The following is a 57,671-nucleotide window of genomic DNA, read 5'->3' as shown; positions in this document are numbered from 1 at the left end:
TTGCAGGCTTAACCAAGGAGACTTCGTATACCCATGTTGAAAGCGCTCCTGATAACGCTGTATGGCATGGCGACTGATTGCCACTGGTCCCAAAACTGGTGAATCAAACACGGGCTGAGGTGAACGATATGGCTGGATCACAGGTATCTTTTCAGTAGAAGCAGCAACACCGACAATTTCATCTGGTTTGAGTTGAGCACCGTCCAGCCACGTCTTTAAATACTGACTCGCTCGCAGCAACTCATCACTTGAGCACTGCTCCAAAGACTGAAAGGTCGTATGTGGAAACCCTATCTCAAGACCTTTACCGCTACTAGGGCGATATCCGAAGACCTGACAGTCCCAGAGCAAAGAACGTGCTGCTGTTAACTCTGCAATAGCCACACGGTTCTCAACTCGTCCAATTTCAACATCAACTATCCCATGCTTTGACAATCCGACGAACCATGCAACGCTGACTTTTCTTTTATTGGCAGATACTGACTGAACTTTTAATTTCATCACTGGCATATCCTCCTTTTTAATACCAGCGTATCATCGAATTTTAAAATGCAACCCCATTCTCAATAAAAATAAAAGCCTCGCCACTAATTTAGGCAAGGCTTCTTTAAACGTCAAACAACACCATGATTTAATTGACTTTGTTCTGAATGAACATTTCAAGCTTATCAATAGGGGGTAAAAGCTGTAATAACTTCTTCTCAAAGTCTGAAATAAAGTCCGCACGCACTTTCATTTCTTCTATTTGCAGACATAAGTGGTAATACATTTGTCGTTCCCAATCAGCGACGTTACTCATCCTTTTTTGCTTCAAAATGTTCCCTGTCAACATTTCTAGCTTTGCTGGTTTGTCCCTATTAAAAACTATAACTTTAAACCATTGAAAGTTAGGTAGGTTATCCTCGATATACACAGTAAAGACAAACCGAAACGGTTCCTGTCCGGAGTGCTCTTTCTTTAATTTCTCCCTGTACTTGTTGAATGACTCTTCCAGAGCGAAAGCTGAGCGTTTTAAATCACGTCGCTGTGCGATTAACTCATCTTTCATCTTTGAAATGTACGCAGATAACAATCCAGAATCATAGATATTGATCGTTAGACTATTTAAATCAACTTGAATATCTTTATCAAAAATACCGACTAATGGGTCTTCTAAACTCATTTAGGTTCCTCCATCAACTCAAAATGATCTCGCAGCTTGATAAAACGACGCTGACACATTTCAACTTTTTTTCTGATGTTATCCATCTCATGTCGGATTTCTCGGAGAAGCTGGAAAGCATCCTCTGCATAATTGATTTTCACCTTTTCCCAATCTTGAGCTTTAGAAAAACTGCTTGGGCGATAGCGACTACTAGGCCCCTTCGGAATATGTACTGACCTAACTCTTTGGTGTTTGTTTTTTCTGCGCTTCATGTCTTCTTCATCGAGGAAAACATTGATGTACCATGAAGCTTCAAACTTATTGTCTTTGACTCTCACGCGACAACCAAATCTACCTGGCAATTCTGGAGTTTCAGGTGAGCGATGATGTCGATTGAAACGCCAAAAGTTATTGGCGAAGCAACTAGCCATGAATTCGAGCCGAAAGGGCTCCTGATGTGTGATTTTAGTTATTTCTTCGAGGAGTAATTCCGATTGGGCCAGAGCTTTTTCAAAGTACTCTGATTCATTAAACTTCTCACGATAGTGGGCTAACTGGTGCCAATTAGACGCCATCTGATCTAACTTTGAGTAATCTTGCATAATAAGCCTCCTTTTTTGCGACTGCTACGGGTTACAGTCTAGCGAGGCTTACTAATTTGATTGCACTGCGAAAATGCCCAATCAGGACAGTTTGAGCGTTTTTTGCTTTCATTGCCCCAATAATAATGCAGCGCGTCGATAGCATATCCTCACCGGGACCTAGCCAATCACTTTCCAATTAACTATCTAATGTGGGGCCTAGGTGATTACTTTCACCCAAAATAGTAGTAGCACTCTGGGGCTGCTAGATTTTGTTTCTATATCTATGTGGGACCTTGGAAATCAAAGCTGAAGTGGACGGAACATTAACTGGTATTATCCAAACTTATGTGGGGCTTTGCCTGCATGTTTTCGATAGCGCTTCTGACTTTCACATGTGAAAGTCCCATACCTATACCTAGTACTGTTTAATTCTGAAAATCACCTAAAAACGACTTCTCAATGCAGGTTATCAACTCGTAAGCACAACAAGAAATCCAAAAGCTACCTAGTGGTTGCTTTTTGGTAACCACCCTGGTTGACAAAAACAAAAAAAGGCATAGAATGAGTTTACATTTCACAACTTTTGCATAATTTAACCCAGCATACGGATAGAACGAATGACCAAAAAACCTGAATTTTATGCTCCAGACCTAACGGAAGAACGCTTGCACGTATTGAGTGAAAACCTACTAGATGTGCTCGATGAAGCCCATCATTACTCAGAAAGTCCCAATGCGACGGCCTGGTTTAAAGGCACTGCAAATTATGGTTTACCACAGGGAATGCTAATCCGTATGCACTCGGACAGTGCTTATCCATGGCTCACACTTGCCAACCAAACAATGGATTACACTGCTAGAGTTGGAAACACTCTTGTTCAATTTGTTGTGGATGACCCTCACTCACCTCGCAAGCAACATCGCCTTAAACGCAATGCTGTTGAAAAGCATCAAATATCTCTTGAATTAGAGGAAGACTATGTTGATACCCCATTGATTTGGCGATTTTACTTAAATCCTATATCTAATGGTGTTGATTATTCCCCATCTATTTCTTTGTTGGGTTTCAACGGCAATGGCAACGTTATATGCAGTTGGGAATACGACACAGTTGTAACTGGTCCAGTTGTTATAGACAAACCCGAATCGGTTGAAATTGATGAGCCATTATTGGTTCGAAAAAAGAAAGTACAAAAAAAGGTCTCTGATGAGTAAAAGAAATGATTTATCAAGCTGTTAATCGTTTTAACGGCGAGCAACTAAAATTGGCGCGAGTAGCTGCTGGTCTATCGCTAGCAGATGTAGGAGAAGCTTTACAGGTAACAAGACAATATGCGTCTAGGCTAGAAAACAATGCTTCTCCATCGGATGCACAAATAGAACTTCTTAGTAGTCTTCTTTCGGTCAATACAAGCTTCTTCTTTAGGCCGAGAGCAAAGACCATTGAAGCTGAACAATGCCATTTTAGAAGCTTGAGATCGTCAACTCAGACACTCAAAAAAACAATAATGGCTCAAGTAGAAATGCTTGATAGTCATTTTGTTTCTGCCATAGAAGATGAAGTAGGCTTTCCGGAAGTAAGCATCTTTTCAGCAGAAGATCATGAGTTCAGGTCGGTGAAAGATATTGAGCTTCTCGCTGAACGCGCAAGAAAAGAGTTCGGTCTTGGCTTAGGCCCGATATCTAACATGATAAAATTGCTAGAGAAACTAGGTTGTATTGTTGTCAATCTTGCTGATGCTGATGAACGCATTGACGCATTCTCTATATATACGTCTCGTCCATTAATTGTAAGAAATACAACGAAACAGAGTCCAGGTAGACTCCGCTTTGATTTTGCACACGAGTTAGGCCATCTAATTATGCACCAAGGTATTGAGACAGGTTGTCGAACCACTGAACAACAAGCCAATAACTTTGCTAGCGCATTTTTAATGCCAAGAAGCTCTTTCGTTGCAGAGTTTCCAAGAGTAAGAGGCTCATACTTTAATTGGGATGCGCTTGTTGAAATGAAAGTTCGATGGGGCGTCAGCCTTAAGGCAATTCTATATAGAGCAAAAGCTCTCGGACTGATAACTAGTGACAAAGCTAAATCAGGTTATATCTACCTCTCAAGAAATGGCTTTGCAAAGGTTGAAAGGGGAGATGAACTGATGAATATAGAGCACCCTATGATGCTTCAAAGAGCTATAGAGTTACTAGATATTCACACTCTTGAAAACCTTATCGCTAATAGTGGTTTAAGCCGACAGCTTTTGAAGGAGCGTTACAGTCTAATGTTACCCCCTCCACCTTTGCGTTCCGTTTAAACTATCTTAAATGGCCAATTAATAACCCATCTTAGGGGACACCGATTGGCCATTTAACAATCCATACCGGAAATTAGTTCATGTAGTCAAAAGCCAACTCACTTTCGAAAAGCAATTTAGCATTATCTGAATCTAAAACTTGTTTTCTCACCGTTGGCTCCATGAGATCTAACACCTTTAACTTCCCATTAAAGGCCGCAACAGACTCTATTCGACGATATTTCCCTGCATGTTTCTCTGCATATTCTGCAAGTCCCTTCAACTTAGGCAAGGCATCGCTTAAATGCAAGCTATGTGGATCGACGATATCAACTGCAATCGTTCCGTCAGGCTTTCTCGCGAAGAAGATAAAGTCCGGTCGCAATAATTTATATTCACCATTATCGAGATATGCTATGCCTAAACTATCTTGGCTGCCTCGAGATGGATTTCTGTACCATGCTTCAAATCCATCTCTATTAGTCTCATGTTCTATTACCTTAATTTCCCAATCATTTAATATAGCAGGGAAAAGACCATCGTCCTTCGACATTAAATGAGAGTCAAAAGTTGGCAAAAGCACTTCCGAACCGTCAGCAAGCCTTTCCGTTGTTGGTTCCATCCATGTTTTAGGAAGAGATAGATCGACGTCCTGTGGCTCTTTGCTCATCTCTCGAATTTGGCGATAAACATCTTGGCGCACGTCCGTGAGGTTCTTTATTGAAACTCGATGCTCTTTGAACCATTGATTGGCCAATTTTTCAGCTTCTGAGTTTAAGTATTCAGAAACCTCCTTAACCAATCCAAGAGCTGCAATGTCAACATGAGCATCCATTAAAGCCTCTTCTCTTGAATCAGCAACTGGATTGTTATCCGCGAGGTGCTCAGCATATGTTCTGGCTAAATCAGGACTAAACGCTCGAGCTGCACGTTTGTACGCATCTTCAATTACTGCGTAATCGGCCTCTTCAACGAAGTCATCAAAAGACATACTCTTTCCACCTAAATCGGCTCTCAAGCTTTTTCCATCTACTGTCAGTACATCTTTTCTTGCTTCCGCAACCTGTGTTGAATAACGTGCGCACGCAGCATTTAGCACTTTGTGCATCTCTTCATGAGCTCTCTTTCCTGCGTTTTCCAACAATTGATCCTGCGATAACTCATGTGCCAAAGCCGTCAAACGCTTGATAGGCTTAGCAACTTTCTGCGGTAATATCTGGGAGGGGATATTTGAAAAAATTTCCCATATATCGTTGCTAACTTTAGTATTAGGCTCCAGCTTAACAGGATTTATAAGCACACGACGCCCTTGTATAGGCGCTTCACCTTCGCTAAAGCTCCCATGCATTAACGACTCTGCTACCGCTTCAACAGACTTCTTGTCGAAAAATGGCAGCAAACAATCCACAGCATTTAGCCTGTCGTTACCAGGAATTCTACGAGCTAACGGTGTTCGAACCATTCTCCCTAGTAACTGCGTAATGTGGGTTTGATCCTTCGCAGGTCTAAACGAGACCATCACCTCAGCTCGAGGGCAATCCCACCCGGTACTGATTGCATCTTTTGCAATCAGTACTCGTATTTCTGTATCATCCTGAACTCTTTCTGGTTGCGTGTAATACACTGTATGACGGCCAAAGTTCATCGTGGTTCTTTCACCAAATACATGAGCAATATTTGTATTTTTAAGATCAGGCCAACGTTCAAAAATAGTATCTAATGCACGACTGATATCATCTGGGTTAGGCTTGTTTGGTACTTGAAGTATCATCAAGGGTAGCATTGGCTGAAGTCCTTCAGCAGCTGTATACTCTGCCCAAGCTTGGCTTGATTCAACAATCTTATCTGTCGCTCTTCTCACCAGAACTGTATCGAATTGACCTGCTTCATCAGGAATATCGAGGATAATCGTATCCTTTAACAATCCCGACTCTTGTACTCTCGAAGGGTCAACAACAACGTTAGGTAGTGTACTTCGACCTTCAGCTACACTCATAGCTTGATTAAAGCGCTCTACTGTCGCGGAAATACCCCAAACAACAGGAATTGCAGGCACAGAGCCGGAACCGTTAATTAGTCTTTTAACAATAGTTGACTTATCATTCTGAGCAGCTTTGCTCTTAGAGCCCATACCACGATGCGCCTCATCAAGAACGAGATACAAGGTTAAATTGGGGTCTTCAATTGTATTGCGAATCACTTCCCAGATAGTGTGTGAACGCAGATCTGGACGAATCTCAGGAAATAACTCGTTTTGCGCAGAATTTTGAGCATCGGGATCGAACCCTCGAACTAGAAGACTATTTTTACTCAACTTCTGAGTGTTCAGAAAGTACACTTTTCCAGATTCAAATTTCTCCAAACTGAAAGAGTTCTCTACCACAACAAGGTCCGTGTGGTTTAGTTTGTCAGCCGCCTCCATTAAACGAAAGCGTGTTTGCTCATTCAAAGATGGATCATCACTAAACCATATAACAACCGCACCGGGGTCAGCTTCAAAGTCAAATTCATCATCCCCATAGAACAATGCCTCGAATGCAGCTGCAGCCATAACTGTTTTACCTGCACCAGTGGTGGCCGTTAACGAGAACGCATGAACATCGCCATCCTCATGCCAGCGTTTCTTTGCTTTATCCAATCGGTTGAGCGAGTCATGTACTGCCTCACGTTGGTAATCTTTTAACGTAAATTTCACGACTTACTCTCCGTTAGTGAACTGAAAATTGTTTAGATAAGCTTCATACAAGCGAACAGGTTCCACATTTTTGGGAAGATTTCTCGCTACAGACTGAAAGCGGCGATCATCATTGGTAACTATGTAAGCAATTTTCATTGTTTTACGTAAATTTGCTTGTGAACAAAATAGCTGACTTTTATCTAAATCAAACAATATTCCATACGTTTCAGTAATTTCCCACCCTTGTTGGGGAAGAACTTCAATCCTTTTTCCTACGGCGCCAGCCCTTAACCAAAGTAATGGGGCAATACGCTCAAAAGCAAGGTTATGGGTTACCAATAGAGGAGATTCATACGTAATATCAAAAAACTCAGCATTTTCACTAAATCCATCACTTATAGGAAACTCATCTGAATACTTATAGTCGCCGTTTATTGGGTCACCGAGTGTAGAGTATCCCGTAATAACACATTCTATCCTAGGTTTGGTTATGTAGTTGCATATGCCAAATTTTTCCCAACTATCGTCACCAGGCCTTAATCCCCTTTTAAGTAGATTAAGTTGCTCATCAGCAGCCACTTCATTATTTGTCACAATAATACTGTGTCGACGCCCACCATCCTGTTTGTTTAATCTCATTACTGCATGGCACGTTGTTCCCGAACCACCAAAAAAATCTAGAATCTGTGCATTTTTCTTATCAAACAAGAAAAATCGTAGAGCATCTTCTACTGCATAAAGGGACTTGGGAAAAGGAAATTTACGATCTGGTAGTATTTTCTTCAAAAGGTTTGAGCCATGTCTTGATGCATCATGAGATGATATACGCCACGCAGTTGATGGAATAATTAAATTTTGAGCGTCAGAGTTTTCTGCAATTATAGAACCATCCTCTCGTTTACCAGTTACCAAATATACGCCTTCATTAACTTTTTTTTGCTCCCCAGCTTTGAGGTAACTGATGCTCATCCCTCGCTCAGTAAACTTACCTAGCCGCACAAAACCTTTATTATAAATTTCTAATAATTTCTCAGGCGATACTTGCCAATTTCCCTCCGTTCCATTACTTCGAATAGGCCAAATTGCAATCGTACCTTTTGGGGCTTTTATCAAATTTCTATCAACATCAAGCTCTGGCGGTCTACCTACATCAATTATTTTTAGACCATCTTTGGATACAAAGATCGGGTAAAATAATTTAGGACGATCAACTCTTTGAGCATTAGTCCCTGTTCTAATTAACATTGACCATAGAATTTTTGTAGTCCTTTTATCTTGGGGATTTACTCGCCATTCATCAGATAAAGGAACAGGTTTTGCCTTAGCGTTACCAATGAATACAAAGAATACATACTCATCTGTTCTCGCAAATGAGCCAGGCCTTGTAACTCCTGCAGGGTTAATTACACTGCTGACCATCTGTATTTTGGCATTAGGGAATACTTGTTCTAATAAGAGCCCTAATCTTAAGTATTCCTTTTCATCAATTGTAACTATTAGTATTGAGTCACTAGGGTTGAGTAACTCTTTAGCAATCTTTAACCGTCGTTCAATAAATGCTAACCATTTGGAGTGACGATATAAATCTTCTGATTCCACATAATCATTATTGTACTTCCAATCTCTAGCTCCCGTATTGTATGGGGGATCTATATAGATTGCGTCAAGTTTACCTCTATGGGTAAAAGTTAGAGCTTTCAAAGCATGGTAGTTTTCACCATTAATCACCGAATGAAATGGTTTATCGCCACCTCTCTCAACTTTCCCAGTGCTCACAAGTCCTGGATAAATCTTGTCTCGAAATTCAGCGACAACAACAAGATCAGTAACGTCCACTTGTTTAGTTTCTGGTTCTACTGCATAGCGCTCAACAAGATGAGCAACTTTTTTACCTTCCTGCATTTCAAGTTGCTTCACGACCCAAAGTCTTTGATCGCCTTTGGATGTATCTCCGCGGGGCGGAAGTACACGAACTTTGTCACCTTTACGCACAGGACGCTGCGGGAGTTCAACGTTTTCAGGGCGATGACGCTCGAAATTCAAACCAAATGAACGACGTGATGAAAGAGCCCTAAACTCTCGCTCTAAATCAGCGCCCATTTGCGGGTCTTTTGCTTTTGCTTGGGCGATGAGGTCAGTTAATCGTGACACACCTACTCCTTAGAATTATTGTTAATACTTTTATAAAGTTAATTGGAGTTGGCTTGCTTAAGCCAATCATCAAGTACAGACTCTAATTTAGTTAGCTGCTCTACATGTTTTTCTTGATTTTTAGCTAACTTAGCTATGTTTTGTAGCTTCCAGCGTATAGCTGGCAGTTCTGCTGCATCTGGGTAGTCAAACAGTGACCAATCAGGATTACCTTGTTTGAATGACAACAAAAATGAGCGATCTTTTTCTGTGAAATGGGCTTGTAGTGCAGCTACCATCGCTGGCCTTATAGAAATTAAGTCGTTTAACTCAACGGGTTCAAAGGTCATGCCATCGAACTCAGCTTGAAACTTATCATCAAGAGGTTGCCAGTTAGGAGCCATAACCTCATTGATAGGTCTTGGGTGGCTTAGTACGTAAGTAATGAATCCAACAAAGATATCTCGTGAAATACCTTCCTCTGCAAGCAGCATACGAACATCAAACAGATCGCGAGGGTGCTGGCGATCCATGGCAGCACATAGTTTTCCGCCATAAAGATCGGGCAGACTAACTACAGGAATCTCTGCATAACCAAACTCTTCTTCAACTGATTCTTGGACAGCTAAGCTATCTGGCTTATGCAACGTACCTCTTGCAACCGGAGAGACTTCTATTTTAATTGTTGCATTAGGACTTGTAACAACAATACGCAATTCATCTAACCTATGGTCCTGCAATACAGCTCGGTTCTCAGGTTCTTTGTTGATTAAATCGGTTATACGTTGCAATGCTGCTTTTACATTTGCTAGAGCTTCATTTCTGGGCTCAAGAGGAAGATAAGCAAGATCAATATCCACAGACAAGCGTGGAAAATCCCTCACAAATAAGTTGATAGCTGTACCACCTTTAAGTGCAAATGAAGGTTCTGTTGCAACCACTGGTAACATTCTAATCAGCAGTGAAACCTGCTTGTAATAAGGGCTCTCTCTATCCATTGTTTACTTCTTCTTTTTTTACACTTAATACTTCTGGCACAGTGATTTGGTAACGCTCATCAAATCGCCCTTGTTCTACCACCTGACGCTTTCCTGAACCTAATGCGATCTTTGTTTCATCAATACGCTGAGTCCACTGATGCCCATGATAATGACTCAAGAACAAAAACACTCTATTGGTTTGAACCGAGCTACTACGTTCAAGGAGAGATTGCACCTTTCTAGGACTCAGGTTTACAAGGCCTTGAAAAAGCTCTGCTGCATGCTCAAAAGAAATTTGCTTCCCGATTGCATCAACAACTTCGTAAGCAGCAAGCTCTGGGCAACTAGCTTTTAGCTCTTTTCCTTTAACCGTAATCACTTTTAGGTCCTTGTCAGAGACAGCTTCAAGCTTATGGTTACCACAATAAAACCAATTTTGATTGGGAAATTCACGAAACCACTTAGGCAATGATTGTTTGTTCTTCACCCCTATCCAAACTTGTTCTTTACTAAACTGTAAATAGTGGCTCAGCCCTTGGTGAGTTAAGCTGCTTAACCCAGCCAGATGAACACGATGGTGCAACTGTGTGTCCATCGCTTGTAGAGCATCCACCCAGCCCGGCTTAACATCATCTCTTGCGCTTGGCCGATAATAAACGCCTGAAGATAGCTTCCTAAGCCAACCACTCTGCGCATATTTTTGAGCTAAGGAATAGCTAATTCCGTTCTCAGTCAGCCATTGCTGTAGCACAAGGGCTCCAGGATATGCATTGGCTACCAACCAGTTTATCTTGGATGACATTTTAACACCTAAGGTATGAATATTATACGCAAACCAAACCAGAGGTTTACTCCATGTGGTATTATAACACCCTAGGTATTAAAAAAAACCACAAGATAAACAAAAATCAAAAAAACAGCATTACTCCATGTCAAGCTCTCTTCAGTACCAAAATGGGCAATTACAGATGCCATCTTTCACCTCAGAAATCGGTACCATCATCACGTCGACGAAATCAATTGAAAAGATCTGAAACTATTGCGCTGCAGCCAATCCACTGAGGATTTGCAATGAACTTAACAATCGAGAAACGAGATGAGGGGTTGATGTCTTTACCTGAAGGCGCACCACCAGAACTAATAGCGGGACCTATCTCTGTTAAAGCTCACACGTATGACCCAGATTTTAAGAAAGGATTTGGCATTCTAATCCAATGGCGCTCAAGAGTGGGCGAGCATCACGAACGAGTCTTCAAAATGAAGGATATTCTTGCTGATGGAGGGCGTTCTATGATTCAAACACTTGCTGATACGGGCTTATACATACATTACAGGCAGGGTTACTGGAAACACATCATTGACTATATTTTGTCATCATCACCAACAGACACTGTAGTTACGGTTGATCAAACTGGTTGGTATTACGATCAATTTGTTACACCAAGCTGGGTAGCGGGCTTTAGTGAACAAGAAGTGATTTTCCAAAATGATTCCGCAGAGAAGTTGAGTTCCAAAGGTACATTTATGGATTGGCAAGAGTCCGTTGCCCGCTTATGCCAAAACAATGCTTTAATGACTTTTTCACTGTGCTCAGCTTTCGCTGCTCCTTTGCTATCCAAATTAGATTGGGACTCATTTCTAGTACATTTTCTAGGCAGTTCTAAAAATGGCAAAACTACCTTATTGCGACTTGCGGCTTCTGTTTGCTCTGACTTTAATTACTGTGATTCTTGGAGTAGTACCAGCAACGGCCTCGAGGCCAGAGCTAAGTCACGCAACAACATGATTGTTCTGTTGGATGAATTCCAACAGGCAGATCCTGAATCGGTACTGACCGGCGTTTATCAACTAGGCAATGGCACATCAAAGCTAAGAGCGACCAAAAGTGCCAACCTGCAAGAGCAGTATCACTGGAACATTGTGGGGCTCTCGACAGGAGAAATTAGCCTTGCTCAAGTTCTAGCCCAAGCAAACCGAAAGGTTCAAGCTGGACAGCTTATGCGATTTTTTGAAATTCCTCTGTTTCAAAAACATGGAGCCTTCGAGCACATACATGGACTTTCCTCCGCTAAAGAATTTGCTGAACACATAGCCCAAGTAACATCACAGCAGCATGGTACAGCGCTTCAACCCTTTCTAAACCAGGTCGCGTCCATTGGTGACATCAGGGAAAAACTAACCTCAAGAATTAAATCAATATCATCGATGTGGTTTGATTGCTACGAACTAGCAAAAAACAATCAGATAAGTTTTGCTGCTGACCGCTTCGCCTTTGTCGCTTCCGTTGGCGAGCTTGCCATTGAATTAGGTGCGCTTCCGTGGAGTAAAGGCAGCGCCATTATGGAGATCGGGAAAATCTTTGAGGCATGGGTAGCCAACCAGGATGAAGATTGTGACTTTGAAGAACGACATATAAAGAACCAGCTGCGGCAAATCATTCCCAAGTGGCAGTATTCAATGAGTTTACCCGGTGAAATAGCCAAAAATGGATGGTGGCGATACGAGAGAGGCGAGCTTTGCTGGCATATCCATCGAGATGCGTTCAAGCGAGCTTTTAAGCTAGATTTTGACCATCAGGTCATTCAGACAGCGCTATTTCTGAAAAGGCAAGGCTGGCTGCAAACCAATGAGCCTGCTCGCGGCACATTCAAAAGCAATGTTTCTGGCCGTGCAGCTCGAAACTTTAAAATCTTCCCGACTAGGATTACAGAACAACTAGATCTCGATGTTGACTTCAGCCGCTTTCAACAAGGAGGCGAAGCATGATTTCCCACTTTCCCATTTCCCAGAAGGAACGAGCGGAAGCTAAAGCGCTTCTGGCAGATATCAAAACCGCAACAGAGGAGCTGCGCACCCTGATCACATCGCAAAAGCAGTTTCTTAGCGCTGAAGAAACCGCCCAATACACAGGTTTGTCAGTTAAGTACATATATAAGCTGACCCATGCCAAGCAGATCCCGCACTATAAGCCAAATCGCAAGCTGTACTTCAAGCGCGATGATCTCGATGCCTGGTTGATGTCCCACCGGGTGGAGGAGGAAAAATAAATGCCTTATACTGAACCGACGTTGACACAAAGAGCAGAGATCTTGAACGCCTATGGTGAGTCAGAGCGCTTGGTGAGAGAAGCCGAGCGTAAACAACTCACCTCCGTCAGCAACACCACTTGGTGGAGGCTAAGCCGAAAAGGCCAAGTCCCGGTAGCCAAGCAAGTTGGTACAACCAAGTCTTGGTTACTGTCCGATCTTCTGCTTTGGATGCAACATCGATGATGTTAACCAAATTCTTTTTGGTGAGTATATCGGTGAGTAACGTGATACAGTTACTCACCATAATCGCTTGAAAGCACTGGTTTCATAGGGCATTGCCAATGCTATTCTGCGAGCAAATTCAGAATATTGAGTAATCACTAGCAATTCTCAGCACTGACGTTCAGACAGATAGAGATAGCTCGAGCGCTATACATTGAGCTGCCTCTATCTGCTCACCCTATACTCGCTCAGCCATTATTTGCCCTACATTTGAGGCTCGTGGCGATAAAAGACACGCATCGGCCCCTAGCCTACCGCCAACTTCGCCGCTTGCTGCCACATAAAGTTTGGCATCGGAGTGGCTAGCTCCCACGTAATATCCATCGGCTGAGATCCAGTGTGCGAGATATAATTCACTTCGCCAAAATTCACAAACCCCATGGTACGCCCGAATTCATCCTTCGTTTGCTCACGTACAAACAAAAACAGGCGCTTCCCTATCTTTTGATGTTGAATGTAATCTTTGCCTCGGCCTTTATCAGGGCGCGAGCTGTTTTGCGACTGCCAGTGAAAGCGTGATGCGTTGATCGCATAATCGTGATACATGGTCGTCGGGGAAAATTGCTTTTCATTTTTATCCAAGGTGACAAATAACAGTTCGATGTTTTGATCTTTAAGCGCATAGAGCCCCTCTCGTGCAGGTGGCTGCCGCTCCAAGGTGGTAGCGCCAAACCCAACCAAGATTTGCTCACGCGCATATCGAGCATGAAGCCGTAATGGCACATCAGGCAAATCGTCCATCCTTAACTGCTCGTGCTTGGTTTGTGACAGTTTCCAGTCCAACACGTCCATTAATTCTGCTTTGATGCCCAGCCGCCTTAACGCGGCAAAGCTTTGCGCAATGGATGAAAAGCCAAGAGCTGGCCCTGTTTGTTGCCAAACATCATAATGACATATGAGTCGATGCCGTTCGCTACCCGTATCAGGCGCAAAGTCTGTTTGGCAAAGCTGCTTTAAAAACTGTAGATACGCATGATCATCCGTGGTTAAAATCCGCTGAAATATCGCTTTCTTGATTGTTTTAAATGCACTTTCATCAACAGAATAATCATTCACCTGTAGATCTGCTTTGAACACTAATTCTGACCAGCAGCCTCGCTTGTATAGTTCGTTCAAATCAATATGCGGATACAAGGTTAGAAAGTTCGCTAGCGTCATCGGCAGATGGGTGTGCTGAGGATATTGCCGAACCATTGCCACTAAGCGCCTTAGCGTTAGAGACGCTTTGCTAATGTTATCCAAGACCATTTCTTGGGTGCGCTTAGTAAGCTCAATACGACAGCCCAAAGGCGCATGGGGGAAACCTTGTTCAATCTCGCGATTGATCGCTCGAGCGCTCTTGCCCACCAGCGCCCGAAACTTGTTTGCAAAGTCATACTCGGGACGCGAATGACCGACAAAGTCCAGGACGGTACAGCACTCTTTGCCTTCGGCTAACCGTAAACCGCGGCCTAGCTGCTGAAGGAAAATGGTTAAACTCTCGGTGGGACGCAGAAACAATAAGGTATCCACTTCAGGGATATCGACCCCCTCGTTGAAAATATCAACCACACAAAGCACATTGATCTTACCGGCGCGCAGCGATTGCTGCTTTCGCTGGCGTTCATGCCGATTGTCGCTGGTCAACACATCCGCCTTCAGCCCTTGCAGTGAAAACTGTTGAGCCATGTATTGAGCGTGTTCTTTACTCACACAAAAAGCGAGTGCTTTCATACGGCTAAGATCCGTGATGATCTCGTTCATGCTGAGTAATATCTTATCCACCCGCGCTTGGTTGGAGGTATAGAGGTTGGTCAGCTGTGCAATATCATAGCGGCCACGCTGCCAAGGAATGGTCCGTAGGTCGGTATCATCATCAATACCAAAATATTGGAATGGGCAAAGATGACGACGATTAATCGCCTCTGGCAACCGAATCTCAGCCGCAATAACGCCACCAAAATCCGCGAGAATATCGCCACCATCGTGACGCTCGGGTGTCGCCGTCAGACCCAGTAGTACTGACGGCGAAAAGTAGTGCAAAACCGCTCGATAACTGCTCGCAGCAATATGATGCACTTCATCAATGACAATGTAGTCATAGTAATCGGCCGTCAAGTTGAGCGTATCGAGCTGGTTGTTCAATGTTTGAATCGAGACAAACAGCTGACGGTAATGATCTGGCGTGTGACCACCGACCCACAGCTCGCCAAAGGTGCTGTTACGTAATACCCCTCGATAGGCCGCACGCGCTTGCTTAAGGATTTCTTCACGATGGGCCACAAATAAAAAGTTGGCATCAGGGTGTTTTTTCAAAAAACGGGCAAAATCAAACGCAGAGATCAGTGTCTTACCAGTGCCTGTTGCCGCCACCACTAAATTGCGAAAACGTTGATGCGTCTGGCGCTCAACCGTCAGCTGCTCCAAAATCTCCTTCTGGTGAGGGAAAGGAGAGAGGTCGAAGAAAAACGTAGCACCGTCTTCTTCGCCACCCCGCTGCTGCCGAAGGGCTTGATTCAGTTTTTCGGTGCTTTTTACATCTCCGTCAAATCGCTCAAATTCATTCGACGCCCAATACGTTTCAAAGGTGCTGAGTGATTTATTGATAATATGGGGAATTTCTTGCGAGGTAATTTTGAGGTTCCATTCCAACCCATTTGTCAGTGCAGAATGAGAGAGGTTTGACGATCCGATATAACCGGTGTGATAGCCGGTCTCGCGCAGAAACAAATAGCTTTTTGCGTGAAGACGTTCACGATCGGTATTGTAGCTTAACTTCACCTCGGTATTAGGTAGGCTGGCTAAATACTCCACCGCTTTCGCGTCTGTCGCGCCCATGTATGATGTGGTGATGACCTTTAACTCGCGACCACTGCGGGTAAAGGCTTCCAGCTCTTTTCGAAAAATTCTTATCCCCGCCCACTTGATGAATGACACCAGCCAATAAATTCTGTCTGCGGATAAAATCTCTCTTTTCAGCTCTGACTCCAATGAAAGACCCGCATTACTGCCACAAAAAAGCTCACTTTGCGTTAAGCCAGTGAGTGGGAAAACATCTTGCACATAACGCGCTAAATCAGATGCTATCGGGTTTTCAAACTCATAAAGGGCCGTCAGGATTTTCCCCTGACTCGCGAGCAAATTATCGTCGATAATGTCTTTATCGTGGATCTGGGTTTTCAGCCACAGCAAGAATTGGTTAGATAGTGTGATTTGCTGCTCTAGACGATCATCACTGGCAGGCACGGCGTCGAGCACATAGTGCAAAACATGCGATAAAAAGCGAGACAACCAAACTGACGCCTCGTTGCTGGTAAGCGTCCGCTCGCCAACATAAAATCTTTCTCGATCAATACGGCTCTCAATAAGCTGCGTTACCAGCTGCTCATAAATTCCGACCTGCTGCATTTTTCCTTCCACGTGATGAGTCAGTTTCACCTTACAAACCACGGGTTGTAGGCGCTATGAAAGGATCACTTTTCTATATTTTTCAAACAATAGCAACAAAGAGTTGAGCCAGACGCTATCAACGGCCCAATGTGCCGATACGTCAAACAACCACGCCCCTCATCAGAGGGGCGTGTACTTAACTCACCGCTTCAGGCTTTTTTTCGGCCACCGGTTGCTCGGCGCGGCGCTTGTGTTTGCGATATTTGGGGTGGGTGATTGGGATCGCGGAGAGTAGCTTTTGGGTGTACTCATGCTGGGGATGATGGTAGACGGTTTCGGTCGGCCCCTCTTCTACCACATGACCAAAGTACATCACTGCCACCTTATCGGAGATATGGCGAACCACCGATAAGTCGTGGGAGATAAAAATCATCGCCAAGTTCATCTCTTGCTGGAGTTTCAGCAACAGATTAAGAATCTGTGCCTGCACCGATACATCCAAGGCGGAGACGGATTCGTCACAAATAAGCAGTTTCGGTTTAAGGGCAATTGCCCGCGCAATACCAATCCGCTGGCGCTGACCGCCCGAAAACTCATGCGGATAGCGGTTAACCGCATCATGGGGCAAACCGACTTTGTCTAATAGCTCAAGTACCCACTGACGACGCTCTTTCGCGGTGCCAATATTGTGAATAATAAAGGGCTCTTCTAAGATCCCGCCGATGGTATGGCGCTGGTTTAGCGACTCGAGCGGGTCTTGAAAGACAATCTGCATGTCTTTGCGCAGTGGCCGCATCTGACGTGGCGATAAATGCGTGATGTCTTTACCTTCAAAGAAAATTTTCCCTTCGGTAGGCTCAAACAGCTTAAGCATGGTACGGCCAAGGGTGCTTTTGCCACATCCCGACTCACCGACCAGCCCGAGCGTTTCACCTTGTGACACCGAGAGCGATACGCCATCGACGGCTTTAATGGTATAGCCTTGACGAAGCAGGCCTTTGCCCGAGACAAAATACTGCTTCAGATTTTCTACTCTGAGGACTTCCTTGCTCATCTCGTTCTCCTGCAACTACGTGGATGATGGCGCGGCATCAAAGTCTTCCAACGGACGAATATCAATCATCTGCTTGGGTTGATGGTGACGCCCTGGCATTAATCCCAACAAACGCTTGGTATACGGATGAGCTGGGTGATCAAAAAGTGTGAAAATATCTGCCCGTTCGCGAATTTGGCCATCGTACATCACCGCCACATCGTCACATACCTCGGCGACCACTCCCAGATCGTGGGTGATAAAAATCACCGCCATTCCGGTTTCTTCTTGCAGCTCGTTAATCAAATCCAAAATCGAGGCCTGCACCGTTACATCCAAGGCGGTGGTTGGCTCATCACAAATCAAGATATCAGGCTTGCAGGCCAGTGCCATCGCGATCATCACCCGCTGACGCATCCCGCCGGACAGGTGATGTGGATACTCGTTCAGTCGCTTTTCTGGCATCGGGATTTTAACCTTAGCCAGCATGTCGAGCGCACACGCCGCGCGCGCTTTCTTGTCCAGCTCTGGGCGGTGTAGCGTCAAGACTTCATTGATTTGTCGGCCAATAGTGTGCACAGGGTTTAATGCTGTCATCGGGTCTTGAAAGATAATCGAGATCCGATTGCCGCGCATTGCGTAGCGCTCTTTGGCGGGCAGAGTGACCAAGTCGGTCCCGCGGTACAAGATTTCACCACCCGTTATTTGCCCATAGGGTTTTGGAAGTAATCCCATGATTGACATCGCGGTGACACTTTTGCCGCTACCCGACTCGCCCACTAAGCCGAGCGTACGCCCGGCTTTGACCTCAAAGCTCACCCCGTGAAGTACCTCACGGGGGCCATCGTCAGTGGTAAAATTAACGGTCAAATCCTTAACCGATAGAATGACATCCTGCGTCATAATCGCCTCTACAGCTTGTATCTGTCATCAATGATGGTTACAGGTTCAAAGGCTTTACCTTCGTCCATGGCTTCTTCGGTGGCTTCTTTCATCGCTTCATCAATCCAGTATGTGCCAAGACCAATCACCGACCCGTTACTTATCATGGTTTCTGTGCGCTTGGTCATCGCGTTACCTGGGATTTGTACATAACGCCAAAAGCCTTGACGTACATATGGCACCATGTAACCCGGGGCAATCACGCTCGCCTCAGAAATCTTAGCGCGGATCTGGTGCGACAACTGATACTTCTTCTCCAGATCAAACTCCGTTTTGTACGCCATAATTAACGCGTCCAACTCTGGAGTGCTGTAATTGGTATGGTTATTGGTTTGCGCTTTATTGGCATTATCCGAGTGGAAGTATTCCCAATAGGCAGGAACTTCGGAAGTGCCCATATTGAGAAAGGCAATTTGGTGCTTTTTCTCCAACACGTATTTAAACGCCGATGAGCCATCGACCAAGTTAATGGTAAATTCCAGACCCGCTTTTTTAGCTTGTTCTTTTAAGTAAGCAATACGCGGCGTGTGGTGTTGATAACCATAAGTGATGGCAAAGCTTAAACGCTCGCCTTTGTCGTTGATACGAATGCCATCTGGCCCCACCTGATTAAAGCCGGCTTTTTCGAAATAGCTGACCGCTTTTTTAGGATCGAACGCAGGCGGTGTTGCCCCGTCGTTGTCGTATTCACCATGACCAAAGCCCATCGCATGCGGTTTACGCGAGTAGTCACCACGGGTGATTTTTTTGATCATGCCATCAAAGTCAGTGGCATAGATGATGCCTTTGCGCACATTGATGTCATCCAGCAATGGCATGGCGGTATTTAGCCACAAGCCACCCGCGCCAACTGGGATCTCGTTATATCCCCAATACTTAGTGATGTAGCCCTTTCTATAGGGTTCAGATTGGGTTTTGTCGTGCCAGATATCGGGCAGAATCAAATCGAACACATCCAAATTGCCTTTTTCAAAGTGCTTCATGGCAATGTCATTATCTCGGATCACGCGCATTCGAATCTTATCGACGTTGTAGCGATGTTGATAATACGGGTTGGTATAACCCCACCAGTCATCCACGTGCTCAAAGGTGACGCTACGGCCTTTTTGCACTCGTCCTAACGCATAAGGCCCCACTGTAGGCTCGGCCTTAAAGTTATAGCGGCGCACATAGTCATCAGCGATACCATCTTGGTTTTCATCTTTGCGTGGGTTGGCATAAAAATGCGCAGGACGTGGAACGAGACTGCCAAGGATATACAGCAAATCGTCATCGTTTTTCTCAATCGCGCTATGCACGGCAATGGTGTGCGCATCAATTTTTTCGACACCACCAATGGTGTTGGTGTAATAATCATTGTACCAAGGGGCAACGATGTCTTTGGAGCGATAAAACTGCATCATAAAGACAAAGTCATCCGCGGTGACGGGCTTGCCATCAGACCAGGTTGCGTCTGGGTTGAGCTTAAAGTAGATAGTTTTATGATCATCGCCAAACGCCCACTCGTTGGCCAAATCCGGGATCCATTCCAACGTGTCAGGGTGACGTTTCACCAATGAGGGCATTTCATCAAGGAAATAGCTACGCAGACCTGAGTTGGAGTCTGGGCCAACGGTGCGCAATGTCTGCGGAAAACTTAATAAATGGGTACGCAGTGTACCACCGCGTTTTGCCTCTGGTGAGCCAATTTTGGGGGCATCCCAGTTGGTTTGCCAATTGAGGTTTTCAGGCAAGGAGGCTGCCCAACCGCTCAGGCTAAACATCGATATTGAGGTCGCAAGGATCAGTTTTTTCATCGTGATGTCCCTATCGTGATTCACACATTGCTCACTGTGCTAATAATTAATCGTAACGGGTGAATTTTTTCGGATCGAAGGCGGCGCGCACCGCTTCACCAATAAAGGTCACCATCACCAATACCACCACCAGTGAGGTCACCACAGATGCAACAATCCATGGCGCATCCAAATTCGATTTGCCTTGCTGCAACAGCTCCCCCCAACTTGGCGTCGGTGGCATCAGCCCCAAACCGAGATAATCCAGCGCTGTTAGCGCGGTAATATTGAGGGCGATGGTGAAAGGCGCCAAAGTAACAATCATCACCATAGTGTTGGGTAAAATATGACGGAAAAGGATCCGGCTGGTCGACGCCCCCAGCGCCCTCGCGGCCATCACATAATCGCGCGCTGACTCTTTATAGGTCATGGTGCGCATATACCAAGTGATCGCCATCCAACCAAACAGTACGTTAATCCCTACAAAGAGGGCAAAGGTGGGCTGAAGAATCGAGACCAATATCATGATCACGTACAGGAACGGCACCATCGACCAGATTTCGATAAAGCGCTGGAAAAATAAGTCAAACTTACCGCCCCAAAAGCCCATTGCACAACCTACCGCAGTGCCAATCGCATACGAGGCGGCCATGGTCAGCAATGCAAAGCCCATCGCGGTACGAAAGCCATAGACAAGGCGGGCGAGAATATCACGTCCGATCTCATCGGTGCCAAGATAGTGCTTGTTTTCGGCGCTTGGCGCAGTCGGCGGAAAATCGCCGCTAAAGTCTTGTTCAAGCGGGTTCCACGGCACTAGTGGCATGATCACATAGTTGTCCCCTGCTTGTGCCTCAAAGGCTTTGGCAAGTTGACGGTAGTTAGCTTCGCTAGTGCCCACTTGACCAAAATCACTCGCCAAGTGCACATCACTCAGTACCGGGAAATAGTACTCGCCGTTGTATTTGACCATTAACGCTTTACTGTTAATAAAAAACTCGGCGAACAGCGATAAGACCAGCATCACGGCAAGGATGATAAACGACCAGTAACCGCGTTTAATTTGTTTAAAGCTGCGGATTTTCTTTTGAGTTAAAGGGCTAAACGTCAACATATCAAGATCCAAACTTCACGCGAGGGTCAACCATAGCAACACAGATATCTGAGATAATGTTGCCGGCCAGCAGTAAAAGCGCATTGATGGCGACAATGCCCATCACCACCGGATAGTCACGCTCCATAATCGACTCATAGCCAAGTAAGCCAATGCCATTGATATTGAAAATCACTTCAATCAAAAACGCGCCAGTCATAAAGAACAATAAAGAGTTACCAAAATGGCTGGCTATCGGAATTAAGCTATTGCGCAGTGCGTGCTTGCGCACCGCCGAACGGAACGGCAACCCTTTGGCGATGGCAGTGCGAATATAATCGGCAGATAAGTTTTCCATCAGGTTGTTTTTCATCGTCATGGTCAGGGTGGCAAAATCACCAATCAGATAACAAATCAGCGGCAGTACCGCATGCCACATCACATCTTTGGCACGCTCCCAAAAACTGGTCGCGTCGTAGTAAGCATCGCCCACAAAGCCACCCATTGGGAACCACTCGAGGTGATAGCTAAACAAGGTGATCAGTAATACCCCGACCACATAGCCGGGTAAGGCAAATCCGATAAAGATCAGCACAGAGGAAGAGGAGTCAAACACCGAACCGTGTTTGAGGGCTTTGTAATAACCGAGCGGAAGAGAGATAAAATAGCTGATAAAGAAGGTCATCCCGCCGTAAAACAACGAGACGGGCAGACGCTCGGCGATCATGTCAGTAACTGGCTCGTAGTAGCGCGTCGACTCGCCCAAGTCGAAATTGGCAAGTTTACCGAGCCAATCTACATAGGCTTCCAGCACCGGCTTATCGAGCCCGTAAAAGGCGCGTAACTCGGCAATTTGGTCTTCCGATAACGCCGAGCTGTCACCAGCACGCTGCAGGCTAGAGCCACCATCGGCTTGTGCTTGCATTTGCGTCATCATCCGCTCGACCGGTCCCCCAGGCACAAGACGGGTGATACCAAAGATCAAAATGGTAATGCCAAGAAAAGTCGGCACCACCAATAACAACCGACGTAAAAAGTACGACAGCATAGTCCACTACTCCCTGTTAACTATGTTTCAGCTAACTGATGCTTGGGCAGGCGACATTGGCCTACCTTCTCACAAATGGTTTTATGCCATCCTAGGCGTAAAAACATTTATCCGTATGACACGCTTCAATTAAGTGGTCTATATTTATCCTGATTTACCGACACAATCAACGATCTCCACTTGCACAGCGAGACTTTTTTTCTCTTTCGATACCAGCCACTTACAAAATAAAAAAAACAACATTCATTCACATGACAGTAAAATTACAGAATATGACAAACCTATCAATTGAGTGTTTGCTCTAGAAATTTACGCAAAAAAAATGCATAAATTTCCGTAGACGCTATAAACACAATTGTCAAATTAATGTCATTTTTTGTTAACTTATGTCAGTTTAAAACTGGACCCACGGCTTTTTCGTCGGACATGTGAACGCCACTACTACCGATGCACGCATTAGGTAGATTATGCGGCGACAAACCCAACAATGTTAAATAGTTGTATATTCTTTAGATTCATTCATCTCCAGCATATCCACTCATCGCGCAACCAAGCACACCCATCCCGCCTCACATGAAACAATTATCTAACAATAAATAAAAGACCAGTCATATAGACATGTTTGTTCGCAGCAAATCAAAATAAACCACCAAAATAAACGGGATAAGCCATGACAGCGCAGATAGAGAGTGTCGCTGTCACTTGTTTGACGCCTAGACGAAACATTCGGTATATCTGGCTGTCATGCGCGCTCAGGGATAAGAGCAGTACTGAAGATACGCGCTGAAGAAGTAGTCAAATGACAGGGAGCAATCAAGGATGAAGACAAGAACAACGGCACTGTCTGTTGCCATTGGTCTCGCAGTGGGATCACTTACATTCGCCTCAACCGCCATCGCGGACGAGCAACCAGAACAAGCCCAAGAGCTGCAGAAGCTGAAAGTAACGGGATCGCGTATATCACGCGCTGAAGTTGAAGGACCAAGTCCTATTACTGTAGTTAGCAGTGAGGATATCCAGGCTAAAGGCTTTAACAGTGCGCAAGACATTCTCAACAGCTTAACTCAAAATACCGGCGGTAACCTGTCGCAAACGAACTCTTTTAGTTTTACCCCAGCCGCACAGTCAGTGAACCTACGTGGCCTTGGGGCATCGCGCACACTTATTTTGATTGACGGTCGTCGCCTACCTCAATACCCACTAGCACAAAATGGCTCAACAAACTTCCAAGATATTGGCCAGATCCCCGTTGCTGCCATTGAGCGTGTTGAGGTACTCACAGATTCAGGGTCAGCCGTTTATGGGTCAGACGCCATTGGTCGCGTGCGGATGGAAAATGTGGTTTTAACCGAGCGTCACGTCGGACCTTAAAACCGGAAAACAAGCAAGCGGATCTAATGCTTCGTGGTGAATTCGATATTACACCTGACTTGATGGCCACGGCAGAAGCACGGTTTAACCACAAAGAAACCAACTCTACGTTTGAGCCTGGCGCATTAAAAGTCGAAACCGATGCGACTCACAGTCGAGGAGAAGGTACCTATACTCGACGCATGGTTGAGTTTGGCAATCGAGAGAGCAACACAGAGTCACGCTCTTATGGTGTCACCGTCGGGCTCGATGGCTATGTGAGCGACTATAGCTGGGATGCTTATGCAAGCTACTCAGAGCAGAAAGTTGAAACGGATAATCCAGCCATTTTTGCCAGTATCGGCGATGCGGTGAAAAACGACGAAATCGATCTCCTTGCTCGTCTTTCTCCTGAGACCGTAGAAAAATACAAGGGAAAGTCGACCAAAAACGCTCGTACTAAGCTTTATTCAGTGAACTCCTCATTGGGTGGCGATTTAATTGAACTTCCCGCGGGCATGTCGAGCTTCTCGGTATACGGCGAGTGGAACCGAACTGATTATCTCGAAACCATCGATGAAAATACCAAAAACGGCCGTTTTGAAGGTTTAGGCGGTTCATCAGGTGGTGGCGACCGCGATCAGATCGGCTTGGGCGTTGAAGCCTTAGTTCCTATCATTGAAAACCTTGAAATGACACTCGCGGGTCGCTATGACCACTATTTTGACGATTCGTCAACCGGTGGGGCCTTTACGCCAAAAGTCTCTCTGGCTTATCGTCCTACCGATACCTTGCTATTGCGTGGTAGTTACGGTCTTGGATTCCGAGCTCCCGATCTGAAACGCCTGTTCGGCGATGAGACCAAGGCATTTGGTAGCGGCTTTGACCCTGTATTGTGTAAAAATGCAGGGGGCAATGGCCCACAGGATAGCGACTCAATCCCTGAGTGTGATACCCAAAACTTCGATGTCACTTCTGGGCCAAACAAAGAGCTTGAAGAAGAAGAAAGCACCAATATTAACTTGGGTCTGGTGTGGGAACCTGTTGAAGATCTCGGTCTGACACTAGACTGGTATCGCATCAAGATGGAAAACGTAGTCACAGCACCAAGCTATCAAGATGTAATCAATGAGCCAAGTAAATATGCCGGTGCGGAAGTGAAGCGCAACAGCGATGGCGAGATCGATAATGTGATTTATGGTCCGGTCAACCAAGCGTCCGAGCTGCGCTCAGGTATCGACCTATCAGTCTCTTATTCTTACGATACTCAAAATTACGGTACCTTCAGCCCTAAACTGTCAGTGACTAAAATCATTGACGCTGAATACCGCGAGAACGATGGTGAACCACTCATCGATGAAACCGACTTCTTACCTGAGTATACAGCCACATTGAACCTCGGCTGGGTCATGGGCGATTACAGCGTCAATGTCTTTGGTAAATATCGCGACAGTATGTGTACGGGTTATGCCAATCGATACTATTTCGATACCTGCCAAGACGCTAAAGATGCAGGACAGCAAACCAAAGTATCGAGCATGACAACTTGGAACTTGACGGCAACTTACGCCTTCAATGAGCAAGGTAAAGTCACTTTGGGTGCTATCAATATGTTTGATAAACAACCACCTGCAGACCCGCTGAGTGATACATCACCATTCTATGCCGATGACTATGACAGCCCTCTGGGACGTCAGCTCTACGTTGAAGCCGAATATAACTTCTAACTCAAACCTGGCGCGGTTTCGCCGCGCCTTATTTCTCTGCAATTTAACAGGTAACAGATATGGTACGTAAGGGATTAAGTAACGCCATTCTCAGTTCTCTGTTGCTGACCAGCTCGTTTGCGATGGCTACTTCTACTAATGACGTTGTGTCGGCGGTAGAAAGTAAAAATAACGCAGGACAAGCATCGCAACAAAAAATTGATCAATACAGCGAACAAACCGATGGCATGCTCGCGGAATATAAAGCGGTTTTACGTCAGCTTGATAGTATGCGTATTTATAACAACCAGCTTGATCGTATGGTGAGTTCGCAAAACAGCGAAGTGGCGTCACTGGAAAAGCAAATTAACCAGATTGATCAGACCGCGATGGAAATTGTTCCACTGACACTCAAAATGATTGACTCGCTCGATCAATTCGTGCAACTCGATTTACCGTTTCAGCTCAACGAACGCGAAAAACGCATTGCCAGCCTTCGCGAAATGATGGATCGCGCCGATGTCACAACATCCGAGAAGTTCCGTCGCGTGCTTGAGGCTTACCAAATCGAAGAAGGCTTTTCTCGTAACATTGAAGCCTACAAAGCCAGCATGGAACGTGACGGCGATGTCAAAACCTATGACTTTCTTCGTGTAGGGCGGACAGCGCTGTTCTACCAGTCACCTGATGGCGCAGAAACCGGGATGTGGAACAAGCAAACTAACCAATGGGAATCACTTCCTGAAGGCTATCGTGACGCGGTTGAGCAAGGTCTGCGTATCGCGAAGAAGCAAGCACCACCTGCACTGATTGAGCTACCTGTCTTTACAGGGGAGAAGTAATGATGAAGGGAATCAAGTATCTTCTAACCGGTATCACTGCCCTATCTTTATCGTTAAGCAGTGTACATGCCAACACTTTGGATGAGCTTCTCAACCAAGTGAAGAACGACCGTGTGACCGAGTCACAGCAAAACCGAGAGCGTGAAGCGGCGTTTTTGGCGGATAAAGAAAACCAAGCGGCACTCCTCGCTGAAGCCAAGCAGCAATTGGCTTTCGAGACCCAACGCGGCGAACAACTTAAAGCCACATTCGATGCGAACGATCAGAAACTGGCGGAATTGGCAGATACCTTACGTCAGCGTTCTGGCTCACTGGGTGAAATGTTTGGCGTGGTTCGTCAATTCTCTGGTGAATTTAAAGGTATCTTCCATGCCTCGCAAAACGCTGTGCAATTCCCGAACCGAGATGCGCTGCTGACCAAGCTTGCCGAGAGCAAAGAGTTGCCCTCTATCAATGAGCTCGAGCAATTCTGGCAAACGGTGATGGAGCAGATGATCGTATCGGGCGATACCTCGACGGTTCCTGCAACTGTGGTGTATGGCGAGGGCAGCGAAGCGAGCGATGAAGTCACACTCATTGGTGAATTTAACGCCATTGCAAACGGTAAATACCTGACTTACGTCCCTGAGACGGGCAAATTTGAAGAACTCGCCCGCCAGCCAGCTAGCAATATTTTGTCGAACGTGTCTGCATTTGAGTCAGCATCCAGTGCCTACGCGCCACTTTATCTTGATCCATCACGTGGTGTGATCCTTTCCCTACTGGTGCAAAGCCCTAACGTACAAGAGCGTATCGACCAAGGTGGATTGGTAGGTTACATCATTCTTGTCATGGGTGCGGTTGGTGTCCTCATCGCGCTATTGTGCTACCTGCGCCTATCTGTAATTGGCAGCAAGATGCGTAAACAGAAGAAGAGTGACGCAGTCTTGAAAGACAACCCACTGGGTGAAGTCATCCAAGCCTACAAAGAACACCAAGGCTCCAGCTTAGAAGACTTGGAAGCGAAACTGGATGAAATCATCATGCGCAATGCGCCTAAGATTGAACGCTTTATTGGCTCAATCAAGTTATTCGCATCGGTGGCACCGCTACTCGGCCTACTCGGTACGGTCATGGGGATGATTGGAACCTTCCAGGCTATTACTTTGTTTGGTACCGGTGATCCTAAGCTAATGGCTGGCGGCATTTCAGAAGCCTTGGTCACTACCATGCTTGGCCTCGTCGTCGCGATTCCGTTGCTGTTCCTCTACACCTTCGTACACAGTAAAGGGCGTCGATTGGTACAAACCCTTGAGGAACAAAGCGCTGGCTTTATTGCACGATATCAGGAAAAGCTTCATACAGCGGAAAGCTAAGGAGATGTCATGCAATGGATACTCTCTGAGTTAGCGTCGATTCGACACTTTCTCGGCATGGGTGGCGATGTACTGGTCGCCATCTTTGTGCTCAGCGTCTTTCTGTGGTGTGCGCTGTTAGAGCGTTGGTTTTACTTCATTTTTGTAGCACCTCGTGCGGCAAAATCGGTAGTCAGCCAATGGCAACAGCGTCCAGAGCATCGCAGTTGGGCTGCGCGAATGATACGGCAAGAACTGGTTTCAATCCGCGACATAGAAAATAAACGCGGATTACCCATTGTCAAAGTGTTGATCGCGATGTGCCCTTTATTGGGCTTGTTAGGGACCGTTGTGGGTATGATCCATGTGTTCGATACATTAGCGGTAGTAGGCACGGGGAGTCCTCGGGCGATGGCTTCAGGGATTTCTAAAGCCACTATCCCGACGTTAGCGGGAATGGTCGCCTCCTTGTCCGGTCTGTTTTTCAGCACACGCCTGGATCATCTTGCCAAAACATCAACGCGTAAGCTTGAAGACAAGCTTAAGCATGTCACCTCGTAAAAGGATTTAAGGTAGCGACATGAAACGACGTTATAGCAATGAAGGGAATGATGAAGCGGCGATCGACATGACACCCATGTTGGATATCGTCTTCATTATGTTGATCTTTTTTATCGTCACCACTTCGTTCGTCAAAGAAGCGGGTATTGACGTCAATCGACCCAGTGCGAATACCGCGCAGACCGTCAGTAAAGGCAACATCATGGTCGCCGTCGGTCCTGCGGGTGATGTCTGGGTTGATAAACGCCGTGTTGAAGTCGGTGCGGTACGCGCCAATATTGAGCGCTTACGTGCAGAAAGCCCAGAAGGCGCGGTCGTCATCCAAGCAGATCAAGAAGCAAGTGCGGGTGTTGTTGTTGACGTCATGGACCAAATCAAAATGGCCGGTGTGGATAGCATCTCGATTGCAGCGAAAAGCAAGGACTAGCGTATGCGTTATTTGGCGTCGATTGTGCTCGCATTATTCGTCTCGCTGGGTTTGTTTTGGGGCATGGATAAAATCGTCAACAAAGAGCGCCATGAGTTAACTGGCGACGAGACTCAGCGAATTATCGAGTTTGTGCGCATCAAACCTGATGAAAAGATCAAAGAAAGAAAGCGTGAGCTTCCAAAGCCTAAGCCACCGAAAAAGCCGCCACCACCACCGGAAATGAAGGTGACATCTACGGTGAAGCCACAGATGGATCAAGTGAAGCTTGATATGCCTAACTTGGACTTGCCGGTGAACATTTCGGGCGGTTCGGTACTGGGTCACTACAGCCAAGGCGGTGGCGGGATGGCCGGTAATCAGGGGCCAACCCCTTTAGCGACCTTCTTACCGCAAATGCCTCGCAAAGCGGCACGAGCAGGGTTAGAAAAAGGGATTGTGTTACTTGAGTTTACCGTCAATGAGCAAGGGGGCGTGGAAGACGTTCAAGTCCTTGAAGAAGACCCGCGCCGTATGGGACTCCGACGAGCCGCTCAAAAAACGGTGCAACAATGGCGGTTTAAGCCCAAGGTTGTAGACGGCAAACCCGTCAAGGCTCGGCTTTCTCAAGAAATAGAGTTTTCGATTAACTAGGACGGCCATCATGAAAAACACATTAACACGGATGTTGGCTTTAGCGCTGTTTGCTTTGAGCCTTTCAAGCGTGTCCTATGGTGCCAATAACCCGGAGCTATCGGACCGGACGTATCGCACCGTCAATAAAGTGCAAAAGTACATCGCTAACGAGGCCTATCAAGATGCAAAGGCAGAGCTTGAGAGCGCACTTGATCGCAGTGGTAATAAGAAATATGACCAAGCCGTGCTACTTCAGCAGCTTGGTTATATTTACTCAATTGAAGATAACTACCCGAAAGCGACCGAATACTTTGCACAAGCGCTAAAGATTGATGCTTTGCCTGTAGCTGTCGCACAGCAAGTCAGATACAGCCTGGCTCAGCTCTATATGGTACAGGAGAAATTTGCTAACACGATTGCGCTGATGAAGCAGTGGTTTCAAATTCAACTGACTGAAGGAGAGGAAAAGCCAGATGCCATGAGCTACATGACATTGGCGAGTGCCTATGTCCAACAAGAGCAGTTTAAGCAAGCGATCCCCGAGATAAAGCAGGCTATCGCCCTCAGCGATAAGCCGAGTGAGTCTTGGTATATGATGCTCATGTCTGCCTATTATCAAACCAATGATTTGGCAAACACTGCCAACGTCCTGACCACGTTGACCGAGCTATTCCCAGAGAAAAAACAGTATTGGAAGCAACTGTCGGGAATAGAAATGGAGCGCGGTAAGGATGGTAAAGCACTTGCAGCGCTTGAGTCCGCTTATAAGCTCGGCTTGCTCGATGAGGAAAAAGAAATCCTCAGGCTCACTGACTTTTTAGCCTATCAATCTATTCCTTTTCGTGCCGCTACGACACTGGCCAAGGAGATAGAAAAGGGCACGGTAGAAAAAACCAGTGAGCACTTAGACAAGCTTGGCCAGTATTGGCACCAAGCGAAAGAACTCACTAAAGCGATTACCAGTTATCGTGCAGCCTATGCGTTGGACGCCGATCCGAAAACCAAACTCAAGATCGCTCGCTTAATGATCCAAGACCAACAGTACAAGAACATTATTGACTTTGCGTCGGATAAACAGGGTGTTCCCTTCGATGTTGCTGCTGAGCTGGAGTACTTAAAAGGGATGGCCTACTTCGAGTTGGAGAACAACGCAGCTGCACTCAAAGCCATGCAACAAGCGGCGAAGTCGAACGAACTTAAGCCCATGGCTTCCCCTTGGATTGCGTTCTTGACGAATAGCTAACCATGGCAACACCACTGCTTTTCTTTTATGCCGAGCTCCTTTTTTGCTCGGCTTTTTTTACCCTCATGGACTGAGCAAAACTCCCATTGAAAAGGAAAACGACAATGAAAACTCCCACACTCAGTGCCGCAGCGTTGGCCATGACCCTCGGCACAGCACACGGCGCTGATCACGCCGATCCCTTTTTATGGCTGGAAGAGGTTGAGAGCGAGCAAGCCCTTACTTGGGTAAAAAAACAGAATGCCTCGACAAACGACATGCTTACCCACCACCCAAGTTACTCGACCTTCTACCAAGATAGCCTTGATGTATTAAATGCCACTGACCGTCTCGCCTATCCGTCTCGTCGTGGCAACTACTATTACAACTTTTGGCAGGATGATACCCATGTCAAAGGTCTCTATCGACGTACCACGCCCGATAGTTATGCGAAAGAAAAGCCTGAATGGGAAACCGTCATTGATGTCGATGCACTCGCTAAAGCAGAAGGTGAAGACTGGGTACTAAAGGGCGTCGATTGCTATGCACCTGCCTACCAACGCTGCATGGTAGCGCTCTCGCGCGGTGGCGCCGACGCCACAGTTAAACGCGAATTCGACCTCACGACCAAACAATTTATTGCCGATGGCTTTTCACTCAGCGAGGCCAAAAGCGACATTACCTGGTTGGATAATGATCACTTACTCGTGGCAACGGATTTTGGTGAAGGAACATTGACAGATTCAGGCTATCCACGCCTCGTCAAAAAATGGCAACGCGGTACCTCACTCAAAGACGCACCTGTGGTTTATGAAGGGAGCCCTCGCTCCGTCTCCGTCGGTATGTTCACATTGCGAGATGCCCACTCAAGGGTGACACTCGTCCGTGAAGGCGAAACCTTTTATCGCCAACAAACATTCTGGCTCGACAAGAACACCCTACGCCCCCTTACTCTGCCCGCTGACAGTGAGATCCTCGGCTACTTTGAAGGCGCTTTGTTCTTCCAGATCAAGTCAGACTTTCACCAAGGCGACACCCGTTTCCAACAGGGCAGTATCCTCTCTGCTGCGTTGACTGACCTAACGGCAGAACAGCCACACTATCAAGCATTTCTTGCTCCCGACACAAAAACCAGTATCGAGTCCGTTGATTTTACGGCACGCCATATCATTGTCAGCGAGCTGAATGATGTCAGTTCACGTATTCGCGTGTTGCATAAAGACGCCAAAGGGAATTGGCAACAAAAGCCTGTTGCACTCGAAGAAAACACCCATATGCGTGTATTCAACACCTCGCCAGAGCATGATGACTTTTTCGTTGACGTATCAAGCTTCTTAACGCCGCCTTCTATCTACCGGGTAGACGCTCAGTCGCATGAGACGCGACATCTAAAATCAACGCCACCTAAATTTGACGCCAATGATTTAGTCGTCGAGCAACACTTTGCGACCTCTAAAGATGGCACACAAGTCCCCTACTTTTTGGTGACCTCTAAAACCTTAAAACACGATGGTAAAAATCCAACCTTGTTGTACGGATACGGTGGCTTTGAAGTGAGTCTAACCCCTCACTACAGCGCGTTACTTGGTAAAAACTGGCTAGAAAAAGGTGGGGTTTATGTCCTCGCTAACATTCGCGGTGGTGGTGAGTATGGCCCTGCTTGGCACCTTGCGGCACTCAAACATCAAAGACACAAAGCCTACCAAGATTTTGAGGCCGTCGCAGAAGATGTGATTAGCAAAAAAATCACCACACCTGCCCACCTTGGTATTCAAGGTGGCAGCAATGGTGGCCTGCTGGTCGGCGCTGCTGTGACACGTCGTCCAGAGCTCTATCAAGCCGTGGTTTGCCAGGTGCCATTGTTGGACATGAAACGTTTCAATAAGCTATTGGCGGGAGCCAGTTGGATGGCGGAATACGGTAATCCTGATACCGAAGCAGATTGGGCCTACCTTAAAACGTACTCGCCCTATCACAACCTCAGTCAGGATACCGCTTATCCTCGCGTGCTATTCACCACCTCAACTCGCGATGACAGAGTTCATCCTGCTCACGCACGTAAAATGGTGGCCAAAATGCAGGCGATGGGCCACGACGTTCTTTACTATGAAAACATGGAAGGGGGTCATGCGGGCGCCTCAAACAACGCGACCCGTGCTGCCATGTATGCCAGAACTTATACCTATCTCGCAAGCCAGCTGGCTTTACGCACCGATAACGACTAATGCCCCTACAGGAAGAGGGTTGGTAATTTTCAGTAATCCTCTACAATTGGTTGGGTTATGCCGAGCATGTAGATGCTCGGCTTTTTTCACCCTATTAACCCAAAGAGTGCCTGATGGAGTCTGTCTCTCGCGCAAAGCGCTTGTTTTCTACCACCCTGCCCATGCTATTCGGGGTGCTGTCACTGATGAGTTTTCAGTTAGTCGACAGTGCATTTATCGGCCAACTTGGGGTGCTTCCCCTTGCTGCGCAAGGCTTTACCTTGCCCATTCAAATGATCATTATCGGGATTCAGGTCGGGTTAGGTATTGCCACGACCGCCGTCATTTCACGCGCGCTTGGCGCGGATAAGTACAATTACGCCAAGCAGCTCGGTGGCTTAATCCTCCTTATGGGCACACTCGGTGTCGCGGGTTTCGCCCTGCTTTTGTATGCGCTACGTCACCCGATATTAATGCTACTCGATGCCCCTCAGAGCGTATTTCCGGTGATTGACAGTTATTGGATTATTTGGCTGGTCAGTGCTTGGGCGGGGGCGGTGCTGTATTTCTTTTACAGTATTGCGCGAGCCAACGGAAACACCTTGCTGCCCGGCTCCATGATGGTGGTCACCAGCCTGTTAAACTTGGTCCTCGATCCTGTGTTCATTTTCTGGCTCGATTGGGGCATAAATGGCGCTGCCGTCGCAACCCTGATCGCTTTTGGTAGCGGAGTGGTCATTGTCGCGCCACGGGTTATTCGCAAAGGTTGGATCTCGATGGCATGGCACGATTTAGACATTGCCAAAAGCGTTAAATCCATCGGCCATATTATGGGGCCAGCGATGATAAGTCAGCTGCTACCGCCCGTCTCGTCCATGCTGGCAACCAAGCTACTCGCCGGCTTTGGTCCTGCGGCAGTTGCGGCATGGGCGCTGGGCTCTCGCTTTGAATTTTTTGCGATTGTATCTGTGCTCGCACTAACCATGTCGATGCCACCTATGGTGGGTCGCTTATTGGGTAAAGGTGATCTCACCGAGATCCGTCATTTGGTGAAACTGGCCTGTCAGTTTGTCTTAGGCTTTCAATTGCTGATCGCTGTAGTGACCTGGTTTGCCGCCGATCCACTCGCCCAACTCATGACCAGCGATCAGCAAGTGACTGACATTTTGCATTGGCACCTGACCCTAGTACCGTTTAGCTTAGGCGCTTTGGGCGTGTGCATGTTGATGGTCTCCATTACTAATGCATTAGGCCGTTCATACACTGCCTTGACCATCTCCGCCCTTCGTCTGTTCGCATTTTTCTTGCCATGCTTATGGTTGGGCGCGCAAATGGCTGAGTTATATGGCTTATTTGTGGGCGCTTTAGTCGGCAATATTCTCGCTGGCGCAGTGGCTTATGGTATGTATCGACGCGCAATGGCTAAGCTTATGACGCGCAAGCCCCTCTAAACTGACTTAACAGTCACCACTATCATCGACGAGATACCACTAAAAAGCCCGCCACAATAGGGCGGGCTCACAAGCACAATGCGCTTAGCGCATACGGGACTAATAACCCAGCTTGGTCAGTGTCGCTTGAATATCTTTGCCTTCACCGCCAGAGAGCGTTTTCACCGCAAGGTTAGGACGGTTGGTGAAAAAGCCATCCACACCACGGTCACGATAGCGCTCAAAATCTACCGCTTGATCCACGGTGTAAACATGCATCAGCAAGTCTTTCTCATGGCTCATCTCTACCATCCAAGGCGCTGCAAGCTCCATGTAGCTAAACTGGCTTGACCATGCATCATCGTGCTGCGTTTGGATAGTGGATGGACCCACACCGATCGCGCCATGCTGTTTGGCATAATCCAACCATTCTGCGTAGCCTTCTTTCGAAGCCACTTCTTGGCGCGCATAGTATTGGGCGTAAGACTCATCGTCTGCTTTAGGCGCACTGTCCTTGGTGGGAATGTAGCCATCACCCGCCCAAAGCAGCAAGATTTTTGGCACGGTTGGCATCACGCTTTGCAGCGTTTCAAGGCTCGATTTATTAAAAGTTTGTAGGATCACTTTGCCCTTGGCATCGTCATCTAGCCAGCCATGCTTGGTCAGATCGTCTTTCAAATCTTTCTCAATGCCAGGGAAGAACTCCGGCACCTTGGTCTCGATATACAGACCGGGCTGATGCGCACAGCCTTCAGCGATTTCACGCACTTGGTCTAAGGTGACAAGCTTCAAGCCACGGAAGCTTTCACGCGCGCGCTCTGGGTATGATTCATTAAACCAGCTACCCGCATCCAGTTTTTCCAGCTCTGCCCATGTAAAGGTATTGACCGGATCGTCGGCACGCTCAGGGTAGACCGTCTCGATATTAGTATTGCGCTTGAGGTTATCGTCATGCACAGCAATCAATTTGCCGTCTTTGGTGCGCTGCAGATCAAGTTCGAGGTAATCGGCACCCACTTCACACGCGAGCTGATACGCGGGCAGCGTGGACTCGGGGGCGTTGTAGGAATCACCACGGTGGGCAATAACGGCGTGATCGGCAATGCCAAGCTTTTCGCTAAGCGCACTGTCACTGGCTTGAACTGAAGAAGAGAAAGATAAGGCACTGGCCACACTCAGTGCGGCAACGGTCAAGCTCAGGGTCGCTTTTGATGTTGTATTCAACGGGTACTCCTTAATGTCGTTGAAATTGGCGAGATAATTAAACGCTTGTTCAATTATCGAGACAGCATAGCAAAAGCCTGATTTAAAGAGAAAACAAACTCAAAACGCCCACCGAAAAAGGTGGGCGTTAGCACGATTAAGAGGCCAGCGACCAAAGTGACTCAACCGCCTGCAATGGGCGTTGGTCTGGGTTAGAGAGATAGTGCGGGCGTGGTGGTAAACCACTAAATGGCGTCACCGGTTTATTCTCCACACTGTTATAGACAAACATTAAAATCGAGCGTGGATCATTGGCGATATTATCAGGTGAACCGTGCATTAAGTTGCAGTCATGGAACACCAAGGTGCCAGCTTTACCCGTGACGGAGGCAACGCCCTTATCATCGAGCAACGTCTCCATGGTCTCTGGTTTAGGCACGCCCAGCATTTGTTTTTTCAGCGACTGCTGATAGTTTTTCTCGCCGGTACTGCCTTCACAAGACACATAGTGATGATGCGAGCCAGGGATGACGTACAACGGCCCATTGTGCTCGGTGTTATCCGTGAGCATCAGCCAGACGGTAACCGCTCGCATCCGTGGCACTCCATCCTCAACGTGCCAAGTCTCGAAGTCAGAATGCCAAGGAAACGACTTACCTTTAAACGCTGGTTTAATATTGACGCGTGATTGCATCAAATACGCGTCCGAGCCCAAAATTTGTCGTACTTTATTGAGAATGCGCGGATCACGCGAGAAGCGATCAATTAAGTCACTGTAGGCAAAAGGTTTAAAAATGGTGCGCAGCTCGTCGCTATCCGGCTCGGTATATAGCTCTTCATGGCCGGCCATATCATCACGTAGGCGGGTAATCTCGCGTTTAAGTGGTGCCACCATTTCCGGCATATAGTCATTCATCACCAAAAAGCCTTGGCGCTCAAACGTATCCAGCTCTTGCTGGCTTAAGCTATGCGGTACCTTGGGTTGCACACGGCCGTAAACAATCGGATCTAAGCGTGGGGAAAGCGTTTCTTTACCATTGACGCGTGAGGGATATACATCGGCTATCGCTGCCATTATTGACACCTCCTTCATGTCATTCTTTTTCTGGTGATATCTTCTCTCTTTTTGGGGCCCCAAACGGGCATTGAGTGGAATACAGTTCCATATCGGGGCGACTCGATAGAAATCAACCCCGAAGCGAATTGCGGGAGCAGCCTAACAGGTTAGCAAGCGAGAGTGAACCTTTGTCATCGTGTTCACGAAAAAGGTATCCCCTTATTTTTACAGTGAAAAACGAATAGGAACAGTGACCGTTATTGTCAGTCCCGGCAACGCATCTGGCGGCGTCGGCAACGGAGACGCACGCTGTACCAGCGCCTTAGCCTCTTCGTCCAAACTCTCAAAGTGGCTCGAAGTTTGGAGTTTGACCGATTGCACCTCGCCTTGGCGATTGACGGTAAAGGTTACCCGAGGCGAGCCTTGCTGCTTAAGTCGCCGAGCAAATCGAGGATAGCGCTTATAGTGCGCCAAATGCGCGTGAACCCGTCGCTGCCAATTCAACTTGGCAACTTTCCCCTTTATGGTTAGCTGTCCTTGCGCTGGGCCTGTCACTTTTTCACTGTGTGTTGGCGCGTCAACATGTTTCGGCGCACTCGCCTCTTGCGCGGCCGACGACGCACGTGAGGTTTTGGGGCTTTCCTTTGGTTTAGGGCGAGGCTCAGTCGTTTGCACCTTGTGTGTCTCAACCGTCTTTTTCGTCTCTACCGCTTTAGGCGGCTTCTTGGCAGAACGTGAGAAGAGACGTCTGGTGCGATGACAGAAATAGCAATCGGCACCGCGGCGGGAGGCGGTGCGAGCGTGCGCGCTGGTGTCCAAAAGTACGCGATCGCCACTCCAAAATGGAGACTGACGCTCACTGCCGCCCCCACCAACCAGCCTTTTCGCGTGCGGTCTAACTCAAAGCCTTGCGGCAACCCAGCCAATATCGTCATGAGGAACTCGACGCTGACTGCGCAATACCCACCAGCCCGACTTGCTGATAACCCGCTTGACTAAGCGTATTAATCACTTCCAACAGTGACTGATAAGGCAAGGTTTTATCGGCCCGCAAATATAAACGGGTTTGTTTGTTCGCCACCCATTGAGGCAACTTCTGACTGGCTTCCTCAAGGGAAAACGCAGGATGCTCATCAACTTGCAACATTTGTCCAGAGCCTACAGACAAATACACAGGCTGACTGGGCGAGGCATTCGGCTTCGCCGAAGAGGTGGGTAAATCCACCGACACGCTGACGGTTGCAAGCGGGGCCGCAACCATAAAAATGATCAATAACACCAAAATCACATCGATAAATGGTGTCACATTGATCTCATGGTTTTCTTGTAGTTCATGGTCTGACGAGGAAAATTGAAAGCTCATCTCTCTACCCTGCCTCTCGCCACGCAAGTTCAGTTTGCGCATTGCGCTCACTATCGAGATCACGGCTCACCAGCACCAAAATAGCCACCGCTAAATCCCCCATTTGAGCACGATACGCAGCCAATGCACGGGTAAAATAGTTGTAAACAATCACAGCTGGGATCGCCGCGACCAGGCCAAGAGCCGTTGCCAGCAGGGCTTCAGCAATCCCGGGGGCCACCACGGCTAAATTAGTCGTTTGCGTATGCGCAATGCCAATAAACGCATTCATGATCCCCCACACGGTACCAAACAGCCCCACAAAGGGAGCCACGGACCCGATCGATGCCAGCACTCCTGTGCCGCGATTCATCATGCTAGCCTGTGCCACCTGTACCCGCTCCAACCGTGCTTGTACCCGCTCTTTAACGCCTTGACTGACAGCATCTACTTGTTCGGATAGGGCAAGCTCGGTTTGCGCCGCACTAAGAAACGCCAGCCCAGTGCCCTGATGACATGATGCCGCCGCTTTGGCCGCCGCAAAGCTTTCAGCGTGAGCGCAAAGTGACACCAGTGGCGCTAAGCGGCGACGTGCACGACCGAGTTGCCACTGCTTAGTGACGAGCACAGCCCATGTCACGCCTGAAGCCGCCAGCAATATCAGCATGACCGCTTTAACGATAGGATCCGCAGCCTGATACATACCGAGCGGAGACAGTGCATCAACGGACAAATGGGTGGCCTGCGAGCCTAAAGCGGTCACCACTGACCCGCTCTCCGCAGGTGCCGTGGATTCACTCGCCTGCACATGCACCGTGATGACCAAGAGCCACAGGCCCAGTCCTATCCAATATCGCTTCATTTTGAGTCCTTATTATCCATGCGTAATACGCCATATCGGTTATCTACCCGCTATACCGAACGAATAACGAAAACCCGTAACCGCGTCGTTAAAATTTTGCTTTTAGCATCAATTTAATAGTGCGCCCTGGCGCCGGTACACTGGAACGCACCAGTGGGTCAATGTGGTAGACATCGGTTAAATTGGTCCCTACGACTTCAAGCGCGATGTGGCGTGATAGCTGATAATTGGCAAATGCATCAAACGTTAAGGTATCGTCGCGCTGGACCACCTCATCTGACTTGGCTTTAGCAAGGTACGCGCCTTTGATCCCAGCTTCTAACTGACGATTGAAAAAGCGATGGCCCAGTTGCAGTGACGTCGACCACGCTGGGGGGACTTGCGATTCTAAATATCCACCAGGAAAACCGCCAAACAGACAATTGCGGTAATATTCTGGCTCGTCGGGGCGATAACGTGTGACGACGGAGCTCTCATCACAGACTTTATTGGTGAGCATGTAAGCGCCATTTAAATCGGCAAACCAATCACCATCATCGTAGTTCGCTTGCAGCTCCAATCCTGCCAGCGTCTGCGAATCAATATTGCTAAAGCGCAGCATGTCATCTCGCTCAATCACGTTTTCAGTGAGGTGGTGAAAGTAAGCCAGTTTCAGATCACCGTGAGTAAAATGATGAATGTAGCCTAACTCGTGATTCACCGTTGCTTCGGGTTTGAGGCTGGTATACGCATTATTTAACGCGGAAAAGCTAAGCGTGCTTTCAAAGAGGCTTGGAAAGCGCAACATTTGGCTGTAGCGGTAGTAAATACGGTCTTGCGGCGTAGGAGAAAATGCCACGGAGGCAAACGGTGACCAACCCTGCCCGTGATCGTGTGTTTTGGGACGCATGTTCACTTTGGTATTCAATTGATTGGTCGTACGACACGTCCCTTCAATGTAGTTTTCGGGTAATAGTCCGTTAGCGGGGTCACAGGGGTTTTGCGCACGGCTATATTTACCGTTTCCATCATGTAACCAAGCTTGTGTACGCTCTTCAATTTGACCTTCTTCGCGCAGCTTGGCCTCTTCTTCAGCAAGATCAGCCACTATCTGGCTCTCAGGCACCCCAAAAAATTCCAAACTTTCGCGATAACGGCCCAACCTCGCCTGAATTTCAGCCTCACTCAGGAACACACGCACTTTATAGCTGGCTTCAAGCCCCGGCGAGACAGCCTGCTGCGTGAACAGGGTATCGCCCCCTTCGGCTTGGCGCGCTGCAAGGAAGTCATCTTTGACATCAAAGCCTTGAAACTTCACACCAGCGTTGAGCGTCCATTGGGTATGTGGCTGCCAAGTGGCTTGTAAGCTGGCATCGAATTCTTGATAGGTCCCTTCTTGTGGAAAGTGCACCCAACCATCGGCTTTGTTCGCATCATAAGTATCATCAGAACGTTGTTCTCGGTATTGGTATCGTCCTGCGGCAGTCATAGATAAGGTGTCACTGAACGCCGTGGTATTACTGATATTCAGGCCAATACGACTATCTTTTGCGTTAGACGCAGCAGTATTGCGCAACAGGGTGCTGTAGCCCGGTAACAGGTCATGGTTATTGGCATAGTTAGGAAACCCACCTCGGGTATTGGTATCGCTGACCGTGTAGGTGGTCCATAACTTGGCCGTTAAATCAATCCAAGGGTCCTTTGGCGACCAGTGATAATCAAGGTTGTAAGCTTGTGCACGCACGCGGCTAAGTGGCCATTGCGCCATTTTATTGCCATCGACTAAGTCACCAGAGCGGCTCGCCATGATTTCACCATACTCGGCATCGGTGTAGCGCGCGCCAAGGCTCAATTGCTGCGCGCCCTCGAAAAGGAATGTACTTTTCAGCAACACAGATTCGGTTTCGCTGGACGTGTTGGGAATTTCCGCGCCCGGCAGATGGCGCAGCGCCAAGGTCTCTGGGTCGACCTTGGTCATATAGGCTTCTTTCGAATCGCCGCTTTTATAAAAACCGCTATCATGTTTGCCACCATAATAATTGCCTTTATAGCGATAAGCGTAAGCAGCCAACCATTCCATGCTTTCGTCTCGTTTCGCCAGCGCAAGACGGTAAGCATAGTCATCCCCCGAGAAAGGATTGTTGTTCTTGTTGTGGCTCATCGGCTGCCAAAGCGAAGGATCGGCGTAAGGGTATTGGGGCGTGGACGGAAACCCGTCGACCTCGCGATAATCTTGCCCTGTGTATAAGGTCCCTAACGTGGGCGCAACCGCATTGTTGCTTCCTTCAATCAAGAACTCACCGCCAAAGTCTTTTCCCGGCAGCAAAATATCTTGTGCAGAGAGGGTGTTGACGACCACCGCGCCGCCTGTGGATGTTTTGACATTCGCCACAGTATTGGGGCCTTTGATCACCTGCACACCACCAATTAAGTTGGGATCAATATAGCTGCGATTCGAGACACCGCGATAGCCACGCCAGACAGTCAGCCCTTGCTCTGTACCATCGATGAGGACAGGCACACGACCCGGCCCTTGAACACCTCGAATATTTGGGTCAATGCCTCCGCCGTTGCGCGCATCACCACTGTACACATTGGGCATACCTTTAAAGAGATCAGCCGCATCTTTACCTTTATATCGCTCAACCTCTTTTTTGCCCGCGTACACCGTTGACCGGTTGTCATCGTAAACAGCATATTTACCCGCTTCATCGCGACTAATCTCCCCTTCCGAAAACGACACATCTAGGGTATCGAGCGTCAGCGACTCTGTGCTGTCGGTAATTTGATAGCTGCCATCGGCTTGTCGGTGTGCCGTCAACCCCGTACTGGTCAGCAGGGTGTTAAGGCCTTGCTCTGGAGTAAACTGTCCGTCGAGCCCCGCACTGTAAAAACCTTCGGACAAACGCGCATCCAGATGAAATTCGATACCCGATGCCAGCGCAAAGGCTTTTAATACCGCATCAAGCTCTCCGGCGGGGATCTGGTAGGTATTTACCGTGTCTGTTTGGGCATAAACGGGGGAATAAAAAGGCACGTCCAAGGTTAACGATAGACACAATATCGATGACTGCAGTTTCACAATACGGCTCCACTTAAGTGAATTAACTAACCGATACACCGAACGAAGGCGTGGGATCCGTAAAGATGAATGTCATTTTTTATTGGGCTGGAATAATTTGCACCCAGAGCGCAGTGCGAAAGCGCAGGGCAATAGGCAGAATGGTTTCTAAATGCGCCAGCGTTTGCTGGATATTACGGGTGGAAAATACCCCCGTCACGGTTAGATCATTCAGTTGCGCATCTAAGCGCAACCAGCCTGAGAAATACCGTGATAGCTCTTCAACGAGCGTCGAAAGCGGCATGCGTTCAGCCACGAGTTTTTGCTCCAACCAGCTCACTGCGTGAGTTTCTAAAGGCGCAAGATGCTGCACCTTATTGTCCGTGCATTGCACCGAATGCCCGGCGGGAATGTAACGCAGTTGCCCTTGGAATGGCTGAATACGCGCATTGGTCGATAACAATTGTATGGCACTGAAGCGCGCAAACTGGCGCACAGCAAGCTGGCCTTGCTCCTCAACCCACACCTGACCGTGGGCGGTGAGAACCGATAAAGGCGATGCCGCTTCGAGCATCACTTCACCGCGCTCAAGGAAAATTTGTTTTTTCGCGCCTTGATAATCGACCCACACCCGCGAGTCTGTGTTTAACGCGACACGACTCTGATCTGGCAAGGTGAACTGCTTGAGTTCCCCGACTCGGCTTGCCAAGGCAACGCCCTGTTCGTAACGCTGCGCATTAGAGCGCCATGCCAATAAGCACCCTGCGCCAATACCAATGCCACCAAGCATCAAAAACCGCCGGCGCGACAGGCCACTGTGTCGCAATAATACCGAATGATGTCCCGAGACATCCTGAAGCTGGGATTGCACACCTTCCAGCGCTTGCCATGCCTTTTCATGATGAGGGTGAGCACGTCGCCACTGTGATAGCGCCTGTTTATCCTGCTCAGACACATCGTCGGCCCACATACGGGCCATCCATTGTGCCGCTTGTTCAACCACGTGAGGTGATAACGACGACATCATGAATCACTCTTGTGCAGCGAGTACACAGGTCGCCAGTGCCTTGGCGACATACTTCTCTACCGAGGAAATCGAGACAGAAAGCGCCTTTGCGATGTCTTTATAGCTCATTCCCTCTAGCTGGCGCATCAGCAAAGCCTGCCGCACCTTGACCGGTAAATGTCCTAATAACGCATCAACCGCCACCAAGGCTTCCATGGTTTGTTGGTGTTGCTCGGGCGAGCTGGCCATGCGTTCCGGCTGCGCTTGCAGATAGTCTAAGTAAGCTTGCTCAACGCGACGACGGCGATACCAATCGACGATCAAGCCTTTGGCGATATGAGTAAGGTAAGCACGCGCACTGTCTGTATCAGGCAAACGGCCAGAGTTAAGCAAACGCAGATAGGTATCTTGCACTAAGTCTGCCGACGTTGACGGGCATCCCATGCGTCGCTGAATAAAGCCCGAAAGCCAGCGCTGATGTGACACATACAGCGAGGTAACACCCTGATGTAACGCCTGCTGACTCCCTATCATTGAATGTGCTCCCTACACCTAAATCGACCACTCAATACAAACGCTAACAATTATCATTAATAATTGCGTATATGCAAGCATGTTCTAGACAGAGCCATGCTTTATCGACTCAGCGCACAGTTTGTGTCACACCGGCAATCGCGCACACATGTATCGAGTCAGTAAGTTCACGCTCTAGCGTTCAAATCCCCGCCGGTTCGTGCTAACCTGCGCGCCTCCCATCGGGAGACTACTATCTATTCGTCGATCTCCGTCAATACGATTGCGCTATGCTTTGGTATTGGCATCAGCCGGTTAAAGTGATCAATCCATGAGTCAAGGTACGCTTTATATTGTTTCTGCCCCGAGCGGTGCAGGCAAATCAAGCCTGATTTCAGCACTGCTGAATGACAACCCACGCTATGACATGAAAGTGTCGGTTTCACACACCACACGCGCTATGCGTCCCGGTGAAGAAAACGGCGTGCATTACCATTTTGTCGCAGTAGAAGAATTCAAGGCCTTAATTGATCAAGGCGCCTTTTTGGAACACGCAGAAGTCTTTGGCAACTATTACGGGACATCGCGCGTATGGATTGAAGAGATGCTTAATAAAGGCATCGATATCTTTTTGGACATTGATTGGCAAGGGGCGCAGCAAATTCGTCAACAGATGCCGAACAGTAAAAGCATCTTTATTTTGCCGCCTAGCCGCGAAGAGTTAGAGCGCCGTCTCACCGCTCGCGGCCAAGATAGCGAAGAGGTGATCGCCAAACGCATGCAAGAAGCACGTTCAGAGATCTCTCACTATGCTGAATATGACTATTTGATCATTAATGATGACTTTGATGTCGCATTAATGGATCTTAAAGCGATCCTCCGTGCAGAGCGGATGCGTCAGCCTAAACAAGCCAGCAAATATCATGCAATGATTGACGACTTGCTGGCCGACTAATCATGAATATTGGCGTTTGTTCGATTGCAGCGCACCCAGTGCTAGCAATGGACGGCCGCCTTTTGTATAATTTTCGGTCATTTTTAAGACCTGTTTATCACTACAGCTGGAGTCCTTCATGGCACGCGTAACTGTTCAAGACGCCGTTGAAAAAATTGGTAACCGTTTCGATCTCGTTCTGGTTGCGGCCCGCCGCGCCCGCCAAATGCAAACGGGTGGTAAAGATCCTCTAGTACCAGAAGAAAATGACAAGTACACCGTGATCTCACTGCGTGAGATCGAAGAAGGACTGATCAACAAAGAAGTGCTAGACGCACGTGAGCGTCAAGAAAAGCAGGAGCAAGAAGCTGCCGAAATGGCCGCTGTTAGCACCATTTCTGGTCACCGTTAATCGCGTCATCATCAGGGAACAGGCCGTTTGTACCTCTTTGATAGCCTGAAAGAAGTCGCGAACCAATACTTGCCGGAATCGCAGCTTGAAGCGCTCCGGCAAGCGTATCTGGTTGCGCGCGATGCCCATGACGGGCAAACCCGCTCCACCGGTGAGCCCTACATCATCCACCCCATCGCCGTTGCGCGGATCCTCGCAGAAATGCGCTTGGACTGCGAAACCTTAATGGCGGCGTTGCTGCACGATGTGATTGAAGACACAGACGTGACCAAAGAGGATCTGCAACAACGCTTTGGTGATGTGGTTGCGGATCTGGTGGATGGCGTTTCCAAGCTCGACAAGCTCAAGTTTCGCGATCGCAAAGAAGCGCAGGCGGAAAACTTCCGCAAAATGGTCATGGCCATGGCCCATGACATTCGCGTCATTCTGATTAAGCTCAGCGACCGTACCCATAATATGCGTACCTTGGGTGCCCTGCGCCCCGATAAACGTCGCCGTATTGCCCGCGAAACACTGGAAATTTTTGCCCCACTCGCTCACCGCCTCGGTATTCACAATATTAAAGTGGAGCTCGAAGAGCTCGGCTTTGAAGCGCTCTACCCCAACCGCTATCGCGTCCTCAAAAAAGTGATTGCGCAAGCGCGGGGCAACCGCAAAGAAATGATCCAAAAAATCCATGCGGAAATCGAAGGCCGCTTGGAAGATGCCGGGATCAACGCGCGCGTGCTTGGCCGAGAGAAGAACCTTTATTCCATCTATAACAAGATGAAGAATAAAGAGCAGCGCTTTCATACCATTATGGATTTGTATGCCTTTCGCGTGATCGTCGACGATCTCGACACCTGTTACCGCGTCTTAGGGCAAATGCATAATTTGTATAAACCACGTCCCGGCCGCTTGAAAGATTACATTGCCGTGCCGAAGGCGAACGGTTATCAATCACTGCATACGTCAATGATTGGTCCGCATGGTGTGCCAGTTGAAGTGCAAATTCGCACTGAAGACATGGACCAGATGGCGGACAAAGGGGTCGCTGCGCACTGGGCGTATAAGAGCGGCGCCGAACGTCCATCCGGTACCACGGCACAAAAACGTGCTCAGCGCTGGATGCAAAACTTGATTGAGCTGCAGCAAAGCGCGGGGAACTCCTTCGAGTTTATCGAAAGCGTTAAATCCGATCTTTTCCCCGATGAGCTGTATGTCTTTACCCCGAAAGGGCGTATCGTCGAGCTTCCTGTGGGCGCCACGGCCGTTGACTTTGCCTATGCGGTTCATACCGATGTGGGTAACACCTGTGTCGGCGCGCGAGTCAATCGTCAACCGTATCCGCTAAGCCAACCTCTGAAAAACGGCCAAACCATTGAGATCATTACCGCACCGGGCGCTCGCCCGAATGCCGCATGGCTCAATTATGTGGTGACCGCTCGGGCACGGACCAAGATCCGCCAAGTGCTCAAAACCATGCGCCGTGAAGAATCAGTCACATTGGGGCGTCGTTTGCTCAACCATGCGCTGGGTGAGAAGAACCTACCTGATGTCGATCCTGACCGCCTCAATGCAATTTTGACCGACCTGAAGCTAGAAAGCAGCGATGATTTGCTCGCCGCGATCGGCTTAGGTGAGTTAATGAGTGTCGTGATCGCTCGCCGCCTGCTGGACGATGAAAACACGGACGCGGAACCGTCGGATGGAAAAATGCCTATCCGTGGCGCAGATGGTATCTTGGTCACTTATGCCAACTGTTGCCGCCCTATTCCGGGCGATCCGATTATCGCGCACGTCAGCCCCGGTAAAGGCTTGGTGATCCACCGTGAAACCTGCTCAAACATTCGCGGCTACCGTCAAGAGCCGGATAAATATATGCCTGTTGAGTGGGCAGACGATTTCGATCAGGAGTTCAGTACTCGTCTACGCGTGGATATGCAGAACCATCAAGGGGCGCTAGCGGATTTAACCAACACCATCGCCGCGACGGGATCGAATATTCAGGGACTGACGACCGAAGAAAAAGATGGCCGCTTGTACACCATCTTTGTTCGCCTCACCACCACAGACAGGGTTCACCTTGCCAATATTATGCGCCGCATTCGTGTGATGCCAAACGTGGTCAAGGTCAGCCGTCAAAAGAACTAGCCATGTTGCCATTTCGTGCTCAGGCTATCACTCGCCCGCCTTTTGGTGGGCGAGTTTGTTTCTCTCCTATCGTGTAACTAACGGAACCTCACCATGACACCAGAACGGTTTGAACGAATTCATCAAGTGCTTGCTCAGCGCCAGCCTGATCTCACCGTGTGTATGGAACAAGTCCATAAGCCAAATAATATCTCTGCCATTATTCGCACCGCGGATGCCGTCGGCGTACATCGTCTTCATGCCGTCTGGCCAAAAGGCAGTAAAATGCGCGCTTTGGGTGGCACCTCAGCAGGCTCTCGCAACTGGGTCGATGTACAAACCCATGATTCGACTGCCGAAGCCTTTGATGCGCTTCACGCTCAAGGCATGCAGATCTTAGTCACCAACTTATCCGACACCGCCATCGATTTTCGCGACGTCGATTACACCCGCCCTACCGCTATTGTATTAGGCCAAGAAAAAGAAGGCATCAGTCGCGAAGCGCTCGATAAGGCGGATCAAGATATCCTCATCCCAATGGTGGGTATGGTACAGTCATTAAACGTGTCAGTGGCGAGTGCTCTTATTCTGTATGAGGCCCAGCGACAGCGCCAATTAGCTGGTATGTACCAACGGGCTCACACCCGTATTCCGGACGAAGAAGTCCACAAGATCCTGTTTGAACGGGGCCATCCTGTTTTAGCACGCGTGGCTAAACAAAAAGGGCTGCCCTATCCACCGCTGGATGAACACGGGCAAATCGTTGCTGATGAGGCATGGTGGTCTGCGATGCAGGCAGCCAAACACAAACGTAGTAAATAACGGACTATTTTGATGCGATCATCCATGCTCAATGCTGTCTCAGTCGAAACACTGGCCGGTGTCGGCGCTAAAATGGCGGAAAAGCTGACCAAGCTGGGGTTGTATACGGTTCAAGATGTCTTGTTTCACTTGCCGTACCGTTATGAAGATCGCACACGCGTCTGGCCGATCGCCAGTTTGCTCCCCGGACAAACCGCGACCGTTGAGGGTGAAGTGACGCACAATGACACTGTGTTTGGGCGCCGCCGCATGCTGACCGTGCGGATCCATGATGGCAATGGTGCGCTGACGCTACGCTTTTTTAACTTCAACGCCGCGATGAAAAACAGCCTCGCCATCGGCAAACATGTGAAGGCCTATGGCGAGCTAAAACGCGGTAAGCATGGCCTAGAAATCATTCACCCTGACTATAAAGTCTTTTCTGAGCCTACCGAGCTTGCGCTAGAAGAAACTCTGACACCTGTCTATCCCACCACTGAAGGGCTGCGCCAAGCTACCTTGCGCAGTCTAACCGACCAAGCGTTGGCATTGCTGGACAAAAGTGGTGTACAAGAGTTACTCCCTGAGGGCTTATATGATAGACAGCTTTCATTACGCGATGCCTTACACCTTTTGCATCGTCCACCACCAGAGGTGTCACTTGAGGCCTTGCAAGCCGGACAACACCCTGCCCAACGTCGCTTAATTATTGAAGAATTACTCGCCCAACATCTGTCGATGCTGTCCGTTCGTCATCAAGCGCAAGCGGTCAGTGCCACGCCGTTGCCACCGAATGGGGCGCTGAGCCAACAATTGCTGGCCAACCTGCCATTCTCACCCACAGGGGCACAATCGCGCGTGGTCGATGAAATCAGTCGCGATCTGGCTAAGCCCGTCCCCATGATGCGCTTGGTACAAGGCGATGTGGGCGCGGGTAAGACGCTAGTTGCGGTATTGGCGGCGCTGCAAGCTATCGAACACGATTACCAAGTCGCATTAATGGCCCCCACGGAGCTATTGGCCGAACAGCATGCGGTGAATTTTGCCCAATGGCTGGAGCCGTTGGGTATTCAGGTTGGTTGGCTCGCCGGTAAGCTTAAAGGCAAAGCGCGCGACGCTGAACTTGCAAGGATTGCCAGCGGTGAGGCGAAAATGGTGGTCGGCACGCATGCGTTGTTTCAAGCCCATGTCGACTTGCAGTGAAGGCCGCCAGGCGTATTGGGTGTGTACCTTGATTGAAGAATCCGACGCTCTCGAAGCACAAGCTGCTGAAGATACCGCCACCGCACTCAAAGCGGCGCTTCCTCATCTTGCCGTCGGCCTTGTCCACGGACGCATGAAAGCGGCGGAAAAACAAGCCGTCATGCAAGCCTTTAAGCAAGGGGAGCTGCATTTGTTGGTCGCAACTACCGTGATTGAAGTGGGCGTCGATGTCCCCAATGCGAGTTTGATGATCATTGAAAACCCCGAGCGGCTCGGGTTGGCACAGCTTCACCAATTACGGGGCCGTGTCGGTCGAGGCTCCGTCGCCAGCCACTGTGTGCTCTTGTATCATGCCCCTTTGTCTAAAACCGCCAGTCAACGCTTGGGCGTCCTGCGCGAGAGCAATGATGGCTTTGTGATCGCACAGCGCGATCTCGATATTCGTGGGCCCGGCGAGCTTCTCGGTACCCGGCAAACCGGCTTGGCCGAGTTTAAAATTGCCGATCTGGTGCGTGACCAAGCGCTGATCCCCGAGGTACAGAAGTTAGCGCACCACCTGCATCGACACTATCCGCAACACGCCGCCGCAATCATCGCACGTTGGCTTGGCCATAAAACCCATTATTCCAACGCATGATCGCCGATATCGCTCTCCCAGTGGGCCATGACCAACGCCATGGCCTCGGATTTGCTATATCCGGCTTGATTGGCCACCTGAATAAAATGCGCCAATGGCGCTTGTACATATTGCAACCGTTGATGAGGCTCAGCAGGACGCGCTTGCTGGCTGACTTTCATCCCAACGCCTCGCACTCGCTCTAACCATCCTTGCTCGGCAAGCTGCTGATAGCTGCGCGAGACCGTCATCGGGTTCATCTTTAACTCTCGCGCCAGCACGCGTACCGACGGCAAGCGCTCGCCTGAGCGCAGCGCACCACTGGCGATCTGACGCTGGATTTGCTCAATCAATTGCTGAAATTTCGGGATAGGATCGTTTTTATCTAAACAAAGTCGCATAGGCCATAGTGTGTGTATTAGTTCTATACGACAGTATGGTCGGCCTATCCGCCTTCGCGAATAGGCCGTGGAGAAAACGTGGCAACGCGCACACTAGCTTTTAGCTCGCCCTTGATTGACCGGAAATGTCATCTGGATCCTCAGCCCTCCTTCGGTACGGGAAGACAGGCGAATATCGCCGCGCAGTTGTTCCACAATCCGTTTCACAATGGCGAGTCCCAGTCCAGTTCCCTCGCTACCACGGGCTGAATCACCCCGCGTGAACGGCTGGAAAAGCGACGCTTCTAGGCTCGCATCAATGCCCGGTCCATTGTCCTCAACTTCGATCCATTGGTGGGTATGATCGGCGGTACTGCCACAACGAATGCGTACCCAGCCGTTGCCATAGCGGACCGCGTTAACCACTAGGTTAGTCACGGCCCGCTTAAGCGCCACCGAGTTGGCATACAACTCGCCATACAAAGGCAGCAACTCGGTATCCATCTCGATACCCACCAGCTGTTGGCTATTCGCCACATCACGACAAATGCTCGCTAAATCTACCGGATCAGGGTCTTGCTGCTGCACCGCGCGCAGATAATCCATAAACTGGTTGATGATCTCGTTGCACTCTTCGGTGTCTTTGGTGATGCTATCGGCAAGGTACTCATCGTCCGGCGACATCATTTCGGTCGCCAAGCGAATGCGCGTCAGCGGCGTGCGCAAATCATGGCTCACCCCTGCCATCAGCAAGGCACGATCCTCTTCGAGTTTACGTATGCCTGCAGACATTTTATTAAACGCCACTGTTACCGCTTGAATTTCAGAAGCGCCTTTTGGAGCGACAGGCTCAGGAAACCGGCCTTCAGCCACATCTAACGCAGCACGCTCTAAGGTCACCAGTGGGCGATTTTGCATCTTGATAAACAGCCAACCACCTGCAATCACCAGCAACGCAATAATCAGGCTGTATTGGAAAAGGGGCGCAAAGTCATCTTGATGCAGTTCAGAAAGCGGAATACGCATCAAAAAGTCATCGATGGCGTCAAACTTTAACCACAGCACATAGCTGTCTTCACCGCTGACAAGGCGCACTTCGGTCGGCGTTCCCAGCTCTTCGCTCATCCGCGCACTGAGATAATCGATCTGCATCGCGTCTTGGTAGGCGCCTGCTGCGTCACTATTGGGGGCATGTAAGGTCACCCCAATTTGTTCCAGCAGTTGCCGACGCACGGGCTCACCCAAATGCAGCACTTCCCCGTCTTTCAGCGTCCAATCCTCTTCCAGCATCAAGCGCACTTCAAAGGCCAGGATTTTATTGAACTGCTGCAAGCTGGGGAGCAGGGCATAATTAACGATGGTGAGATAAGAAAAAACTTGGCTGGCAATCAATAGGCCAGCCAAAATCAACAGCGTGCGGGCAAAGTTGGTGCGCGGCGACATCCGCATCGCTTATACCTCGCCGTCAGGGACAAACACGTAGCCCAGTCCCCACACGGTCTGGATATAGCGTGGCTTGCTCGGATCTTCTTCAATCATGCGGCGCAATCGCGAGATTTGCACGTCAATGGAGCGTTCCATCGCGGAGTACTCACGTCCGCGCGCCATATTCATCAGCTTGTCGCGTGATAACGGCTCGCGCGCATTGGTCACCAAGGCTTTAAGGACCGCAAATTCGCCCGAGGTTAACGTCATCGGGTCGTCATTACGGAACATCTCCCGTGTACCGAGGTTGAGGCGAAACTCGCCAAATTCGACCACCTTGGTGTCTGCACTCGGTGCGCCCGGCGCTTCAATGGTTTGGCGGCGCAAGACAGCACGGAGACGAGCCAATAGCTCCCGTGGGTTAAATGGCTTGGGCAAGTAATCGTCCGCGCCCACTTCTAATCCGACAATGCGGTCAATTTCATCACCCTTTGCGGTGAGCATTAAAATCGGTAATTGGTTGTTCGCCTGACGCAAACGGCGGCAGATAGATAAGCCATCTTCACCCGGCAGCATCAGATCCAAGACCATCAGGTGAAAGGCTTCCCGCGCGAGCAAGCGATCCATCTGTTCGGCATTGGCCACACTGCGCACTTGGAAGCCCTGCTCAGTTAGGTAACGCTCCAGTAGCGAACGCAGACGCATATCATCATCCACCACTAGGATTTTATAGTTTTCTTGCATGGTTAACCCTCATACTCAATGCGGTTATCTGCCGACAAATCAAGCAGTCATTGCTGTAATCATACCGGATTTTGCCACATTTGCGCGGATTGACACTGATGGTTCCGCCACGAAACAACGAAGAAATTGTTACCGAGTGTTGCCTCGACAAGCTTGCTCGGTTCTTGTAATTTGCTCGTTGAAATTGCATCACTTATTGAGGCTTCGCGAGGGTTAAGGAGACGCTGCGTGAAAACCAAACTGGTCACCCGTGAAGGGTTTAACGCACTCAAAGCGGAACATGACCACCTGTGGCATGAAAAACGCCCAGAGATCACCAAAATTGTCAGTTGGGCGGCAAGTTTAGGCGACCGCTCAGAGAATGCCGACTACACCTATAACAAGCGCTTGCTGCGACAAATTGACCGCCGCGTCCGTTATCTGCGCAAGCGGCTGAATGAACTCACCATTGTCGACTACTCACCCCAACAAGAAGGGCGGGTCTTTTTTGGCGCTTGGGTAGAAATTGAAAACGAGGCGGGCGATATCAAACGCTTTCGGATTGTTGGCCCTGATGAGATTTACGATCGTAAAGACTACATCTCGATTGATGCGCCCATGTCGCGCGCCCTGCTCAAAAAAGCGGTCGATGATGAGGTGGTGGTCCGAACCCCTGAAGGCGAGAAGCATTGGTTCGTCAATACAATCACTTACCCAACCGAGACCGACTCACGGGAACCTTAACGACCACAAGGGTCAAAGAAACAGATTCAATGGCAGTGCTGCGGTGCTGCCGTGCTTGTTTACAAAAGGATATGCATGCACAGTCAACTGACTCAAACCCTGGCTAAAGAGCTCAATGTCTCACCCAACCAGGTCGCAACCGCCGTTGCGCTGCTCGATGACGGAAATACCGTCCCCTTTATTGCTCGCTATCGAAAAGAAGCCACCCAAGGGCTGGATGACAGCCAACTGCGCACGCTGGAAACACGCTTAGTGTACTTGCGCGAAATGGAGGCTCGGCGTGACACCATCCTAAAATCGATTGATGAGCAAGGTAAACTAACCGATAGCTTGCGTCGCGACATTTTGGCGGCGGACAGCAAGAACCGCTTGGAAGATCTCTATCTGCCCTATAAACCCAAGCGTCGTACCAAAGGACAGATTGCCATTGAAGCAGGCCTAGCGCCCTTGGCCGAGGCCTTATGGCAAGACGCGTCGTACGATCCTGACACGCTCGCCCAATCCTATCTCAATCCCGAGCAAGGCATCGCCGATACCAAGGCAGCACTCGACGGCGCCCGCGCCATCATGATGGAACGCCTCGCTGAAGATGCCGCCTTGCTCGATAAAATTCGTCAATATCTCAACCAATACGCGGTGTTACGCGCAAGTGTTGTCACAGGCCAAGAAGAGGCTGGGGCGAAATTTAAAGACTACTTCGATCATCAAGAGCCGATCGCTAAAGTGCCTTCTCACCGCGCCTTGGCCATGCTCCGTGGCCGCAACGAAGGCGTCTTGCAACTGGCCTTAATCGCTGACCCAGACCAAGAAGCAGACAGTAAAGGCAGTATCTGCGAAACCATGATTGCCGAGCATTACGGCTTATCCTTGGGCAGTGCGCCCGCCGATCGTTGGCGTAAGCAAGTTATCGCGTTCGCGTGGCGAGTCAAAATACTCATGCACCTTGAGACTGAGCTTATGGCCAGTTTGAAAGAGCGGGCCGAAAGCGACGCCATTGATGTCTTTGCCGCCAACCTGAAAGACGTTCTGATGGCCGCTCCCGCGGGCCCACGCTGTACGCTCGGTATTGACCCGGGGTTGCGTACCGGCTGTAAGGTGGCCGTGGTCGACGGTACAGGGAAATTGCTCGATACCGCCACCATTTATCCTACCGCCCCGCGTCACGACGTAGATGGGGCGAGCAAAACGGTGCTCAATTTAATTAAACGTCATCAGGTCAACCTCATCGCGATCGGCAACGGCACCGCCTCCCGCGAGACCGAAGCGTTTGCCAAAACCATGCTGAGTCAGGCCGGCTTAGCCATTCAGACCGTCATGGTCAGTGAGGCGGGTGCCTCGGTGTATTCGGCATCGGAATTAGCTGCGAATGAATTTCCCGACCTTGATGTCTCGCTGCGTGGTGCCGTTTCTATCGCCCGCCGCCTGCAAGACCCACTGGCCGAACTGGTTAAAATTGACCCGAAATCGATTGGTGTAGGCCAATATCAGCACGATGTCTCTCAAAGTCAGCTTGCCAAAAAACTCGATGCTGTGGTCGAAGACTGCGTGAACGCGGTCGGCGTGGATCTGAACAGTGCATCGGCGCCACTCCTGACTCGTGTCGCTGGCTTAAGCCAAACCATGGCGCAAAACATTGTCGCTTTTCGTGATGAAAATGGCCGCTTTGGCGATCGTAAAACCCTGCTGAAAGTGCCGCGTCTTGGCCCTAAAGCATTCGAACAATGCGCGGGCTTTTTACGGGTAATGGATGGTGCCAACCCGCTGGATCGCTCTGGCGTTCACCCAGAAACCTATTCTTTGGTCAAACGCATTGCGGAGAAAACTGGCAAAGCCGTCGAGGCGCTGGTCGGTAACAGCCGTTTCTTGCAAGGCCTGAACGCGAAAGAGTTTGCAGATGACAACTTTGGGGCAATCACGGTCACCGACGTGCTTAACGAGCTGGCAAAACCCGGCCGCGACCCGCGTCCTGAGTTTAAGACCGCCACCTTTGCGGAAGGCATCAATCAAGTCAGCGATCTGAAGCCCGGAATGCAACTGGAAGGCGTGGTGACCAACGTGACGCACTTTGGCGCCTTTGTCGATGTCGGGGTTCACCAAGACGGCTTGGTGCACATCTCCGCCCTGTCGAATCGCTTTGTCAGTGACCCTCGTGATGTGGTCAAAGCCGGAGATGTGGTTAAAGTCAAAGTGATGGAGGTGGATGTACCACGCAAACGGATTGGCTTATCCATGCGTTTGGACGATACCCCTTCAGGCGACAGTGCGTCCCAAGGACAAGGCGATAACCACAAAGCGGGACAGCATCGCCCATCACGCAAGGCGCCTCGTCAACCCGCCAAACCTATCGGCGGGAGCATGGCAGATGCCTTTGCCCGCGCCAAGCGCTCTTAATGACGCAAAAAAGCCCCGCTCGTCTTGGCGGGGCTTTAACGTCAATCGGCTCAATGGACCGAGCTTAAATCACAATTAATACTTCTGATGGCATATTCGCCACGGTCGCTTGCTGGTAGCGCATCGCGACCACCGCACGGGTGCGTTCAAATCTTTGCAGTTGCTCAATTTTCTCCAACACCTCTTCGGGCATTTTGAGCCCCAACGGATAGCCGTTTTCTGGTCGCGCCTCGTCTCCGGGCTCGCTACGAGTGATAGCATCAATGCGGTTAGCAACATTGGCGCCGTTGTAGTCGGCGTCTTTAAATGACTCGGGGGTATAGTCGAAAGAATAATTGGGGTGCTGCGACGGATCCCACGACGGATTACGCAGTTGCTTGTCTTGCTCCGTCGCTGGTTTTTCATGATCCAGCGCGGGCGGCTGTTTGGTCGGAACAATTTTTTCGCGCACGCGATTCTCCCGCGCAACTTGCTCAGTTGGCGGGTTCACCGATGGCGCGACAGTTGGGATACTGACGCTTGCTGGCGATATATTCATCTGATGCTACCTCCCAACATCAGCTGAAGGCCTTATTGTCAGTCCGGCCTCGTCTCCTTATAGTTTAGACGACAACCGCGAGTATTGTGCCTATTGTTCCCAGCGCAGACAAAAATTGTCCTGCGTTATAGGCGGTATCATCGTTTTCCTTCACTTTGTCCGGATGGTCCATGCCCAACGCGCCATAAGTAAAGGATTCAACCGATGATTTCTCTTTAGACTTGTCAACGCCTTCAGCGTTTTTGGCTGCTTTCGCATCCTTGACGTCTTTCACCGCTGGGGTGGCCGCTGTCTCAGCGGGCTTTGTATCTTTGACCTCTTTGTCCGCATTTGGTTGCGTTTGCGGCGGCGATTTTGGCTTCATCGACTGAGGATGATAGGCCTGAGACTGCCCAACGTTGCCTACGTTCATTATGGTCTCTCCTCATACCAGAGCAAGTGACATAGTTAACTTATCGGCAGAAGAATGACAAGATTTAGTCAATTCTGCCAAAAATCGTTCAGCGCGCGCAGTCAGGGCGGCAATTGGTTGCCAGAAAGGCGGTGAGCCTGTCTACCACACCGTCAGGCTCAGTGACAAAAGGGGCATGGGCACTGTGTGCAAAGACCTCACTCGGTGAATGAGGTACCCAAGCATCCATCTGTCCCGCCACGGCGACAGGCACCAAACCATCGAGGCGACCGTACAACCGCAGCCAAGGTAAGCGAATTGACTGGCATGCTTGACGTAAATCCGCCGAAGCCAGTATTTGCAAACCATCGGCCAGAGCCTGAGGATCCGGTGCAGGTCGTGAAAACACTGCCTGCTTGAGCGCTTTAATGTCTTTCTTCGCAGTGGGCGACCCCATAGCCTGCAGCGCCATAAATCGCTCCACGGTCAAAGAAAAATCCTGCTCTAGCTGTGAGGCAAATGCATTCAGCACCGCGGGTTTAATGCCTCGCCATCCCGGTTCCGCGACAAACTTGGGTGAGCTTGCGACCGTCACGAGCCCCGTCAAACGATGGGGCGCGAGCAGGGCCGCTTGCGTGGCCACCAATCCGCCCAGTGACCAGCCCAACCAAGTTGCTTGCGCTGGTGATTCTTTAAGCAACACTTGTGCCAATTGTTCTAAATCAAGCCCCGGCTGTGCGGGGCTCAACCCAAATCCGGGCAAGTCAACACAATGAACTCGGTAGTTTGCAGTGAGATACGGCAAGATAAGCGACCAAACAGCACTGTTCATTCCCCAGCCATGAATGAGAACCAGATCGGGGCCTTGTCCGTAAGATTGCCAATCACATAACGCCATGCTTTACACTGCCTTTGTACTCTTTTTCATCAGGATGGCTATGATACCAGCAATTCATCCCCCTCGCCTTGCTGGCGTTTGGCAAAGCATTAGGGGCAAATCTTTGCCCCATCAGTGCCCCGTGTGTCGCTTATCCCTCCCTGCCGATCACACCTTGTGCTGCGATGCGTGCTGGGATAAACATCATCAGGCCTACGGGTGTCAATGTTGTGGCTTGCCGGTGCTCACCCCTCAAACTCATTGTGGTCAGTGTCTCAGCCATCCACCTGCGTGGCATACGCTTACCGCGATCAGTGCCTACCTCGACCCGCTCCCTGATTTGGTTCACCGCTTTAAATATCAAGGAGACTTCGAGCTGGCCCTTCCGTTCGCCACGCTGCTCAGCGAGAAAATCGACACGCCTGCCCCAGTCTTACTGCCTGTTCCCTTACACTGGCGGCGACGAATACAACGCGGCTTTAACCAAAGCGCCCATCTGGCATGGGCGCTACAACAACGGCTTGGCAGCCGAGTCGTCACTCACTATCTAAGACGTACTCGCCATACCTCGCCTCAGCAAGGGCTGGATAGATCTGCGCGACTGAAGAACCTGCGCGGGGCATTTCGCTTACACGGTGCTCTGCCGGCAGAGCATGTTGCGCTTGTCGACGACGTGGTGACAACCGGAGAAACGGTCAGTCAACTTTGCCGTTTGTTGCGCCGAGCGGGTGCGAAACGGGTCGATATTTATTGTATTGCGCGAACCAAGCTCCCTTGAGATAAACCGCAGTGACCATAAATTAGCCACATTGAACAAGGGGTGATAGCAAGTAAAAACCGGAGTACACTGTACAAAACACACTGGATTAGTCAGGTATTTGTCGTGTCAGAAGTCAAAATTTCAGAAAATGCACAAAGCCACTTTGTGAAGTTGCTTGAGCAACAGCCCGAGGGCACCAATATTCGCGTGTTTGTGGTTAACCCAGGCACGCCAAACGCCGAGTGCGGTGTTTCTTATTGTCCACCCGAAGCAGTAGAAA

At 48.9% G+C, this 57,671-nt stretch carries 50 protein-coding genes and 2 pseudogenes (1 of these 52 running past the window's edge); 24 read left to right on the top strand and 28 right to left on the bottom strand.

Annotated features, from left to right (window positions below; all coding sequences use genetic code 11):
• The 3 genes from BZJ17_RS04065 to mobI form a co-directional block, all read right to left on the bottom strand.
• Positions 1–501, bottom strand: partial view of a hypothetical protein gene (locus BZJ17_RS04065; protein WP_241836757.1) — the 5' portion only. It extends 210 nt beyond the left edge of the window; only the first 501 of its 711 coding nucleotides appear in the window; it begins with the start codon at positions 499–501; the stop codon falls past the left edge of the window.
• 130 nt (positions 502–631) lie between these two features.
• Positions 632–1,162, bottom strand: coding sequence for a hypothetical protein (locus tag BZJ17_RS04060; protein ID WP_017042091.1), 531 nt, complete (start codon positions 1,160–1,162; stop codon positions 632–634).
• On the bottom strand, positions 1,159–1,746 hold the full coding sequence (gene mobI, locus BZJ17_RS04055; RefSeq protein ID WP_017042092.1) for a conjugative transfer protein MobI(A/C): 588 nt from the start codon (positions 1,744–1,746) through the stop codon (positions 1,159–1,161). The genes BZJ17_RS04060 and mobI overlap by 4 nt, the downstream gene beginning before the upstream one ends.
• A 599-nt stretch (positions 1,747–2,345) precedes the next feature.
• Here mobI and BZJ17_RS04050 point away from each other — a divergent pair.
• Together BZJ17_RS04050 and BZJ17_RS04045 are read left to right on the top strand one after the other, a co-directional pair.
• Complete coding sequence (locus tag BZJ17_RS04050; RefSeq protein ID WP_077639852.1) at positions 2,346–2,942, top strand: hypothetical protein; 597 nt, start codon at positions 2,346–2,348, stop codon at positions 2,940–2,942.
• A 5-nt stretch (positions 2,943–2,947) separates the two neighbouring features.
• On the top strand, positions 2,948–4,036 hold the full coding sequence (locus BZJ17_RS04045; protein WP_017042094.1) for an XRE family transcriptional regulator: 1,089 nt from the start codon (positions 2,948–2,950) through the stop codon (positions 4,034–4,036).
• Positions 4,037–4,109: 73 nt separating this feature from the next.
• On the opposite strand, the gene BZJ17_RS04040 is transcribed toward BZJ17_RS04045, so the two are convergent.
• Genes BZJ17_RS04040 through BZJ17_RS04025 form a run of 4 tightly spaced genes read right to left on the bottom strand, consistent with a single transcriptional unit; the run spans position 4,110 to position 10,604 of the window.
• Positions 4,110–6,710, bottom strand: a complete 2,601-nt coding sequence (locus tag BZJ17_RS04040; RefSeq protein ID WP_077639851.1) for a DEAD/DEAH box helicase family protein — start codon at positions 6,708–6,710, stop codon at positions 4,110–4,112.
• 3 nt (positions 6,711–6,713) lie between these two features.
• Positions 6,714–8,843: a DNA methyltransferase gene (locus BZJ17_RS04035; protein WP_077639850.1), complete on the bottom strand. Its 2,130-nt coding sequence runs from the start codon at positions 8,841–8,843 to the stop codon at positions 6,714–6,716.
• Between the two features lie 38 nt (positions 8,844–8,881).
• A complete protein-coding gene (locus BZJ17_RS04030) occupies positions 8,882–9,820 on the bottom strand; it encodes a nucleotidyl transferase AbiEii/AbiGii toxin family protein (protein WP_077639849.1) in 939 nt (312 codons plus the stop codon).
• Entirely contained in the window at positions 9,813–10,604 is a 792-nt protein-coding gene (locus BZJ17_RS04025; protein WP_077639848.1) for a type IV toxin-antitoxin system AbiEi family antitoxin, read from the bottom strand. Before BZJ17_RS04025 ends, BZJ17_RS04030 begins: the two co-directional genes overlap by 8 nt.
• Positions 10,605–10,873: 269 nt before the next feature.
• Between BZJ17_RS04025 and BZJ17_RS04020 the strand changes: the two genes are divergently transcribed.
• The 3 genes from BZJ17_RS04020 to BZJ17_RS04010 are packed head-to-tail and all read left to right on the top strand — an operon-like array spanning position 10,874 to position 13,074.
• Entirely contained in the window at positions 10,874–12,568 is a 1,695-nt protein-coding gene (locus tag BZJ17_RS04020) for a DUF927 domain-containing protein (RefSeq protein ID WP_017043870.1), read from the top strand.
• Complete coding sequence (locus tag BZJ17_RS04015) at positions 12,565–12,849, top strand: helix-turn-helix domain-containing protein (RefSeq protein WP_017043871.1); 285 nt, start codon at positions 12,565–12,567, stop codon at positions 12,847–12,849. Before BZJ17_RS04020 ends, BZJ17_RS04015 begins: the two co-directional genes overlap by 4 nt.
• A complete protein-coding gene (locus tag BZJ17_RS04010; protein ID WP_017043872.1) occupies positions 12,850–13,074 on the top strand; it encodes a hypothetical protein in 225 nt (74 codons plus the stop codon).
• 285 nt (positions 13,075–13,359) lie between these two features.
• On the opposite strand, the gene BZJ17_RS04005 is transcribed toward BZJ17_RS04010, so the two are convergent.
• From BZJ17_RS04005 to BZJ17_RS03980, 6 genes are all read right to left on the bottom strand, one after another.
• Positions 13,360–16,500 carry a DUF3427 domain-containing protein gene (locus tag BZJ17_RS04005; protein WP_077639847.1) on the bottom strand — a complete coding sequence of 1,047 codons (3,141 nt, stop codon included), beginning with the start codon at positions 16,498–16,500 and terminating at the stop codon, positions 13,360–13,362.
• A gap of 178 nt (positions 16,501–16,678) precedes the next feature.
• Positions 16,679–17,536: an ATP-binding cassette domain-containing protein gene (locus tag BZJ17_RS04000; protein WP_077455048.1), complete on the bottom strand. Its 858-nt coding sequence runs from the start codon at positions 17,534–17,536 to the stop codon at positions 16,679–16,681.
• Positions 17,537–17,551: 15 nt separating this feature from the next.
• Positions 17,552–18,418 carry an ABC transporter ATP-binding protein gene (locus BZJ17_RS03995; RefSeq protein ID WP_077639846.1) on the bottom strand — a complete coding sequence of 289 codons (867 nt, stop codon included), beginning with the start codon at positions 18,416–18,418 and terminating at the stop codon, positions 17,552–17,554.
• A gap of 8 nt (positions 18,419–18,426) precedes the next feature.
• Positions 18,427–20,253 carry an extracellular solute-binding protein gene (locus BZJ17_RS03990; RefSeq protein WP_077639845.1) on the bottom strand — a complete coding sequence of 609 codons (1,827 nt, stop codon included), beginning with the start codon at positions 20,251–20,253 and terminating at the stop codon, positions 18,427–18,429.
• Between the two features lie 46 nt (positions 20,254–20,299).
• Positions 20,300–21,343: an ABC transporter permease subunit gene (locus tag BZJ17_RS03985; RefSeq protein ID WP_077455046.1), complete on the bottom strand. Its 1,044-nt coding sequence runs from the start codon at positions 21,341–21,343 to the stop codon at positions 20,300–20,302.
• Between the two features lies 1 nt (position 21,344).
• Positions 21,345–22,370: an ABC transporter permease subunit gene (locus BZJ17_RS03980; RefSeq protein WP_077455045.1), complete on the bottom strand. Its 1,026-nt coding sequence runs from the start codon at positions 22,368–22,370 to the stop codon at positions 21,345–21,347.
• A gap of 819 nt (positions 22,371–23,189) precedes the next feature.
• On the opposite strand from BZJ17_RS03980, the gene BZJ17_RS17375 reads away from it, so the two are divergent.
• From BZJ17_RS17375 to BZJ17_RS03935, 10 genes are all read left to right on the top strand, one after another.
• The gene (locus BZJ17_RS17375) at positions 23,190–23,741 is read left to right on the top strand and encodes a TonB-dependent receptor plug domain-containing protein (protein WP_241836755.1); all 552 of its coding nucleotides are present in this window, start codon (positions 23,190–23,192) and stop codon (positions 23,739–23,741) included.
• Positions 23,742–23,767: 26 nt separating this feature from the next.
• Entirely contained in the window at positions 23,768–25,447 is a 1,680-nt protein-coding gene (locus BZJ17_RS03975) for a TonB-dependent receptor (protein ID WP_241836754.1), read from the top strand.
• 59 nt (positions 25,448–25,506) lie between these two features.
• Entirely contained in the window at positions 25,507–26,268 is a 762-nt protein-coding gene (locus BZJ17_RS03970) for a DUF3450 domain-containing protein (protein WP_069588957.1), read from the top strand.
• A gap of 2 nt (positions 26,269–26,270) precedes the next feature.
• On the top strand, positions 26,271–27,623 hold the full coding sequence (locus BZJ17_RS03965) for a MotA/TolQ/ExbB proton channel family protein (RefSeq protein WP_069589053.1): 1,353 nt from the start codon (positions 26,271–26,273) through the stop codon (positions 27,621–27,623).
• Positions 27,624–27,632: 9 nt separating this feature from the next.
• The gene (locus BZJ17_RS03960) at positions 27,633–28,163 is read left to right on the top strand and encodes a MotA/TolQ/ExbB proton channel family protein (RefSeq protein WP_069588959.1); all 531 of its coding nucleotides are present in this window, start codon (positions 27,633–27,635) and stop codon (positions 28,161–28,163) included.
• A gap of 19 nt (positions 28,164–28,182) precedes the next feature.
• Positions 28,183–28,590 carry a biopolymer transporter ExbD gene (locus tag BZJ17_RS03955; RefSeq protein WP_069588961.1) on the top strand — a complete coding sequence of 136 codons (408 nt, stop codon included), beginning with the start codon at positions 28,183–28,185 and terminating at the stop codon, positions 28,588–28,590.
• Between the two features lie 3 nt (positions 28,591–28,593).
• Positions 28,594–29,223 (top strand): energy transducer TonB, encoded by a 630-nt coding sequence (locus BZJ17_RS03950; protein WP_077479776.1) that lies wholly within the window; start codon positions 28,594–28,596, stop codon positions 29,221–29,223.
• 10 nt (positions 29,224–29,233) lie between these two features.
• A complete protein-coding gene (locus BZJ17_RS03945) occupies positions 29,234–30,448 on the top strand; it encodes a tetratricopeptide repeat protein (RefSeq protein ID WP_108743771.1) in 1,215 nt (404 codons plus the stop codon).
• Positions 30,449–30,552: 104 nt separating this feature from the next.
• Positions 30,553–32,652, top strand: coding sequence for a prolyl oligopeptidase family serine peptidase (locus tag BZJ17_RS03940; RefSeq protein WP_077639843.1), 2,100 nt, complete (start codon positions 30,553–30,555; stop codon positions 32,650–32,652).
• A 113-nt stretch (positions 32,653–32,765) separates the two neighbouring features.
• Positions 32,766–34,082: an MATE family efflux transporter gene (locus BZJ17_RS03935; RefSeq protein ID WP_077639842.1), complete on the top strand. Its 1,317-nt coding sequence runs from the start codon at positions 32,766–32,768 to the stop codon at positions 34,080–34,082.
• A gap of 99 nt (positions 34,083–34,181) precedes the next feature.
• Here BZJ17_RS03935 and BZJ17_RS03930 read toward each other — a convergent pair whose 3' ends face one another.
• From BZJ17_RS03930 to BZJ17_RS03895, 9 genes are all read right to left on the bottom strand, one after another.
• On the bottom strand, positions 34,182–35,285 hold the full coding sequence (locus tag BZJ17_RS03930; protein WP_241836753.1) for a glycerophosphodiester phosphodiesterase: 1,104 nt from the start codon (positions 35,283–35,285) through the stop codon (positions 34,182–34,184).
• Positions 35,286–35,421: 136 nt separating this feature from the next.
• Positions 35,422–36,339, bottom strand: coding sequence for a phytanoyl-CoA dioxygenase family protein (locus BZJ17_RS03925; RefSeq protein ID WP_077639840.1), 918 nt, complete (start codon positions 36,337–36,339; stop codon positions 35,422–35,424).
• A 207-nt stretch (positions 36,340–36,546) separates the two neighbouring features.
• Positions 36,547–36,996, bottom strand: coding sequence for an energy transducer TonB (locus BZJ17_RS03920; protein WP_157893156.1), 450 nt, complete (start codon positions 36,994–36,996; stop codon positions 36,547–36,549).
• A 29-nt stretch (positions 36,997–37,025) separates the two neighbouring features.
• The gene (locus BZJ17_RS17165; RefSeq protein WP_157893155.1) at positions 37,026–37,256 is read right to left on the bottom strand and encodes a hypothetical protein; all 231 of its coding nucleotides are present in this window, start codon (positions 37,254–37,256) and stop codon (positions 37,026–37,028) included.
• Positions 37,253–37,684 (bottom strand): biopolymer transporter ExbD, encoded by a 432-nt coding sequence (locus BZJ17_RS03915; protein WP_077639838.1) that lies wholly within the window; start codon positions 37,682–37,684, stop codon positions 37,253–37,255. Before BZJ17_RS03915 ends, BZJ17_RS17165 begins: the two co-directional genes overlap by 4 nt.
• Positions 37,685–37,688: 4 nt before the next feature.
• Positions 37,689–38,525 (bottom strand): tonB-system energizer ExbB, encoded by an 837-nt coding sequence (gene exbB / locus BZJ17_RS03910; protein ID WP_077639837.1) that lies wholly within the window; start codon positions 38,523–38,525, stop codon positions 37,689–37,691.
• 88 nt (positions 38,526–38,613) lie between these two features.
• The gene (locus tag BZJ17_RS03905; RefSeq protein ID WP_131826796.1) at positions 38,614–41,586 is read right to left on the bottom strand and encodes a TonB-dependent receptor; all 2,973 of its coding nucleotides are present in this window, start codon (positions 41,584–41,586) and stop codon (positions 38,614–38,616) included.
• A gap of 79 nt (positions 41,587–41,665) precedes the next feature.
• Positions 41,666–42,592: a DUF4880 domain-containing protein gene (locus BZJ17_RS03900; protein WP_077639835.1), complete on the bottom strand. Its 927-nt coding sequence runs from the start codon at positions 42,590–42,592 to the stop codon at positions 41,666–41,668.
• A gap of 3 nt (positions 42,593–42,595) precedes the next feature.
• Positions 42,596–43,105 carry a sigma-70 family RNA polymerase sigma factor gene (locus tag BZJ17_RS03895; RefSeq protein WP_069588980.1) on the bottom strand — a complete coding sequence of 170 codons (510 nt, stop codon included), beginning with the start codon at positions 43,103–43,105 and terminating at the stop codon, positions 42,596–42,598.
• Between the two features lie 310 nt (positions 43,106–43,415).
• Here BZJ17_RS03895 and gmk point away from each other — a divergent pair, with 310 nt between their 5' ends.
• The 5 genes and pseudogenes from gmk (at position 43,416) to BZJ17_RS03870 (ending at position 49,183) form a co-directional block, all read left to right on the top strand.
• A complete protein-coding gene (gmk, locus tag BZJ17_RS03890) occupies positions 43,416–44,039 on the top strand; it encodes a guanylate kinase (RefSeq protein ID WP_069588981.1) in 624 nt (207 codons plus the stop codon).
• Between the two features lie 118 nt (positions 44,040–44,157).
• Positions 44,158–44,430: a DNA-directed RNA polymerase subunit omega gene (rpoZ, locus tag BZJ17_RS03885; RefSeq protein WP_069588983.1), complete on the top strand. Its 273-nt coding sequence runs from the start codon at positions 44,158–44,160 to the stop codon at positions 44,428–44,430.
• Between the two features lie 27 nt (positions 44,431–44,457).
• Positions 44,458–46,563: a bifunctional GTP diphosphokinase/guanosine-3',5'-bis pyrophosphate 3'-pyrophosphohydrolase gene (gene spoT / locus BZJ17_RS03880; protein ID WP_069588984.1), complete on the top strand. Its 2,106-nt coding sequence runs from the start codon at positions 44,458–44,460 to the stop codon at positions 46,561–46,563.
• Between the two features lie 93 nt (positions 46,564–46,656).
• Positions 46,657–47,364, top strand: coding sequence for a tRNA (guanosine(18)-2'-O)-methyltransferase TrmH (gene trmH, locus BZJ17_RS03875; protein ID WP_077639834.1), 708 nt, complete (start codon positions 46,657–46,659; stop codon positions 47,362–47,364).
• A 12-nt stretch (positions 47,365–47,376) separates the two neighbouring features.
• Positions 47,377–49,183: pseudogene (locus BZJ17_RS03870) on the top strand (ATP-dependent DNA helicase RecG).
• Here the strand turns inward: BZJ17_RS03870 and BZJ17_RS03865 are convergent.
• The 3 genes from BZJ17_RS03865 to ompR form a co-directional block, all read right to left on the bottom strand.
• On the bottom strand, positions 49,168–49,563 hold the full coding sequence (locus BZJ17_RS03865; RefSeq protein WP_077639833.1) for a GntR family transcriptional regulator: 396 nt from the start codon (positions 49,561–49,563) through the stop codon (positions 49,168–49,170). The pseudogene BZJ17_RS03870 and the gene BZJ17_RS03865 overlap by 16 nt on opposite strands.
• A 93-nt stretch (positions 49,564–49,656) precedes the next feature.
• The gene (envZ, locus tag BZJ17_RS03860) at positions 49,657–50,991 is read right to left on the bottom strand and encodes a two-component system sensor histidine kinase EnvZ (protein ID WP_077639832.1); all 1,335 of its coding nucleotides are present in this window, start codon (positions 50,989–50,991) and stop codon (positions 49,657–49,659) included.
• Between the two features lie 3 nt (positions 50,992–50,994).
• A complete protein-coding gene (gene ompR / locus BZJ17_RS03855; RefSeq protein ID WP_069588994.1) occupies positions 50,995–51,711 on the bottom strand; it encodes a two-component system response regulator OmpR in 717 nt (238 codons plus the stop codon).
• Positions 51,712–51,939: 228 nt separating this feature from the next.
• Between ompR and greB the strand changes: the two genes are divergently transcribed.
• Positions 51,940–52,434, top strand: a complete 495-nt coding sequence (gene greB / locus BZJ17_RS03850; RefSeq protein ID WP_077639831.1) for a transcription elongation factor GreB — start codon at positions 51,940–51,942, stop codon at positions 52,432–52,434.
• A 75-nt stretch (positions 52,435–52,509) separates the two neighbouring features.
• A complete protein-coding gene (locus tag BZJ17_RS03845; RefSeq protein ID WP_077639830.1) occupies positions 52,510–54,825 on the top strand; it encodes a Tex family protein in 2,316 nt (771 codons plus the stop codon).
• A 64-nt stretch (positions 54,826–54,889) separates the two neighbouring features.
• Here BZJ17_RS03845 and BZJ17_RS03840 read toward each other — a convergent pair whose 3' ends face one another.
• The 3 genes from BZJ17_RS03840 to bioH form a co-directional block, all read right to left on the bottom strand.
• A complete protein-coding gene (locus tag BZJ17_RS03840; protein WP_069589003.1) occupies positions 54,890–55,363 on the bottom strand; it encodes an ATP-dependent Lon protease in 474 nt (157 codons plus the stop codon).
• Between the two features lie 64 nt (positions 55,364–55,427).
• Positions 55,428–55,775, bottom strand: coding sequence for a hypothetical protein (locus tag BZJ17_RS03835; RefSeq protein ID WP_077639829.1), 348 nt, complete (start codon positions 55,773–55,775; stop codon positions 55,428–55,430).
• Positions 55,776–55,863: 88 nt separating this feature from the next.
• Positions 55,864–56,652, bottom strand: coding sequence for a pimeloyl-ACP methyl ester esterase BioH (gene bioH / locus BZJ17_RS03830; RefSeq protein WP_077639828.1), 789 nt, complete (start codon positions 56,650–56,652; stop codon positions 55,864–55,866).
• A 40-nt stretch (positions 56,653–56,692) separates the two neighbouring features.
• Between bioH and BZJ17_RS03825 the strand changes: the two genes are divergently transcribed.
• Both BZJ17_RS03825 and BZJ17_RS17370 read left to right on the top strand, forming a co-directional pair.
• Entirely contained in the window at positions 56,693–57,409 is a 717-nt protein-coding gene (locus BZJ17_RS03825; protein ID WP_077639827.1) for a ComF family protein, read from the top strand.
• A gap of 105 nt (positions 57,410–57,514) precedes the next feature.
• Positions 57,515–57,671 (top strand): annotated as a pseudogene (locus BZJ17_RS17370) (Fe-S biogenesis protein NfuA); the annotation flags it as partial.

It is taken from the genome of Salinivibrio sp. IB574 (assembly GCF_001996205.1).
Lineage (GTDB): Bacteria > Pseudomonadota > Gammaproteobacteria > Enterobacterales > Vibrionaceae > Salinivibrio > Salinivibrio proteolyticus.
Note: the sequence above shows the minus strand (reverse complement) of the source record. Positions and strands in the feature narration are given on the sequence as shown.

Bases quoted from the DNA above. Each gene is read 5' to 3' on its own strand.
- BZJ17_RS04060 (WP_017042091.1), bottom strand. From the start codon at position 1,162: ATGAGTTTAGAAGACCCATTAGTCGGTATTTTTGATAAAGATATTCAA.
- mobI (WP_017042092.1), bottom strand. From the start codon at position 1,746: ATGCAAGATTACTCAAAGTTAGATCAGATGGCGTCTAATTGGCACCAG.
- BZJ17_RS04050 (WP_077639852.1), top strand. From the start codon at position 2,346: ATGACCAAAAAACCTGAATTTTATGCTCCAGACCTAACGGAAGAACGC.
- BZJ17_RS04045 (WP_017042094.1), top strand. From the start codon at position 2,948: ATGATTTATCAAGCTGTTAATCGTTTTAACGGCGAGCAACTAAAATTG.
- BZJ17_RS04030 (WP_077639849.1), bottom strand. From the start codon at position 9,820: ATGGATAGAGAGAGCCCTTATTACAAGCAGGTTTCACTGCTGATTAGA.
- BZJ17_RS04025 (WP_077639848.1), bottom strand. From the start codon at position 10,604: ATGTCATCCAAGATAAACTGGTTGGTAGCCAATGCATATCCTGGAGCC.
- BZJ17_RS04020 (WP_017043870.1), top strand. From the start codon at position 10,874: ATGAACTTAACAATCGAGAAACGAGATGAGGGGTTGATGTCTTTACCT.
- BZJ17_RS04015 (WP_017043871.1), top strand. From the start codon at position 12,565: ATGATTTCCCACTTTCCCATTTCCCAGAAGGAACGAGCGGAAGCTAAA.
- BZJ17_RS04010 (WP_017043872.1), top strand. From the start codon at position 12,850: ATGCCTTATACTGAACCGACGTTGACACAAAGAGCAGAGATCTTGAAC.
- BZJ17_RS04005 (WP_077639847.1), bottom strand. From the start codon at position 16,500: ATGCAGCAGGTCGGAATTTATGAGCAGCTGGTAACGCAGCTTATTGAG.
- BZJ17_RS04000 (WP_077455048.1), bottom strand. From the start codon at position 17,536: ATGAGCAAGGAAGTCCTCAGAGTAGAAAATCTGAAGCAGTATTTTGTC.
- BZJ17_RS03995 (WP_077639846.1), bottom strand. From the start codon at position 18,418: ATGACGCAGGATGTCATTCTATCGGTTAAGGATTTGACCGTTAATTTT.
- BZJ17_RS03990 (WP_077639845.1), bottom strand. From the start codon at position 20,253: ATGAAAAAACTGATCCTTGCGACCTCAATATCGATGTTTAGCCTGAGC.
- BZJ17_RS03985 (WP_077455046.1), bottom strand. From the start codon at position 21,343: ATGTTGACGTTTAGCCCTTTAACTCAAAAGAAAATCCGCAGCTTTAAA.
- BZJ17_RS03980 (WP_077455045.1), bottom strand. From the start codon at position 22,370: ATGCTGTCGTACTTTTTACGTCGGTTGTTATTGGTGGTGCCGACTTTT.
- BZJ17_RS17375 (WP_241836755.1), top strand. From the start codon at position 23,190: ATGAAGACAAGAACAACGGCACTGTCTGTTGCCATTGGTCTCGCAGTG.
- BZJ17_RS03975 (WP_241836754.1), top strand. From the start codon at position 23,768: ATGCTTCGTGGTGAATTCGATATTACACCTGACTTGATGGCCACGGCA.
- BZJ17_RS03970 (WP_069588957.1), top strand. From the start codon at position 25,507: ATGGTACGTAAGGGATTAAGTAACGCCATTCTCAGTTCTCTGTTGCTG.
- BZJ17_RS03965 (WP_069589053.1), top strand. From the start codon at position 26,271: ATGAAGGGAATCAAGTATCTTCTAACCGGTATCACTGCCCTATCTTTA.
- BZJ17_RS03960 (WP_069588959.1), top strand. From the start codon at position 27,633: ATGCAATGGATACTCTCTGAGTTAGCGTCGATTCGACACTTTCTCGGC.
- BZJ17_RS03955 (WP_069588961.1), top strand. From the start codon at position 28,183: ATGAAACGACGTTATAGCAATGAAGGGAATGATGAAGCGGCGATCGAC.
- BZJ17_RS03950 (WP_077479776.1), top strand. From the start codon at position 28,594: ATGCGTTATTTGGCGTCGATTGTGCTCGCATTATTCGTCTCGCTGGGT.
- BZJ17_RS03945 (WP_108743771.1), top strand. From the start codon at position 29,234: ATGAAAAACACATTAACACGGATGTTGGCTTTAGCGCTGTTTGCTTTG.
- BZJ17_RS03940 (WP_077639843.1), top strand. From the start codon at position 30,553: ATGAAAACTCCCACACTCAGTGCCGCAGCGTTGGCCATGACCCTCGGC.
- BZJ17_RS03935 (WP_077639842.1), top strand. From the start codon at position 32,766: ATGGAGTCTGTCTCTCGCGCAAAGCGCTTGTTTTCTACCACCCTGCCC.
- BZJ17_RS03925 (WP_077639840.1), bottom strand. From the start codon at position 36,339: ATGGCAGCGATAGCCGATGTATATCCCTCACGCGTCAATGGTAAAGAA.
- BZJ17_RS17165 (WP_157893155.1), bottom strand. From the start codon at position 37,256: ATGACGATATTGGCTGGGTTGCCGCAAGGCTTTGAGTTAGACCGCACG.
- BZJ17_RS03915 (WP_077639838.1), bottom strand. From the start codon at position 37,684: ATGAGCTTTCAATTTTCCTCGTCAGACCATGAACTACAAGAAAACCAT.
- exbB (WP_077639837.1), bottom strand. From the start codon at position 38,525: ATGAAGCGATATTGGATAGGACTGGGCCTGTGGCTCTTGGTCATCACG.
- BZJ17_RS03900 (WP_077639835.1), bottom strand. From the start codon at position 42,592: ATGATGTCGTCGTTATCACCTCACGTGGTTGAACAAGCGGCACAATGG.
- BZJ17_RS03895 (WP_069588980.1), bottom strand. From the start codon at position 43,105: ATGATAGGGAGTCAGCAGGCGTTACATCAGGGTGTTACCTCGCTGTAT.
- gmk (WP_069588981.1), top strand. From the start codon at position 43,416: ATGAGTCAAGGTACGCTTTATATTGTTTCTGCCCCGAGCGGTGCAGGC.
- rpoZ (WP_069588983.1), top strand. From the start codon at position 44,158: ATGGCACGCGTAACTGTTCAAGACGCCGTTGAAAAAATTGGTAACCGT.
- trmH (WP_077639834.1), top strand. From the start codon at position 46,657: ATGACACCAGAACGGTTTGAACGAATTCATCAAGTGCTTGCTCAGCGC.
- BZJ17_RS03865 (WP_077639833.1), bottom strand. From the start codon at position 49,563: ATGCGACTTTGTTTAGATAAAAACGATCCTATCCCGAAATTTCAGCAA.
- envZ (WP_077639832.1), bottom strand. From the start codon at position 50,991: ATGCGGATGTCGCCGCGCACCAACTTTGCCCGCACGCTGTTGATTTTG.
- ompR (WP_069588994.1), bottom strand. From the start codon at position 51,711: ATGCAAGAAAACTATAAAATCCTAGTGGTGGATGATGATATGCGTCTG.
- BZJ17_RS03845 (WP_077639830.1), top strand. From the start codon at position 52,510: ATGCACAGTCAACTGACTCAAACCCTGGCTAAAGAGCTCAATGTCTCA.
- BZJ17_RS03840 (WP_069589003.1), bottom strand. From the start codon at position 55,363: ATGAATATATCGCCAGCAAGCGTCAGTATCCCAACTGTCGCGCCATCG.
- BZJ17_RS03835 (WP_077639829.1), bottom strand. From the start codon at position 55,775: ATGAACGTAGGCAACGTTGGGCAGTCTCAGGCCTATCATCCTCAGTCG.
- bioH (WP_077639828.1), bottom strand. From the start codon at position 56,652: ATGGCGTTATGTGATTGGCAATCTTACGGACAAGGCCCCGATCTGGTT.
- BZJ17_RS03825 (WP_077639827.1), top strand. From the start codon at position 56,693: ATGATACCAGCAATTCATCCCCCTCGCCTTGCTGGCGTTTGGCAAAGC.